The 57,671-nt window shown below is 62.1% G+C and carries 52 protein-coding genes, 1 other RNA gene and 1 pseudogene (2 of these 54 cut by a window edge); 27 read left to right on the forward strand and 27 right to left on the reverse strand.

All coding sequences use genetic code 11. The features are described 5' to 3' along the window. Positions 1–6, forward strand: the 3' portion of a protein-coding gene (locus tag AT395_RS09580) for a DNA/RNA non-specific endonuclease (RefSeq protein WP_231606131.1). 942 nt of this gene lie to the left of the window's left edge; only the last 6 of its 948 coding nucleotides appear in the window; the start codon falls outside the window, past its left edge; its stop codon occupies positions 4–6. 94 nt (positions 7–100) lie between these two features. Continuing rightward, positions 101–379, forward strand: coding sequence for a hypothetical protein (locus AT395_RS09585; protein ID WP_042115292.1), 279 nt, complete (start codon positions 101–103; stop codon positions 377–379). Positions 380–1,189: 810 nt separating this feature from the next. On the opposite strand, the gene AT395_RS25540 is transcribed toward AT395_RS09585, so the two are convergent. Beyond that, positions 1,190–1,702 (reverse strand): hypothetical protein, encoded by a 513-nt coding sequence (locus tag AT395_RS25540; RefSeq protein ID WP_125348080.1) that lies wholly within the window; start codon positions 1,700–1,702, stop codon positions 1,190–1,192. A 52-nt stretch (positions 1,703–1,754) separates the two neighbouring features. Here AT395_RS25540 and AT395_RS09590 point away from each other — a divergent pair, with 52 nt between their 5' ends. Beyond that, entirely contained in the window at positions 1,755–2,126 is a 372-nt protein-coding gene (locus AT395_RS09590; protein WP_042115294.1) for a hypothetical protein, read from the forward strand. A 302-nt stretch (positions 2,127–2,428) separates the two neighbouring features. After that, positions 2,429–3,889 (forward strand): M20 family metallopeptidase, encoded by a 1,461-nt coding sequence (locus tag AT395_RS09595; protein WP_048629132.1) that lies wholly within the window; start codon positions 2,429–2,431, stop codon positions 3,887–3,889. 111 nt (positions 3,890–4,000) lie between these two features. On the opposite strand, the gene AT395_RS09600 is transcribed toward AT395_RS09595, so the two are convergent. From AT395_RS09600 to AT395_RS09625, 6 genes are all read right to left on the reverse strand, one after another. Then, on the reverse strand, positions 4,001–5,254 hold the full coding sequence (locus AT395_RS09600) for a hydantoinase/carbamoylase family amidase (protein WP_048629133.1): 1,254 nt from the start codon (positions 5,252–5,254) through the stop codon (positions 4,001–4,003). 69 nt (positions 5,255–5,323) lie between these two features. After that, complete coding sequence (locus tag AT395_RS09605) at positions 5,324–6,274, reverse strand: dihydroorotate dehydrogenase (protein WP_042115299.1); 951 nt, start codon at positions 6,272–6,274, stop codon at positions 5,324–5,326. Further along, complete coding sequence (locus AT395_RS09610) at positions 6,267–7,208, reverse strand: dihydroorotate dehydrogenase electron transfer subunit (RefSeq protein ID WP_082164796.1); 942 nt, start codon at positions 7,206–7,208, stop codon at positions 6,267–6,269. Before AT395_RS09610 ends, AT395_RS09605 begins: the two co-directional genes overlap by 8 nt. A 63-nt stretch (positions 7,209–7,271) precedes the next feature. Beyond that, positions 7,272–8,534, reverse strand: a complete 1,263-nt coding sequence (locus AT395_RS09615; protein ID WP_042115302.1) for an MFS transporter — start codon at positions 8,532–8,534, stop codon at positions 7,272–7,274. Positions 8,535–8,683: 149 nt separating this feature from the next. Beyond that, positions 8,684–9,010, reverse strand: a complete 327-nt coding sequence (locus AT395_RS09620) for a hypothetical protein (RefSeq protein ID WP_224787375.1) — start codon at positions 9,008–9,010, stop codon at positions 8,684–8,686. A gap of 168 nt (positions 9,011–9,178) precedes the next feature. Then, positions 9,179–10,231 (reverse strand): porin, encoded by a 1,053-nt coding sequence (locus AT395_RS09625; protein ID WP_048629135.1) that lies wholly within the window; start codon positions 10,229–10,231, stop codon positions 9,179–9,181. A 345-nt stretch (positions 10,232–10,576) separates the two neighbouring features. Between AT395_RS09625 and AT395_RS09630 the strand changes: the two genes are divergently transcribed. The 6 genes from AT395_RS09630 (at position 10,577) to AT395_RS09655 (ending at position 18,099) form a co-directional block, all read left to right on the forward strand. After that, entirely contained in the window at positions 10,577–11,491 is a 915-nt protein-coding gene (locus AT395_RS09630) for a helix-turn-helix domain-containing protein (protein ID WP_042115308.1), read from the forward strand. Between the two features lie 127 nt (positions 11,492–11,618). Continuing rightward, entirely contained in the window at positions 11,619–13,181 is a 1,563-nt protein-coding gene (locus AT395_RS09635; RefSeq protein ID WP_125348082.1) for a hypothetical protein, read from the forward strand. 377 nt (positions 13,182–13,558) lie between these two features. Then, on the forward strand, positions 13,559–14,281 hold the full coding sequence (locus AT395_RS09640) for a gluconate 2-dehydrogenase subunit 3 family protein (protein WP_042115312.1): 723 nt from the start codon (positions 13,559–13,561) through the stop codon (positions 14,279–14,281). A gap of 12 nt (positions 14,282–14,293) precedes the next feature. After that, positions 14,294–16,069, forward strand: a complete 1,776-nt coding sequence (locus AT395_RS09645) for a GMC family oxidoreductase (protein ID WP_042115315.1) — start codon at positions 14,294–14,296, stop codon at positions 16,067–16,069. An 11-nt stretch (positions 16,070–16,080) separates the two neighbouring features. Further along, on the forward strand, positions 16,081–17,481 hold the full coding sequence (locus AT395_RS09650; RefSeq protein ID WP_376738425.1) for a c-type cytochrome: 1,401 nt from the start codon (positions 16,081–16,083) through the stop codon (positions 17,479–17,481). A gap of 150 nt (positions 17,482–17,631) precedes the next feature. Next, positions 17,632–18,099: a hypothetical protein gene (locus AT395_RS09655; protein WP_048629137.1), complete on the forward strand. Its 468-nt coding sequence runs from the start codon at positions 17,632–17,634 to the stop codon at positions 18,097–18,099. Positions 18,100–18,120: 21 nt separating this feature from the next. On the opposite strand, the gene AT395_RS09660 is transcribed toward AT395_RS09655, so the two are convergent. Next, positions 18,121–19,410 (reverse strand): MFS transporter, encoded by a 1,290-nt coding sequence (locus AT395_RS09660; RefSeq protein ID WP_048629138.1) that lies wholly within the window; start codon positions 19,408–19,410, stop codon positions 18,121–18,123. Positions 19,411–19,489: 79 nt separating this feature from the next. Beyond that, positions 19,490–20,389, reverse strand: coding sequence for a LysR substrate-binding domain-containing protein (locus tag AT395_RS09665; RefSeq protein ID WP_058375183.1), 900 nt, complete (start codon positions 20,387–20,389; stop codon positions 19,490–19,492). Between the two features lie 303 nt (positions 20,390–20,692). Between AT395_RS09665 and AT395_RS09670 the strand changes: the two genes are divergently transcribed. From AT395_RS09670 to AT395_RS09680, 3 genes and pseudogenes are all read left to right on the forward strand, one after another. Beyond that, positions 20,693–21,292, forward strand: coding sequence for a LysE family translocator (locus tag AT395_RS09670; RefSeq protein WP_197088120.1), 600 nt, complete (start codon positions 20,693–20,695; stop codon positions 21,290–21,292). A 109-nt stretch (positions 21,293–21,401) separates the two neighbouring features. Then, a complete protein-coding gene (locus AT395_RS09675; protein ID WP_048629140.1) occupies positions 21,402–22,481 on the forward strand; it encodes a linear amide C-N hydrolase in 1,080 nt (359 codons plus the stop codon). A gap of 120 nt (positions 22,482–22,601) precedes the next feature. Beyond that, a pseudogene (locus tag AT395_RS09680) lies at positions 22,602–22,931 on the forward strand (phage portal protein); the annotation flags it as partial. Between the two features lie 10 nt (positions 22,932–22,941). Here the strand turns inward: AT395_RS09680 and AT395_RS09685 are convergent. From AT395_RS09685 to ubiG, 7 genes are all read right to left on the reverse strand, one after another. Continuing rightward, positions 22,942–24,162, reverse strand: coding sequence for an MORN repeat-containing protein (locus AT395_RS09685; RefSeq protein WP_048629142.1), 1,221 nt, complete (start codon positions 24,160–24,162; stop codon positions 22,942–22,944). A gap of 175 nt (positions 24,163–24,337) precedes the next feature. Continuing rightward, on the reverse strand, positions 24,338–24,883 hold the full coding sequence (locus AT395_RS09690) for a tyrosine-type recombinase/integrase (protein WP_125348086.1): 546 nt from the start codon (positions 24,881–24,883) through the stop codon (positions 24,338–24,340). 21 nt (positions 24,884–24,904) lie between these two features. Further along, positions 24,905–25,225 carry an Arm DNA-binding domain-containing protein gene (locus AT395_RS09695; RefSeq protein ID WP_053086383.1) on the reverse strand — a complete coding sequence of 107 codons (321 nt, stop codon included), beginning with the start codon at positions 25,223–25,225 and terminating at the stop codon, positions 24,905–24,907. A gap of 179 nt (positions 25,226–25,404) precedes the next feature. Further along, positions 25,405–25,762: a transfer-messenger RNA gene (gene ssrA, locus AT395_RS09700) on the reverse strand. Between the two features lie 29 nt (positions 25,763–25,791). Then, entirely contained in the window at positions 25,792–29,775 is a 3,984-nt protein-coding gene (locus AT395_RS09705; protein ID WP_048629143.1) for a DUF748 domain-containing protein, read from the reverse strand. A gap of 117 nt (positions 29,776–29,892) precedes the next feature. Next, positions 29,893–30,618, reverse strand: a complete 726-nt coding sequence (locus AT395_RS09710; protein WP_082117832.1) for an HAD-IA family hydrolase — start codon at positions 30,616–30,618, stop codon at positions 29,893–29,895. A 1-nt stretch (position 30,619) separates the two neighbouring features. After that, positions 30,620–31,318, reverse strand: coding sequence for a bifunctional 2-polyprenyl-6-hydroxyphenol methylase/3-demethylubiquinol 3-O-methyltransferase UbiG (gene ubiG, locus AT395_RS09715; protein WP_042115330.1), 699 nt, complete (start codon positions 31,316–31,318; stop codon positions 30,620–30,622). Between the two features lie 436 nt (positions 31,319–31,754). Between ubiG and AT395_RS09720 the strand changes: the two genes are divergently transcribed. Both AT395_RS09720 and AT395_RS09725 read left to right on the forward strand, forming a co-directional pair. Beyond that, positions 31,755–33,023, forward strand: coding sequence for an efflux RND transporter periplasmic adaptor subunit (locus tag AT395_RS09720; protein WP_072632808.1), 1,269 nt, complete (start codon positions 31,755–31,757; stop codon positions 33,021–33,023). 30 nt (positions 33,024–33,053) lie between these two features. Beyond that, positions 33,054–36,197: an efflux RND transporter permease subunit gene (locus tag AT395_RS09725; protein WP_058375184.1), complete on the forward strand. Its 3,144-nt coding sequence runs from the start codon at positions 33,054–33,056 to the stop codon at positions 36,195–36,197. Positions 36,198–36,265: 68 nt separating this feature from the next. Here AT395_RS09725 and ald read toward each other — a convergent pair whose 3' ends face one another. Both ald and AT395_RS09735 read right to left on the reverse strand, forming a co-directional pair. Next, complete coding sequence (gene ald / locus AT395_RS09730) at positions 36,266–37,399, reverse strand: alanine dehydrogenase (RefSeq protein ID WP_048629145.1); 1,134 nt, start codon at positions 37,397–37,399, stop codon at positions 36,266–36,268. Between the two features lie 134 nt (positions 37,400–37,533). Continuing rightward, entirely contained in the window at positions 37,534–38,820 is a 1,287-nt protein-coding gene (locus tag AT395_RS09735) for a D-amino acid dehydrogenase (protein ID WP_042115335.1), read from the reverse strand. 104 nt (positions 38,821–38,924) lie between these two features. Here AT395_RS09735 and AT395_RS09740 point away from each other — a divergent pair, with 104 nt between their 5' ends. Continuing rightward, the gene (locus AT395_RS09740; protein ID WP_010805128.1) at positions 38,925–39,413 is read left to right on the forward strand and encodes an Lrp/AsnC ligand binding domain-containing protein; all 489 of its coding nucleotides are present in this window, start codon (positions 38,925–38,927) and stop codon (positions 39,411–39,413) included. Positions 39,414–39,534: 121 nt separating this feature from the next. Here the strand turns inward: AT395_RS09740 and AT395_RS09745 are convergent, their stop codons facing one another. The 5 genes from AT395_RS09745 to AT395_RS09765 form a co-directional block, all read right to left on the reverse strand. Continuing rightward, positions 39,535–40,710, reverse strand: a complete 1,176-nt coding sequence (locus AT395_RS09745; protein ID WP_048629146.1) for a PA0069 family radical SAM protein — start codon at positions 40,708–40,710, stop codon at positions 39,535–39,537. Between the two features lie 192 nt (positions 40,711–40,902). Further along, positions 40,903–41,835 carry a Rossmann-like and DUF2520 domain-containing protein gene (locus AT395_RS09750; RefSeq protein ID WP_048629147.1) on the reverse strand — a complete coding sequence of 311 codons (933 nt, stop codon included), beginning with the start codon at positions 41,833–41,835 and terminating at the stop codon, positions 40,903–40,905. Between the two features lie 9 nt (positions 41,836–41,844). Then, a complete protein-coding gene (locus tag AT395_RS09755; RefSeq protein ID WP_048629148.1) occupies positions 41,845–42,294 on the reverse strand; it encodes a TM2 domain-containing protein in 450 nt (149 codons plus the stop codon). A 9-nt stretch (positions 42,295–42,303) separates the two neighbouring features. Beyond that, positions 42,304–43,116 (reverse strand): META and DUF4377 domain-containing protein, encoded by an 813-nt coding sequence (locus tag AT395_RS09760; RefSeq protein WP_042115342.1) that lies wholly within the window; start codon positions 43,114–43,116, stop codon positions 42,304–42,306. A 188-nt stretch (positions 43,117–43,304) separates the two neighbouring features. Further along, positions 43,305–44,510, reverse strand: a complete 1,206-nt coding sequence (locus AT395_RS09765) for a PQQ-dependent sugar dehydrogenase (protein ID WP_082117835.1) — start codon at positions 44,508–44,510, stop codon at positions 43,305–43,307. A 210-nt stretch (positions 44,511–44,720) separates the two neighbouring features. Between AT395_RS09765 and rpsP the strand changes: the two genes are divergently transcribed. The 6 genes from rpsP to AT395_RS09795 all read left to right on the forward strand — a co-directional run bounded on the left by rpsP (position 44,721) and on the right by AT395_RS09795 (position 49,070). Beyond that, positions 44,721–44,972, forward strand: a complete 252-nt coding sequence (gene rpsP, locus AT395_RS09770; protein ID WP_017234865.1) for a 30S ribosomal protein S16 — start codon at positions 44,721–44,723, stop codon at positions 44,970–44,972. A gap of 129 nt (positions 44,973–45,101) precedes the next feature. After that, entirely contained in the window at positions 45,102–45,752 is a 651-nt protein-coding gene (rimM, locus tag AT395_RS09775; protein WP_042115344.1) for a ribosome maturation factor RimM, read from the forward strand. 60 nt (positions 45,753–45,812) lie between these two features. Continuing rightward, a complete protein-coding gene (gene trmD, locus AT395_RS09780) occupies positions 45,813–46,583 on the forward strand; it encodes a tRNA (guanosine(37)-N1)-methyltransferase TrmD (RefSeq protein ID WP_042115346.1) in 771 nt (256 codons plus the stop codon). Between the two features lie 103 nt (positions 46,584–46,686). Further along, positions 46,687–47,076: a 50S ribosomal protein L19 gene (rplS, locus tag AT395_RS09785; RefSeq protein ID WP_010807534.1), complete on the forward strand. Its 390-nt coding sequence runs from the start codon at positions 46,687–46,689 to the stop codon at positions 47,074–47,076. 233 nt (positions 47,077–47,309) lie between these two features. Next, a complete protein-coding gene (locus AT395_RS09790) occupies positions 47,310–47,996 on the forward strand; it encodes a CoA pyrophosphatase (RefSeq protein ID WP_048629149.1) in 687 nt (228 codons plus the stop codon). Between the two features lie 135 nt (positions 47,997–48,131). After that, on the forward strand, positions 48,132–49,070 hold the full coding sequence (locus AT395_RS09795) for a CobD/CbiB family protein (protein WP_042115350.1): 939 nt from the start codon (positions 48,132–48,134) through the stop codon (positions 49,068–49,070). A 91-nt stretch (positions 49,071–49,161) separates the two neighbouring features. On the opposite strand, the gene rsgA is transcribed toward AT395_RS09795, so the two are convergent. Together rsgA and AT395_RS09805 are read right to left on the reverse strand one after the other, a co-directional pair. Beyond that, a complete protein-coding gene (gene rsgA / locus AT395_RS09800; RefSeq protein WP_376738381.1) occupies positions 49,162–50,103 on the reverse strand; it encodes a ribosome small subunit-dependent GTPase A in 942 nt (313 codons plus the stop codon). Then, positions 50,100–51,347, reverse strand: coding sequence for a M48 family metallopeptidase (locus AT395_RS09805; protein ID WP_048629150.1), 1,248 nt, complete (start codon positions 51,345–51,347; stop codon positions 50,100–50,102). The genes rsgA and AT395_RS09805 overlap by 4 nt, the downstream gene beginning before the upstream one ends. A 102-nt stretch (positions 51,348–51,449) precedes the next feature. Here AT395_RS09805 and orn point away from each other — a divergent pair, with 102 nt between their 5' ends. Then, entirely contained in the window at positions 51,450–52,088 is a 639-nt protein-coding gene (gene orn / locus AT395_RS09810) for an oligoribonuclease (protein ID WP_042115356.1), read from the forward strand. A gap of 83 nt (positions 52,089–52,171) precedes the next feature. Here orn and mog read toward each other — a convergent pair whose 3' ends face one another. Both mog and yjgA read right to left on the reverse strand, forming a co-directional pair. Then, on the reverse strand, positions 52,172–52,792 hold the full coding sequence (gene mog / locus AT395_RS09815) for a molybdopterin adenylyltransferase (RefSeq protein ID WP_048629151.1): 621 nt from the start codon (positions 52,790–52,792) through the stop codon (positions 52,172–52,174). Further along, entirely contained in the window at positions 52,792–53,400 is a 609-nt protein-coding gene (gene yjgA, locus AT395_RS09820) for a ribosome biogenesis factor YjgA (protein WP_042115359.1), read from the reverse strand. Before yjgA ends, mog begins: the two co-directional genes overlap by 1 nt. 115 nt (positions 53,401–53,515) lie before the next feature. On the opposite strand from yjgA, the gene pmbA reads away from it, so the two are divergent. The 4 genes from pmbA to AT395_RS09840 all read left to right on the forward strand — a co-directional run. Continuing rightward, entirely contained in the window at positions 53,516–54,874 is a 1,359-nt protein-coding gene (gene pmbA / locus AT395_RS09825) for a metalloprotease PmbA (protein WP_094068864.1), read from the forward strand. 218 nt (positions 54,875–55,092) lie between these two features. Beyond that, on the forward strand, positions 55,093–56,244 hold the full coding sequence (locus AT395_RS09830; RefSeq protein WP_042115362.1) for an ABC transporter substrate-binding protein: 1,152 nt from the start codon (positions 55,093–55,095) through the stop codon (positions 56,242–56,244). 129 nt (positions 56,245–56,373) lie between these two features. Next, on the forward strand, positions 56,374–57,255 hold the full coding sequence (locus AT395_RS09835; RefSeq protein ID WP_042115365.1) for a branched-chain amino acid ABC transporter permease: 882 nt from the start codon (positions 56,374–56,376) through the stop codon (positions 57,253–57,255). A gap of 13 nt (positions 57,256–57,268) precedes the next feature. Continuing rightward, positions 57,269–57,671, forward strand: partial view of a branched-chain amino acid ABC transporter permease gene (locus AT395_RS09840; RefSeq protein ID WP_042115367.1) — the 5' portion only. It continues 473 nt past the right edge of the window; 403 of the gene's 876 nt are visible here — the first part of the coding sequence; the start codon lies at positions 57,269–57,271; its stop codon lies off the right edge, out of view.

Raw genomic sequence — 57,671 nt, forward strand, 5'->3', positions numbered from 1 at the left:
CGCTAAGCCTGACGGTGGCGTGTGCAAGGCATTGCTACGAACGTTGCCGGGGGCATTTGCCCCGTTTCCACCTTGATTTCCCCCGACTGAGGAGTTTCCAATGTCCGCTTCGTCTTCCGTTAACGCCAAGTTCGCTCCGTTCGCCAACGATGCCGATGCGCTCACGCTTGGCGAACTGAATGTCGAAAATCATACGGATCACGTTGCCATTTTTGGCAACCTGGAAATTCGCCGCGATGCCGACGGGCTGCATCAGGCGCAAGCGCTCAAAGCGGTGCTCGACGCCGTTGTGGCGACGCTGTCGGGCGCCGATTTGCCTGCACACGCCGAGGCAGCGGGCACCACGGCGCGGCAAGTTAAAAATCCGTTCGAGTCGTGACGTTCGCGGGGCGGGGAACCGCCCCCGGATTTACCCCAGCTTTGTGGTTTATCGAAAGAATCGATGTTGCGGTGCACTACGAAACAGGTGCGCCATGCGTTTCACCTCAGGTGCCTCCCGGTAGCCCGGCATACCGCCAAAGGCGCGTCTGCGACATGCACGTCCCTGTCGAAGCCTGAAAATCTCCCAATTCCACGATTCATGCGGGTTGCGCGACAACTTGTCGCACCTGCGACATTCTGTCGCATTGACACGGGCCGTCAAAAATCACGAATCGCGTCAGGGTGACGGTATTCCTGGTCAGGATATCGGGTCTCGAAATCCGGCCAAATCGGAGGTTTTGCTTGCGGCGACGCAGCACAGATGAGGGGTTTACGGCTGCCGGACAAAGCGCATACTAGCCCTGCGTCTCGTCGATTCCGATAGCGAGAATCGATGACCGGCAAGGCTACGAACACTAAACAACGCGAGGTAACTTATGCACATCCGTTGGAAAAAAGTGTATTCGAGTGGATGGGGGACGATTCATCACGATGCACCCCGTTCCCATCGCAGCGCCACTGAGCGCGAGCAACTCTTTCAACGCCTGTTGGCAATCGCGATCGCCTGTAGTGTCGGCGGATTCGTGCTCTTGTCCGTGGGTGCGGCCTTCCTGGGACGCTAAAGTCACAGATCTTCCTTTTCGTGCGCGGCGCCGCCTTCAGCGGATCGCCGCGCAACGTTACTTCGGCTGACATTCCGGCTGCATATTCCCGCTTTTCAAGTGAAAAGTCCGCTCCCGCCCCTATGGTGCCGGGGGCCGCGGCGCTTTCATTTCGCCCTTTCGATCGCCCGCCTTGAACGAATGCCTTCGCCGTTTTGAAACGTCTTGTTACAAAGATTCTCCGTTTCAAAACGCTCTCGAACCCGGATGTCGGAAAATACCTGCAATTCCCCATTAAAAATCTGTCGACACCTACGATAAAGCGCGCAATGCGCGTTGATATCCATCGTCGATGACGTGGTCTCTCGTGGCGATGTAGCCGCGTTCTGCAAGGTCACGCTATTGCGTTTACGAAAGAATAGTGCGATCTTGAAGCGAAGGCGCTTTGTCGGAATTTTGGGTAGTTCGCTGTTCGGAATTTGCCCGGATTTATCCGAATTGTCTTGCGCCTCATAACTTTCGATAAAGAAGAAAAGAAAACAGTTGTGCGGGCTGGTTTGATTGATTTGTGAGGTGCGCCATGGAAATTCGCTGGGAAAAGTTGTACTCGGGCGGATTGGGTCGTTTTTACGACACTTCGGAATCGAGCCGCCGTCGGGCACGGCGCGCGCAGTTGGCATGGTTTGGCGTGGTCATCTCCGTTGGCATCGCCATCGGGGCCATCGCCATCGCATGGCGCTGGCTCTGATGTTCATCACGGCAAAGCGTCGTTCGGGGATCACGGGGATAGGGGTGCTGCTCGCCATTGCGGTGAGCACGCCGGTTCGCGCGCAGACGCCGGCCATGCCGGCGGAGCCGCTCGACACGGCGGGAAGGCCGTGCGGGGCACTGCGCGCGCTACCTGCCGACGTTACCCACTATCGTTACGAAGTCGCGAACCGGTGCGAGCGTCCGGTCACATTCTTCTGGCGTTGCAGCGCCACCGATACGGAGCACTCTCTGGAAATTCCCGGCAAAGCGACGCAATCCGCCACGTGCGTGAAGGCGACGGCCGCTGCCGGAGAGATCGTGTTCCGCTTCGATCCGCCCGGTACCGGCAACTGAACGTCAGTTCGGTGTTCTCGCTGTGATGCGTCTGGTGCTGTCGTTGCCGGCCGCATGGCGTACGGCATAAGCCATATGCCGCTCGCCGCTTGCCGCATCTCGCCGGGCTAATCAGGCGAGGTAGATGCGCACCCTCTGGCCGGCCGGTCGCCACCGCCGCCGGGAATGGCTATCATGACGCCATAAGGATCGTCCGCCCGCCCGGCACTCCCGGAGAGGTCGGCGACGGACCCGCGACCGACCGGGCGCAAATTCCGCGAGCCGGCCTGTCGCGCCAACCGGAACACCCCCAAGGACTCCCCATGACCGACACAGTCACCCCGACTCAGCCGTCGCTCGATACGGCGGCATTGCGCGAATTCGTCGAGCGCAAATGGAACGACGAAATTCTGCACGCGCTGACCGATTACATTGCCGTCCCCGCCAAGAGCCCGGGCTTCGATGCCGATTGGGCGCGCAACGGCTACATCGATCGCGTGGTGCGCGACGCTGCGCAGTGGGCAGAGCGTCAGCCGGTGAAGGGACTGAAGCTCGAAGTGATTCGTCTGGAAGGCCGCACGCCGGTGATCTTCTTTGAAGCCCCGGCCACGCGTTCCGGCAGCAGCGAGACGATCGTGCTCTACGGTCACCTCGATAAGCAACCCGAGTTCGACGGATGGCGCAAGGACCTCGGCCCGTGGACGCCCAAGTTCGAGGACGGCAAGCTCTATGGCCGTGGCGGCGCGGACGACGGCTACGCCATCTACGCCAGCGTAACGGCGCTTGCAGCGCTCGATGCGCAAGGTGTGGAGCGTCCGCGCTGTGTGGGTCTCATCGAGACCTGCGAAGAGTCCGGCAGCTACGATCTTCTGCCGTATGTCGACGCCTTGCGTGAACGTCTGGGCCGTGTCGGTCTGGTCGTCTGCCTCGATTCCGGGGCGGGCAACTACGACCAGTTGTGGCTGACGACGTCGCTGCGTGGCCTGATCTCCGGCAGCCTCGAAGTGCAGGTGCTCGACGAGGGCATTCACTCGGGCGGCTACGGCGGCATTGCGCCGTCGAGCTTTCGCATCATGCGCCAGTTGTTCGAGCGTCTTGAAGATGCCGGCACCGGCAACGTGCTGCCGCAGGGCTTTCATACCCCGATCCCGTTGCAGCGTCTGAAAGAGGCCGAAGCCACCGCCCGTATTCTTGGCGACGACGTCTGGAAAAAGATGCCGTGGGCTTGCGGACAAGACGGTTTGTCGGTGCTGCCGACCACGACCGATCCGAAGGAGGCGCTGCTCAATTCGACGTGGCGTCCGTCGTTGTCGGTGACGGGGGCTGCCGGTTTGCCCGCGTTGGCCGATGCCGGGAATGTGTTGCGTCCGCGTACGGCGTTCAAGCTGTCGCTACGGTTGCCGCCGCTCGTTGACGCCGCCAAAGCCGTGGCCGAACTCAAGTCGCTGCTCGAACTCGATCCGCCGTACAACGCGAAGGTGACGTTCAAGTCCGACGCCGGCGCGGCTTCCGGTTGGAACGCCCCCGACGTTGCACCGTGGCTCACGTCGGCGCTCAATACGGCATCGCAACGGCACTACGGAGCGGATGTGGCGTACATCGGGCAGGGCGGCACGATCCCGCTGATGAATACGCTGCAAGCCGGATTCCCGACGGCGCAGTTCATGGTGTGCGGCGTGCTTGGCCCGAAGTCGAACGCGCACGGCCCGAACGAATTCCTGCACGTGCCTTATGCGAAGAAGCTGACCGCTGCGGTCGCCGAGGTGATCGCTTTGGCGCCGTAAGTCCGGCAAGCCGGGTGAGGCAGGTCTCGCGCCTCGATGGCGACGTGACGAGAGAAGACAAAACGGGTCGCATGTTCGCGGCCCGTTTTGTTATGTCGAGGCGGGATGCGTTCAGAGCCGATGCGTGGTGGCGTCAAGCACTTGTACGCCGCGCATGAAGTCGTCGAGATCCATGCTTTCGTGCGGATTGTGCGAGCCGTTGGCATTGCGCACGAACACCATGCCGCTTGGAATCCCGGCGTTGGCGAAGATGGCGGCGTCGTGACCGGCGCCACTCGGCACCCGCTCTTGCGGAAGATCGAGCATGCGGCAAGCGTCGACCAGCAGCGACGACACCTGCGCATCCATGATCGCGGGGGCCGACGCCAGCCGCCGGTCGAACACGAACTGCACACCGCGATCGCGCTCGATGGCGCGGCACTCGGTACGCATCAATTCGTAGAACACATCGAGCGTATCGGAACTCTGGCTGCGGACTTCCAGACTGAAATCCACTTTGCCCGGAATGCGCGAGATGGCGTGCTCGGCGGGATCGGTGCCGACGATGCCGGTGGTCACGACCAGATCGATGCCGCGCTCCAGCAGGGCGCGCCAATGCTCGTCGAGTCGTGTGATGAGGTCCGCCACCGCGAACATGGCATCGTGACGCAGCCAGCGCGGCACGGCTCCCGAGTGGCCGGCTTCCCCCACGCATGACACGCGGTTATGCCGCACGTTGCCGCGAATACCGGGCACGATGGCCACGGGCATGTTGCGCGCGATCATCACCGGACCCTGTTCGATGTGGAGTTCCAGCCACGCCTTGGCCCGCGAGACGTCGAACAGCAGAGCGCCGTCGCGAATCGCGTCGATATCGGCGCCCGCCTCGGCCATGCATGCCGCGAGCGTTCGGCCATGCGTGCGATGGGGCATAGCCAGATCGGCGTCGTTCAGTTTGCCGAACAGTGCGCTCGAGCCCATGTACGCCTTGCCGAACCATGCGCTTTCCTCGCCGCGCAAGGCGAGTACGCGCACCGGCGTGGTGGTGCGGCGCTCGCTGCGCCGTTGTTCGACAAGGCACAACAGCCCGGCGACGATACCGGCCAGACCATCGTAATTGCCGCCTTGCGGCACCGAATCGAGATGCGAGCCAATCCATGTGGCGGGAGCGTCGCCAGTGTCGTCGGGCAGGGTGAAGATCAGGTTGGCGGCGCGGTCGCGTGCGACGGCCAGTCCTTGATGCCCGGCCCATTCCGTCAGATACGAGGCGGCGGCATTCTCGCCTTCGCCGTAGCTGTCGCGGGTGATGCCGACACCGTCGTTGCCAAGACGGCGCAGATCGGTGAAGAGTTGCTCGGCCAGCGGGGCCAGCGCGTTCAGTTCCATGAGTGTGCTTCTTTTGTGTGCTTCTTTTCGCGTGAGGCTTTGCGAGGGTTACGTAAAACGTGTGACGGCTCAGCCGGACTGCTGCGCAAAGCGCAGCCAGCGGTCGGTCAACTGGGCGTCGAGCGCGACGGCGCCGGTGAGCGTTGCGATGCGTTCGACGGCTTGCGCCTCGCAATACGCTGTCAACCCGTCGATGATGTGTCCCATCACGGCCGGATCGCGGAACGACGCGGTACCGACTTGCACCGCCGAGGCTCCCGCGAGCATGAACTCCACGGCGTCGTCTGCCGTTTCGATACCGCCGCAGCCGATGATCGGGATGCGCACCGCCCGATGGCACTGATGCACGAGCCGGACGGCGAGCGGCTTGATCGCCGGGCCCGAGAGTCCCCCCATGACGTTGCCCAGTTTGGGCTTGCGCGTGCGCACATCGATGGCCATGCCCAGTACGGTGTTGCCCATGACGATGGCGTCGGCACCGGCGTCTTCCGCCGCTTTGGCGATCAACGCGATCTGTCCGGCGTTGGGGGTGAGCTTCACCCACAACGGATGCGAGGTGCGCCGGCGAATGGCGCTCACGGCCTTGTAAGTGGTCTCGGGCAGCATGGCAAAGGCCATGCCGTCGGCTTCAAGGTTCGGGCAGGAGATGTTCGCTTCGATGGCCGCGACTTCCGGCAGCGACAGCGTCTCGCAGGCTTCCCCGAAAGACTCCGCCGTGTCGGCCGAGACGGACACCACGACTGGCGTATCGAAACGCGTATAGGCGGGCAACACGTCCCGCCGGTAGGCGTCGAGCCCCTTGCTCGGAATGCCGATGGAGTTGAGCATGCCGCTGGCGGTCTCGGCCACGCGCGGTGTCGGATTACCCGCACGCGTTACTGGCGAGACACTCTTGATGACGAGCGCACCGAGCCGGGTCAGGTCCAGCGCTTCGGCGTATTCGACCGCGAAGCAGCCAGAGGCCGGCATGACCGGATTGCGCAGCGTCAGCGATCCGATGCGTACGGAAAGATCAGCCAAAGTCCACCTCCCCGACGACGTCGCGAATCGGAAACACCGGGCCCTCCCGGCACACGCGCAGGAATTGCTTGTCGCCATCGCGATCGAACAGGCGCACGCACGACAGGCAAACCCCCATGCCGCACGCCATGCGTTGTTCCATCGCGACCTCGGCCGTGATGTGCGGATGCGCATGCAGCACACGCTGGAGCAGCATCAATAAACGATGCGAGCCGCAGGTGTAGACAGCGTCGTGCGGCGCGGCGTCGAGCAGAGCACGTATGCGCGGCTCCAGGGCGTCTACGGCCGACGAGCCGTCGGTGTCGAACACGCAATGCACGTCGGCCAGTGCGCGGGCTTCGGGCGAGCGCAGAAATTCGTCGTGCATCAGGTCGGCTTCGCTGCGGGCCGACATGACGACCGTCAACTTCAGCCCGGCCGCCGCCGCCCGTTGCACTAGCGGCGCCATCGTCGCCAGCCCGACCCCGCGCGCGACCAGCATCACGCGTTGCCATTGCGAAGACTGGGTATTAAGCGTGAACGTATTGCCAAGCGGGCCGACGATATCGAGCGTTGCCCCTTCCAACAGGGTGGCAAGGGCGCGCGTGCCAACGCCAGTGACGTTGTAGAGAAACTCGATGGTGTCCGGCTCGGGGCCCGTGCCGTACACGCTCATCGGGCGCAGCAGGAAGGGGGCGTCGCTCAGCGTGACCGGACACTTCAGTTGGTAGAACTGGCCGGGCTGCGTGGTGAGGGCGATGGGCGCATCGGCTTGCAGACGCAAATAGCGGTAACGTGCGTTGACGGCGCGGTGCGTGAGCACGCGGCAGCGATGCGCGGCGACCGTAGGCGCTCGGCAAGACACATCGTGCGTGCCGTGTGCGTCGTGCGTGTCCGAGGGCGCATACCCCAATGGGTGGGCGACGTCGGTACGCGACAGGGTGGCAACTGACATGAGGGCTCCGGAGGGTGAGGGCTGGCGTGGCGCGCGGCGGGGACGTCGCGCATCTCGTTCTCGTTATTCGAGTTCAACGCCTTTGAGTTCGGGGATCAGGAATCGCGTCGCGATCATGTCGAGCACATACAGGCTCGCGAGCAGCGCAATGGCAATCTGGAACGAGTAGCGGGCGGCAAGCGCGCCCACGACGACCGGCCCGAGCCCGCCGATGGCGCGCCCGATGTTCCACAGCACGTTCTGTGCGGTGGCGCGTGCCGCAGTGGGATAAGCCTCGGACATGAGCGTGCCGTAGCCGCCGACCATGCCGTTCACGAACATGCCCATCAGCGCGCCGGCGAACAGCATGACCGTCGGATCGGTGAGTTGGGCGTAGACGAGGACCATGACCACGGCGCCCGCCTGATACAGCAGGAACGTGGGCCGGCGTCCGATACGGTCGGCCAGTTGCCCGAAGGCCCACACGCCGATCATCATGCCGATCACGGTGGCCGCGGTCCAAAGACCGGACTTCGTGAGCGAGAAGCCGAGCTTCTGTGAGAGGAACGTCGGCAGCCAGATCATGATCCCGTAGTAGCCGAAGTTCTGAACCGAACAGAGGATCACGATGCCCAGACTCACGCGCGTGGTGCGGGCATCCTTCACGAGCAGACGGAAGGCGTTGCTGCCCGCGCCCGATTTCGCGGCTTTGCCGCTGCGCCGGACAAAGACTTCAGGCTCGTGCAGCTTGTTACGCAGCACCCACGCGACGAGTGCCGGCAGCACCCCCACGAGGAACATGCCCCGCCAGCCGATATGCATCAGCAGCAGCGGCGTGAGCAGCGCGGCGGCGAGCACACCCGTCTGCCAGCCGAGCGCGACGTACGACGAGACACGTGCGCGCTTCGCCGCAGGCCACGCTTCGGCGGCCAGCGCCATGCCGATGCCGAACTCGCCGCCCAGTCCGATGCCCGCAATCGTGCGATACACCAGCAAGTCCCAGAAACCCTGGGCAAACGCGCACAGGCCCGTGAAGACCGCGAATAGCAGAATCGTCCACGTGAGCATGCGCACGCGCCCGTAGCGATCCGAGAGGGCACCGAACAGAATGCCGCCCGCGACGGCACCGATCAATGTCCACGTCACGAGCGCGCCGGCTTGTCCGGGCGAGAGGTGCAGGCCGGCCGTAATCGCCGGCAGCATGAAGCCGAGAATCAGCAGATCGAAGCCGTCCATCGCGTAGCCGATGGCGGAGCCCGCGAGCGCTTTCCAAGCGTAAGGAGTGACGATGTCGTCAGACGTGGCGTCCGCGCGTTGCGCACTCGGTGTGTTCAGGTTGGCTTCCATGATCGATTCCTGTGAGGCGGCGAAGCGGCGTGGCGATTGACCTGGCGCCGCATTCGTCCAATCTCGTCAAATTGTCTAAATTTTTAGACAATCAAGTGAAAAAAAGCCGCCGGGGATGGGCATCGAGACTCGCTCGTCGTCACGCCACGTCACGCATAGATCTCGGCGGTCAGTTGCGCGGCAAAGCCGTTCAACGAGGCAAGAAAGCTCGCATCGGAGGTTGCTGCGGCGTCGCGCAACATCGTGGCATAGGCTTTGGTGCGAGCGAGGAATGCCTGAAACGTCTCGCCGTTCGCGGCAATGCCCGATTGACGCTCCGCGAAAGTCTGCGCGGCCTGCGCCAGCAACAGCAACGCAGCAGACTCGCGTGTAGCGGTCTTCGACGCATGGAGACAACGCGCGGCAAAGTCTTCAATGTCGGACAGACCGACGGTGTCGCGCTGTAACCAGACGCATGCAAGTTGCAGATCCATCATGCTCTCCATCTGTCTAAATATTTAGACTAAACGAACCCGACAAGGCAGGCAAGACGAAAATAATCGGGTCAAACCCTGATTTCGTGGCGGTGCGACGGCACGCTTCAAGGGCGGCAATCGTGTGCCGTCGCACACCTCGGGAAGGCTGGCCGAGTGGCCTGCCTTCGCTCAGAACTTCATGCGCAGGCCGGCGCCGTAGGTCTGTCCGGTCGACATGTCACTCATGTGGTCATACTTGTACGCGGCGTAAATGTCCGTGCGTTTGGACAGCGGGTAGTCGTAGCCAAGGGCCCACGTGGTACGGCGCTGGTTGTCGCCCGAACCGTTCGAGCCGGTGTAGGCGACCGAAGCGAGCACGCTGCCGCGGCCGAGCGGAACCGAGGCGCCCAACTGCCCGGTATTGGCGTGGAAGTTGCCGCTCGCGGCCTGACTCGCGATGAGCATGTATTGGGCGAAGACCTTCACCACGGCGAAGTCGTACGAGAGGCCGAGTTGTGCCGTGTTCTGGTTGGTCAGCCCGGTAACGCCCGGCAACTGCGAGCCGAAGTCGCCCGGTGTCGCACTGAAATTCACGTATTGATAGTTCACGGCCGCAGCGAACGGGCCGTTGGCATAGGTGATCGCAGCAGCCCACTTCTTAGCGCTATGGTCGGTCGGGCTGTTGCCGGTCGCATAGAGCAGTGTGCCCGCCATGCCGGCATACGTTGGCGACGTATATGCCACGGCGTTGTTCCATGCCGAATCGCCCACCACGCCCTGCGTCCCCAGACCCTTGTAGGTGTGGAAGATCATTGGCGAGAAGGTGTACGAGTTGTTAAACGGGTTGAACTGGATCGTGGCGAGATAAAGCGGGGTGGTGATGCGGCCGAGGCGCAAGGTGCCAAGCGCGTTTGACAGACCCACGTAAGCATTGCGCGAGAAGAAGCTATCGCCGGCGAAGCGGCCGTACGTTCCGTTATTCGGCTGGAAGTAGCTCTCCAGCACGAACAGCGCGCTGTTGCCGCCGCCAAGGTCTTCGGTGCCGGCCAGCCCCCAATACGACGTGGTCATGCCGCCACCTTGCTGCACCACAGCGGCGTTGCCGCCGGGGTTCTTCACCGAGCCGACATAGGCATCTGCCAGGCCATAGAAGCTCACGCTCGATTGCGCGTGAGCGGTGGTTGCGAGCGTCGCGGCGCTCAGTGCGGCGGCGCCAGCCACCTTGTGCCAGGTTTTCATCATTCCCTCTTTGTTTGTATAAATTTCTGGACGGCGCGCAGGCTATCACTGCCGGCACGTGGAGTCACCCCCCCAAAACACCACAGGCTTGCCCTCGGGGCAGGGCATTCCCACGCCATGGGGTATCCGTGATCGGGATCGTGCAGATGTCTAAAAAAATAGACAATCGAAAAAATAATCGGTGGATCGATGTGGGGTGTTTGCGACAGTGCCGGAAGGGAAACTGCGTGTCGGCAACGACAAAGGCCTGACATCGAGACGAGCAACCGACCGGTATAATTCCGGCACTGCAATGCGGGTGCGGCGCGTTTGGCTGACCCGGGCATTGGCAATCCGACAGGGGGCGATTTGAATCGAGCTGCGACGACATCCCGGGCGCCGAGAGGTGCGCGTTTCAATTTCCGAGCCATTGGCGAGCGTTTGCGCGCCTACCGGCTGGCGGCGGAGTTACGTAGCGAGGATGTGGCGGAGCAACTCGATATCTCGCGCGCGGCCATCTACAAGCTTGAGCGCGGCGAAATCGTCAAGATCGACACGCTGGAGCGGCTCGCCGCGCTGCTCGGCGTGTCGCTGGCGAATCTGCTGGGGGTGGAGGTCGAATACCATGACTCGGCGGTGAGTTACTTCGAACGGATGCGTCAGTTGGAAAGCCGCTCGGAGCGTATCGTCGCGCATTTCGACCCGATCTCGTTTCTGCTCACCTCGGAAGACTATGACGTTTGGCTGCGTCACATGCTTGACGAGAGCATTCCGCCCTCACTCGCCGACCGTCACTGGACGAATACGATTGATCGCGTGCTGGGAATTCTGCAGGAGCGCAAGTCGAGCTTCTCGCGTCAGCGGCTGGCCGTGACCAGCCTGATCGGGCTGCGTCAGATCGAGCAGTTTCTGCATCACGGGCTTGTGGGCCGGCTGGGGCTGCCGCCCGGGGTGCAGCTTGAGCGCAAGATGGCGGCACGTCGCGAGGTTGCGCGCATTGTCGAGTTTCTCGAAGCCGACACGACAGGCGTGCAGATCGGTATCGTGAGCGACAACATGCCCAATGAGACGTTCCAGATCTTCGAAGCGCAGGGCGAAGCCTATGTCGCCGTGTCGCCGTTCCGTCTGGGCGAGCTGCCAAACTTGCGTACCGGCATCGCCACGATCACCACGTCGCCCGACGGGGTGGGCATGTATCGCGCGATGATCGATCGCCTATGGGCCGATTCGGCCAAGGGCAAGGAAGGGGCTGCACTCCTGGGCCAACTGCTCGCCCGCTTCTGATCCTGGCGGGAAACGGCTGTGTCGGTGCCACAAAGCGAAGGCATTCGACATTATCGACATCCGCTCACAGCGAATCCCTTTAGTCTCCTCGCGCTTGAAGACCATTCGGTCTGATGATCTGGAGACGATGATGGGATCTATTTCTGCTGCGTCCGGCCCTGTGCCGGTGCAAGTCATTTCCGCCAATTGGTCGAAGCCGCCTGACGACGGTAACAGCTTCGGCTCGGACTTTCAGCGATTGGGGTCAGTCTCGACCTCTGCGCTTTCCCCCATAGGCAAGGCCTGGCAGACATACCCTGCCCGGCAGAGGAGCGACCTGGAAAACTGCGGCATTCCGCTGGAAAGTTGGTGCAGCGCGCGCGATTGGGATGTCGCTCAAGCCAACCGATTGGAAGCCCACCCGCTGATGCCCAGGAGCGTTGGCGAAACGCTTGAGTGCTGGCGTACCGCTTATCTCGACGCCATTGGCAACGAGGTGAGCTTCGAGCGGGATCGCTCGACAGCCATGCGTTCGGTGCGCAACGGCGTTCCGCTCGCCATCAATTCAATGCGCCGCGACATACCTCATTCCGCCAAGCCTTTTGTCCGGACGTTCGACGTGGCGCCCGTACGAGCGCAACTCGAGCAGATCGAACCGCTGAACCATGCGATTCGCGAACTGGACACGTTGATTCCGTCGCTGCCGCATGGCGAAGGGAAGCGGATCGCAGAAGGAAATCTCGCGGAGCTCGTCGCACTGCGCAACGCAATGCAGAACCTCTCCCTGAATGTGTGTGAACGTAAGCGCGACGAACTCAAGGTCGAAATCAGAGCGCTGATCGCGCTCAACGACATGACACGCGAAGTCGAACGCGAGATGCACAATGGCGGTGCGGACGTACCGTTGCGGCTTTCCGTGCGCGATGGCAAATGGGTGCTCAAACCTGCGGCGTCGACATCGTGGTTTGCCAAGAACAAGATGCGTGCCGCCAACGACGCGGCGCGGCTTGCCTTGCTGCTCGGCTATCCGGCAAATCAACGTGTCACGCTCAGAATGATTCGGGAGCGAGGCTTCGGGGCGCACGAGTATACGTTGCTGCTCAACGATGCCCGGTCCGGGGGACAAGGGAGCACGGGGTCGTGGCTTGCCGGCAGAGCCCTGGATATCGACGTGGCGAAATCCGAAGGCAGCGCAGTGCTGGACGGTGCCATGCAAGCCTTCGAGGGCCGGCGGCCTGACGACGCGCTTGAGCCGGTGCTCGACGACGACATGTACGACGAGAATCAATACGCGACGCTCCCCCTGTTCGTCGGCGAGCGCCCGAGACGCGGCTACACCGCGGCGCAAACACCTCGCGAGGACCTGGGCGTGGCGTCTCATCGAGACGTGGGTGAGGCCAGGGCCGCCCCCGAGGCCATGTTGCTCGACGACGATAGTGACGCCGTGCCGCATTTCGTCGGCCCGAATGGTGACGAATACGCACGCGTGCACTTCGATGAAACGTCCCCGGCGGGCGAGAGACGGCTGCGCAAGCCCGGCGCAGTGCGTTTTTCTGAGGCGCTAAGCGTGGCTCGTCGGCTCGAGACCCTCACGTTCAATGAGCCCCCGCCGCCGATTCCGGCGCGCGTGTTCCGGCATTCGTCACCTCCGCGCCCGTCATCCTTGCCGCCTTCGTACCCACCCCCGCCGCTGCCGCCCATCGATGAGTGATTCATTGCCGTCGCCAGATTGAACAGCCAGGCCGCTACCGGAATAGGGTGCGGCCTTTTTCTATACGCGAAGGTGTTTCTGCCTTCAAACGTTTCTCATCCGGCGGCTGAAAACGATTTCGAAATTTCGCTGATCGAAACGCTTCGTGCGCGCGTAATAGTAAATATTTTAATTATCTGCAAGCCTTTCCAATCAATATGTTGCGCAATTTACGCAACAATCTCTTGCTTTGCCATGTAGGGAACTTGTAAGTAGAATGACCGCGTTATAAGCGCTACGCGAGGTGAATGGCCTGTCAGGTTTTCTTCACGCATGGCGAGCCACCGCCTGACTGTCATGCGTGATTCGTCCCGTCCCCCACAAAAACGGAGAACTCCATGTCACAGGACAAGGAACCGCGCCGGCGCTTTCTGCGCCAGGTGCTGGCGATCGTGCCTGCCACGACTCTCGCCACCGGTGCGACGCTTACGCAGTCCGCCTGTAGCAGCGACAAGTCCGCTGCCCCCGCTGCTTCGACCACTCCCTACGAGCCCAAGTACTTCACTGCCGACGAATGGCGGTTCGTGAACGCTGCCGTCGACCGTCTGATTCCCGCCGACGATCTCGGCCCGGGCGCGCTGCAAGCCGACGTGCCTCAGTTCATCGACCGTCAGATGGAAACGCCCTTCGGACACGGCAAGCTCTGGTACATGCAGGGGCCGTTCCATCCCGATCAGCCGCCCGAGATGGGCTACCAGTTGAGCCTCGTGCCGCGTGACATCTATCGTCACGGCATCGCGGCGTGCGATGCGTACTGCAAGAAGCAGTACAACAAGGCATTCGCCGACCTCGATCACGCCACGCAGGAAACCGTGCTCAGCGATCTCGAACATGCGAAGGTCGAGTTCGATAGCGTGCCTGCGCGCACCTTCTTCTCCTATCTGCTGGCCAACACGAAGGAGGGGTTCCTCTCGGACCCGATCCACGGCGGCAACAAGGACATGGTCGGCTGGAAACTGGTCGGATTCCCCGGCGCTCGCGCCGACTTCATGGATTGGGTGGATCAGCCCAACGTCAAGTACCCGTATGGGCCCGTGTCGATTTCCGGAAAGCGGGGCTAAGGGGGCAAAATCATGGCAATCAAGAAAGATAAAGTCGACGCCGTCATCGTGGGCTTCGGCTGGACCGGAGCTATCCTCGGCCAGGAACTCACCGACGCCGGACTCAACGTTGTCGCACTCGAGCGAGGCGCCATGCGCGACACGCCGACCGACGCGCAGTATCCCAAGGTCATCGACGAACTCGAGTACTCGGTGCGCGGCAAGCTCTTTCAGGAGCTGGCGCGCGAGACCGTCACGATTCGTCACACCCCTGACGACCTCGCCGTGCCTTACCGTCAGAACGGCTCGTTCCTGCTCGGCAATGGCGTGGGCGGTGCCGGGTTTCACTGGAACGGCATGCACTACCGTATCCTCCCGGAAGAACTGAAGCTGCGCAGTCATTACGAAGAACGCTACGGCAAGAAGTTCATTCCCGAGGGCATGACGATTCAGGACTTCGGCGTAAGCTACGAAGAACTGGAGCCGCACTTCGATTTCGCCGAGAAAGTGTTCGGCACATCGGGCAAGGCGGGGAACCTGAACGGCAAGATCGTGCCGGGCGGCAACCCGCGCGAGGGGGCACGTTCGAGCGAATTCCCCACCCCGCCGTTGCAGAACACCTACGGCGCGACGCTTTTCGAGAAGGCCGCTCGCGACGTCGGTTTCAATCCGTATCCGGCACCTGCCGCGAACACCTCGCAGCCTTATACGAATCCGTATGGCGTGCGTCTCGGGCCGTGCAACTTCTGCGGCTTTTGCGAGAACTACGGCTGCTACATGTATTCGAAGGCCTCGCCGCAGACGACCATCCTGCCGGTATTGCTCAAGAAGACCAATTTCGAGCTGCGCACGAACGCCTATGTCGTCAAGGTCAATCTCGACAGCGACGGCAAGAAGGCGACCGGTGTGACGTACATCGACGCACAAGGCCGCGAAGTCGAGCAGCCTGCCGACCTCGTCATCATGGCCGCCTACCAGATGCACAACGTGCGCCTGCTGCTGCTCTCGGGGATCGGCAAACCGTACGACCCGAAGACGGGCGAGGGTGTCGTCGGCAAGAACTACGCGTACCAGATGAACGGCGCGGTGAACGTGCTGCTGCCCAAGGGCACGCAATTGAACCCGTTCATCGGAACGGGCGCCGGCGGCGTGTCGATGGACGACCTGAACGGCGACCAGTTCGATCACGGCCCGCTGGGCTTCATCGGCGGCGCGAGTATTCGTCACGTGCGCTATGGCGGGCGTCCGATCAAGATGACGCCGACCGTGCCCGGCACACCGTCGTGGGGCAGCAAGTGGAAGGCCGGCATTGCCGACGCATATCAGCGCTACATGACCATCGGGATCTCCGGCTCCGTGATGTCGTACCGCGACGCCTGCCTTGATCTCGATCCGACCTACAAGGATGCCTACGGCGTGCCGCTGCTGCGCATGACGTTCGACTGGCACGACAACGAATACGCCATGCTGGGCTACATGGGCGACCGCATGGAAGAGGTTGGCCGCGCGATGAACCCCGAGAAGGTGTTCCGGGCGATTCGCAAGAAGGGCACCCATTACGACACGCGGATCTATCAGAGCACGCATACGACCGGGGGCGCCATCATGGGCACCAATCCGTCGAACAGCGTGGTCAACCGGTATTTGCAGAGCTGGGACGTGTCGAACGTGTTCGTGATGGGCGCGTCGGCGTTCCCGCAGAACATGGGTTACAACCCCACGGGCGTGGTGGCGGCGCTGGCGTACTGGTCCGCGAAGGCGATTCGCGAACAGTACCTCAAGAACGCCGGCCCGCTGGTGCAAGCCTGAGGAGCGCAACCATGATCCGCAAAACGATGATGAAACGCTCCGCCGGTGTTCTCGCGGCCGGTGCCCTGGCGCTGGTGGCTGCCGCCGTATGGGCGCAGACTGCCACGGCGCCTTCCGGCGCGGCAGTCTCGCCGGTGCCCACGCGTACGGTGCCCGCCGTCGCGGTGGAAGGGGGCGCGCAGCCTCCTGCCGCCAACGATCCGCAAACGCAACTCGTCAAGCAGGGCGAATACCTCGCCCGCGCCGCCGATTGTGCGGCGTGCCATACGGCGCCCAAGGGCAAGCCGTTCGCTGGCGGTCTGCCGATTGCGTCGCCCATCGGCACGATCTACTCGACGAACATCACGCCGGACAAGGACACCGGCATTGGCAACTACAGCCTTGAAGACTTCGACAAGGCGGTGCGCCACGGCATCGCCAAGAATGGCTCGACGCTGTACCCCGCCATGCCGTATACCTCGTACGCGAAGGTGCGTCCGGCCGATGTGAAGGCGTTGTATGCCTACTTCATGAGCGGCGTGCAGCCGGTTGCGCAGGCGAACAAGGCGACGGACATTCCGTGGCCGATGTCGATGCGCTGGCCGTTGTCGATCTGGCGCAAGATGTTCGCGCCGGCGGTCGCGGCCGACGCGGCGTCGACCGATAACGATCCGATCTCGCGCGGTCGCTATCTCGTCGAAGGTCTGGGCCATTGCAGTGCATGCCATACGCCGCGCGGCATCGCTTTGCAGGAAAAGGCGCTCACGGACGACAGCACGGCGTTCCTCTCGGGCGGCGTGGTCGACCACTTCCTTGCGAAGAACTTGCGAGGCGATGTCACTGACGGTCTGGGCAACTGGAGCGAGGGCGATATCACGGCGTTCCTGAAGGGCGGACGCAACGATCATTCCGCAGCCTTCGGCGGCATGTCGGACGTTGTGCAGCACAGCACGCAGCACATGAACGACGACGATCTCACGGCCATCGCCAAGTACCTGAAGACGCTTAAGCCGGTTGATCCGAACGCCAAGGCGCTTGCCTACGACGACACCGTGGCCAGGGCGTTGCGTGCGGGTTCCGACAAGAGCAACGGTGCGCTCACGTTCCTCGATAACTGTGCCGCGTGTCACCGCAGCACGGGCAAGGGCTACACGCAAACATTCCCGACGCTCGCGCTTAGCTCGACGGTGAACTCGGCAGACCCGACCTCGCTCATTCATATCGTGTTGCGCGGCGCGGAAATGCCGTGGACGAAGTCGGCGCCGACGCATTATGCAATGCCCGGTTTCGATGACCGTCTGACCGATCAGGATGTGGCCGACGTGTTGACGTTCGTGCGTTCGAGCTGGGGTAACAAGGCGCCGGCGGTGACGGCTGCGCAGGTGTCGAAGGTGCGCAAGGACGTTGGCGCCGCACCTCAGCCGCAGCGTTGAGCGAATGAGGTGTCGGGCGCGTGGCCGGGACTTGCCGGCACGCGCGCGCTGCCTGTGGTGAAATGAAGCCCCGCCGGGCAGTGGTGCCGGCGGGGTTTTTTGATGTTCGCGTTCTGTCGGTGCGAACGCTGTTGATGCAGGAGGGAGACGGTGCCATTCATTCTTCTGGCGATTGTTGTGCTGGCGGGCATTGTGTACGGCGCGGTGCGTCTCTATGCTGCTGTGGCGCTTCGGTTCGGCACGCTGGCTGCCGTGGCGACGATTGCGCTCGGCGTGCTGATCGTTGTGTGGCTCGTAGCGGACGCCGTGCGCCGCTATCGCGCCGTGCATGGGGTGCGGCGCGACGGCAAGCGCCTGGTGAGTATCGCGGGCGAATGGGGCGAACTCACGCTCGACGCGGATCGCAAGATGGGCACGATTCGCGTGGATGCTCACGAGACGCGATTCGTATTTTCGGACGTGTCGTCGGCGCATCCGGTGAGCGAGGCGGGGCGTTGGTGGCTTGTGCTCGAACTTGCCCATAACGCGCAGGCGAATTGGCGTGTGCCGATGCCCGGGCGCTCGCTGGCGCAGCGCTGGGCGAAGATATTCCGTCTGGCGAACGGGCATCGGTTGTAACTCGCGGCTCTATGGGCGGACTCAGGCACTGACGGGCATCGGCTGCCGCGTCGGCGACACCACGCTCTCGTCGTTGATCGGAAAGTGCAGGGCCGCCGCCACGGCACCGAGAATCGCTGTGGCGGCCCAGACGAGGTTGTATGAGCCGGTCACGTCGAGCACGTAGCCGCCCAGCCATGCGCCGAGGAACGAGCCGACCTGATGGCTCATGAAGCACACGCCGAAGAGCGTCCCCAGATGCTTCGTGCCGAATACCTTCGCCACCAGACCGCTGGTGAGCGGCACAGTGCCGAGCCATGTCAGCCCCATGACGGCGGCGAAGAGCACCACGCCCGTATCGGATTTCGGCAGCAGGAAGAAGAGCGCGATAGCCGCGCCGCGAATCAGGTAGAGCCAGCCGAGGACATGATGTTGACGATAGCGTCCGCCGAGCCATCCGCATGCCCAACTGCCCACCATATTGAACAGGCCGATGAGCGCGAGTGCGGTGGCTCCCAGTCCGATCGGCATGTGACACATCAACAGATAGCCGGGCAGGTGCGTGGCGATGAACGCCAACTGGAAGCCGCAGGTGAAGAAGCCGAGCGTCAGCAACTGATAGCCGCGATGGGTGCGTGCCTGATGAAGCACGTCGCGCAGCGAGACGTGCTCGCCGCCGTTGTTGGCCGTGGGGGCGGGAAGTGAGGCGTCGGTTCCCGGTGCGGCCGCCTTGCCACGGCGATGCACTGTCATGAACAGGCCGAGCGGGGCGGCACAGCACAGGATCAGCGCGAGGACGAAGAGCGAGGTCGACACGCCGTATGTCTGACGCAGACCTTGCGCGATGGGCACGAGTGCGACCTGCCCGAGCGAGCCGCCAGCGCTCACCAGCCCCATTGCCATGGTGCGCTTCTCTGGCGAGACAGCACGACTGACGGCAGGCAGCACCACGCCGAACGTTGTGCAACTGATGCCGAGCCCGACCAGCACGCCGAGTCCGATAACGAGCCAGATCCCGGAGGGCGCGAGTGCCGCCAACGCCAATCCTCCGGCGAACGCAAACGCACCGAAGGCGACCACGGGGGCGGGACCGAAACGGTCCGCCATCGCCCCGGCAAACGGCTGAGCGAATCCCCACACAAGGTTGTGCAATGCGATGGCGAAGGCCACGAGCGTGACGGGCACGCCTCGGTCGTACGAGAACGGATTGATGAACAGGCCGAAGGTCTGGCGAGTGCCCATCGCCGCACTCAACACGAGGGCGCCGGCGATGATGATCAGGGTGATGCGGCTTTGCAGCGAGGGCGTGGCGCTAGCAACGTTTCTTTGCATGATGGTGACTCCTTCTCACCGAAGTCTCGCAACGAAAACGCCGTCTGGCAAAGGAGTTGTGCGTTATGCCGGGTGAAATTTATTCACCTGAGGCGAGGTGGGCCTGCTCGATGACCCATTCCCGGAACGCGACACATTCGGGGTGTGGCTCGATGTCGTTCGCGCAGATCAGCCAGTAGGCGCCTTGCGCTGGCGTCGTAATGTCATGCGCGGCCACGAGCACGCCGCTTGCGAGATAGTCGTCGACCAGCGGACGGCGTCCGATAACCACGCCAAGCCCTGCCATCGCCGCTTCGAATGCCATCTGAATGCTGTCGAAGCTCAGGCCTCCCCGGGCGTCGAAGTCGTCGATGCCCGCGCCTTCGATCCAGCCCTGCCAGTCTTCACTGGCGCTGCTGACGTGAATTCGCGTGACGGCGCGCAGGTCGATCTGGCCGTGGGCGTCGGCATGGCTCGCATGGTAGCCGGGGCTGCACACGGGGACGAATTGTTCGCCGAACAGCCGGTGCCAGGTGTCGCTTGCGACCGGCGCGCGCGACAGGCGGATAGCGAAGTCGAAGCCGTCGGTGGGGAAGCCCACTTGCCGGCGCGACGTATCCACCGTGACATCGACGTTCGGCATGCGCTGCAAGAAGGTTCCGAGACGCGGAAGGAGCCAGCGTGAGGCGAGGGTCGGCGCGCAGGTTATCGAGATGGCGCGCGAGGCGTCGGGCGTGGGCAGGCGTCGTGTGCCGGTAAGGAGTAGCGAGAACGCCTCGGTCACGTACGCGAGATAGTCGACGCCTTCGGGGGTGAGTGAGAGCCCTTGCGGCGAGCGGGTGAACAGCGCGACGCCCAGCGTTTGCTCCAGCCCGACAATGCCGTGACTGACAGCGCTCGGCGTGAGATGCAGTTCGGCGGCGGCGCGTTTGAAACTCTGGTGGCGCCCGGCGGCTTCGAACAGGCGCAGGGCGGACAGCGGTGGCAGGCGGGGCGGCATCGGGGGCGGTGTCGAGCGGTCGGTGATCGGGGGCAAGCGCCGGTATCGAAGGCTTCGTTCGGATGGCGTCGATTTTCGCACGACACCGACTGTTATGTGGGAGAGGGGGGCCACCGGACAGGCGCTGACGTATCGCGAGGGGCTGACGTCCAAACTGTCTCGGTGGGCCACCGGTACAGGCCCGTGCGAATTTGGCGAACTGTATCGGGATTCGGGCGGCGGGCGTGCCTATTCTGTGGCTCCGCGACTTCCAAGCGCACTGCCGGATGCAGCGCTGGCGCGGGGGCTTCAGAACTTTTGACCATGACGACCGAACAATTGCTGGCCTTCTGCGCTTTCGCTGTCATCACGCTGGTGACACCGGGGCCGAACAACATGATGATTCTCGCCTCGGGGCTGAACTACGGCTTCGCCCGCACTTTGCCGCATCTGGCCGGCATTGCCTTCGGCTTCGCATTGATGGTGTTTCTGACGGGCGCGGGGCTGCATTCGGTCTTCGTGCGCTTTCCTGTGATTCACACGGTGCTGAAGTACGCCGGGGCGGCATATTTGCTGTGGCTCGCGTGGCATCTGGCCCGGTCGGGGCCGATAGACGATGAGCGTCGTGAGCGCGAGCGTCCGATGGGGTTTCTCGGGGCGGCGGCGTTCCAGTGGGTCAATCCGAAGGCGTGGGTGATGGCCGTCGGCGCGATCAGCACGTATTTGCCGAACGCATCGCATCTGCCCGAGGTGATGGTGCTCGCGCTCATCTATGGCGCGCTGTGCGCGCCGTGCATCGGCTTGTGGGCCGGGTTTGGTGTCGCGATGCGTCGCGTGCTCACAGACGCGCGCTCGGTGCGGATTTTCAATGGATTTGCGGCGGCATTGCTGGTGGCGTCGCTGTATCCCATTCTGGTCGAGTGATACGGCAAAGGGGGGCGGCGGAACGAGGCGAGGGGACGGTGCCGTCAAGAGAAGTTCCATCGTTATACTGACGGTTCCTGCGAATGCTCCCCAACCGTGAGGTGTCCCCATGTCCCGCATACTCGTCAAGACACTGCCTTGTCTCGTCGCTGCTGCAACGCTCGTGCTCACGCCATTGTCATCATTGGCTTGCACCCGTGTGGTGTATCTCGGCGCCAACGAGGACGTCATTACGGCGCGTTCGATGGACTGGAAGGTCGATGTCGCCACCAATCTCTATGTGTTGCCGCGCGGTATCGCGCGCTCGGGCGAAGCGGGGCCGAACTCGATTCGTTGGACGGCCAGGTATGGCAGCGTGGTGGCCACGGGCTACGACGTTTCGACGACGGATGGCGTGAACGAGAAAGGGTTGTCTGCGCAGTTGCTCTGGCTGGTGGAGTCGCAATATCCGAAATTCGACAAGGGGTCGAAACCGGGGCTGACGATCGCTGCGTGGGCGCAATACGTGCTGGATAACTTTGCGACGGTTGCCGAGGCTGTTTCGGCGCTGGAGAAGGCGCCGTTCACGATCGTGACGGATAACGTGCCGGGAGAGAACCGGCTCACGACGTTGCATCTGTCGATGTCGGACAAGACTGGCGACAGCGCAATCGTCGAGTACATTGGTGGCCGGCAGGTGATTCACCATGGCCGTCAGTATCAGGTGATGACGAACTCGCCGACGTTCGACGAGCAACTCGCATTGAGCACCTATTGGAAACAGATCGGCGGGACGACGTTTCTGCCGGGCACAAATCGCTCGTCGGACCGTTTTGCGCGGGCGTCGTTCTACGTCAACGCGATTCCCAAAAGCGAAGACCCGGTCGAAGCGTTGGCAAGCGTGTTCAGCGTGATTCGCAATGCGTCGGTGCCGTACGGGATTACGACGCCGGGCGAGCCGAATATTTCGTCGACGCGCTGGCGCACGGTGGTCGATCACAAGCGGATGCTCTATTTCTTCGAGTCGGCGCTCACGCCCAATACGTTCTGGGTGGATCTGAACAAGGTGGATTTTGCGGCAGGGGCACCGGTGAAGCGGCTGGATCTCGGTAAGGATCAGCGCAATACGTTCAGCGGCGAGGTGTCCGCCGATTTCAAGGTCGCGCCGCCGTTTCCGTTTCTTGGATTGAGTACGGGCAAGGGGAACTGAGGAGAAAGCGCGATCCCGGGACCGGGAAAAAGAAAACCCCCGAAGAGGCTTGCTCTATCGGGGTTTTGAGGAAGACTGAGACAGTCTTCGGAAGTGTTGTTGGTGGAGCCGGCGGGGGGACTGTCCTCGCTCAACGCTGCTTGGCTGAATGAGGCCGCGACGCTGTTTCGCCGACGCTATGACAAGAACCGGCAGCCACGCGGGCTTCACCTGTACATGACGGACTGGCGCAGAGCCAGCAGGATGTCGAAGTGCCGAAGTGCCGAAGTGCCGAAGCGCTCGAAGGGGCCGGCCAACATCCGCGACCTCTTCATGTACGTGCCGGACGGCAAGAAGGACGGCATGCAGATCATCCCTCCGTCCGAAGTGGCTGCGAAAGATGAGTTCTTCAACATCAAGAATGTGATGCGCGATGATCTGCTGGCGGCGAATCGTGTGCCGCCGCAGCTCACGATTTACTTCATTTAATCGCCGGGTTGCTGCATGCATCGAAGCGGCTGTCTTGATAATAGGTGCATGCACGCACGAAGCCAGAGGAGTACCTGCACTTATATTCGGTATACGGCATGCCTGCGTTGGTTACGCCTTTGCCGGTCTGGCCCAACCACTGACCGTGCTCCTGACCGCATTGACATTGAAACTGGTTGGCGTTCGCCAGATTGCATGTGGAACCTGTGCTCGGTGATGTCCCTCCCTTCGCGTTGCTAAAAGATCCGCTAGGGAGGTTGCCTGATGCCTGGTTGACAACGGGAGTCGGCGTGCCACCGCCTGCGATTTGCAGAGCGCTGCCGATCGCTTGATAGTTCGCCGCGTTTTTGCCCCCGCCAGCTGCGACGCCTTGCGCCGCAGCGCCGAGCAGTCCGGCGACAAAGGAAAGTGCGCTCGGGCCCTCATTGGATGACGAAGCTTGCGAACGTACGCCGTTGCTATACGTGGCGATGATAGTACCGTCCGGGCCCGACTCGTTGCCAGCGTAGAACTTTCCGGCAACGAACTGGCCGGCGAGCACCGTGCCATCGTTGGCACGCGTGAATACGCCGGGACCATTGTAGGTATCGTCCGCCCATCCGCCTCGGTAGCTGTTGCCCTTCGCGTCGACGAGATAGCCTTGACCGGTCCTCGAGCCTTCGAAGTAATCGCCTTCATACCGACTTCCGTTCGCCCAAACGGTGACTCCTTTTCCGGTGCGCTTGCCATCGACGAAGTCGCCCTCGTAGCTGTCGCCATTGGCCCAAGTTAGCTTGCCTTTGCCAGTGCGCTTGCTCACAACGAAGTCACCCTCGTACACGTCGCCGTTGGTCCAAATGAGCTTGCCTTTGCCGGTGCGGTCGTTGTTGGTAAACTGGCCCTCAAAGCGATTGCCGTTTGCCCAGGTGTACGTGCCGAAGCCTGTACGCTTTCCCCGTGCCATTTCTCCATCCAGGCGCTGATCGAAGACGCCGTTGTTAAACCACTCGAGCACACCTTTGCCTTCGGCATAGCCGTTTTTGCACTGACCGACCCACGTCGGTGTCCACGTGATGCCCGTATTTCCGGGATCGTCGGTCCATACCTTGCAGTTCGTATTCGCAGCGGTGACATAGCCTTCGGCATATGCCATTGGCGCCCCGACAAGGCAGACGGTCGCCGCAACACTGAGCGCGAGCAGCGTCCCCGGTTTGGCATTTTTCCGATGTGCCATGAGTATCCCCGTTACGTTCGTCGAGTGTCCTTTTAGGCTGTGAGGATACAGAAGAGTCCCGGTTTGCGGCATCCCCCATTTGGGGGAATCGTGTCACGTGGCGTTATCTGCCATCTGTGCGCTGGGGCACGGCGGAAGGTCTGGTACGTATAGGACGGCATGCAGTTTGCTTCTATCAACAGCATTTTCGTCCGTCGGAGGGCCGGTCCAGGCACCACACAGAAGCAGCACCGTTCGCCTTTCCATCCTCCGTGCGTTTCATCCGGCTCGGTGGGATCTCCCATGCCGCGCCATCCGGATCGAACGCCGACCACTCAGCCAGCCGCTGCTCGCCCGGTCGCTGGAAAAGATAGGGGCTCAGTGTCAGTGCCGTTTCCACGACAGGATTGCCGGTGTATCCGTGAATCGTCCTGAGCGTCGCGCCAAGCTGTTCCGGGTCAATGATCGCTGCGTAGTGCCTCAGGTGCTTGGGAGGAATCGCGCCGCGCAGGTCTGTGCTCGGGGCACGTGTGGCGCGGACGGTGGCGATCGCGTATTGAAACGCTTGACCCATGATTGAGCGCAGCCGGTGGGCCGTCTCGAGGTTTCCTCTCGCCTCCACACGTTGCTGCGCATCAAGGATCGTTGGCGCGTCCACGTCCGTGATGGGAGTTTGGCCGAAGTAGGGGAAGACGTGCGCCTCCAAGCGTCGCAGGTTCGTCGCCGCATGAGATTTGGACAAATCTGCTAAAAACTCGTGGTGCTACTCCTGCGCGGTACTTTCGGACGAGTTGGATGCAGCGATTCTTCGGCTGGACTTTGTGGCCGTGCGCGCAGCGCCCGGGTCAACTCCCTTACCGAGCAGGGCACGGGCCGCATCGCGTGCCTCGCGCGCGTCCTTCAAGCCGACGGCAGGGTAGACACTGAGCGCAAGCGTTTTCTGCTTCTGGTCGAACCGGTATCGCAGTCGCGAGCACTTCGCGCCGCTCGGCTGCACTTCGAGGTACATGCCTGCGGCATCGCCCAAGCGGTATTGCTTGTCAGCCGGTGCGGCCTTACGGACGGCATTGTCAGTAAGTGGCATCTCACGGGTGGTATTCGCGGTATCGGGTTTTCAGCCGAGCGCAGATGCCACCACAAATACCACCAAGTACCACCGGAAAAGCGCAAAAGGGAATAATCGGCGGAGGAAAAGAAAAACCCCGAAGAGGCTTGCTCTGTCGGGGTTTTGAGGAAGACTGAGACAGTCTTCGGAAGTGTTGTTGGTGGAGCCGGCGGGGATCGAACCCGCGTCCGCAAGTACTCTACGACCAGTTCTACATACTTAGTTCAGTCATTTAATTTAACTGTTTTGTCGCGGACGAACACGCTACGCAACAGCGATCCATTTAATTTTCGGCCCCGGCGCCATGGCACCACCGGAGATTATCTGACGTAAATGACCTCGCGAGGTATTGCTACCCTGGCCCGTCAGCGAGCCAGTGCGAGGAAGGCGCCCTTAGGCAGCCAGTGCGTACGAGTTATCGTTAGCAGTTACTAATTTCCCATTGATTAACGAGGTGACGGGTCCTCGGTATGCCCTGAATCGCTTCGCTACCCACGTCGAAACCATGTCGGCCCCAGTGGAACCAGAATTATGACACAAATGGCTCATTTCAGTGCGAAGTCCACCCGGGTGGTCGCCCCCTTGTCCTTGATGCCGTCGGCGTTGAGCTTCGGCGCTACGACGAATAACCGATCCGACGCGATCTTCCCGTCCAGCCACGACCGCACCCGCTGAGCACGCCGCTCCGCCAACGCCCGCAGATCGTCGTCGTTCACCTTGACGTTCGTCTCCAGCAGTTTTTCCATCTCGTCGTCCGGCAGCGATTTGGCAAGCCCGATCATGTTGCGCGGTTTGGCAAAGTCGGCCGCCTTGTAAGCCGCCGTCAAGTACTTGCTGCGCTCCTCCGGGCTCACCGTCACGCTGTCAGTGTCGATGCTCTCGCCCTTGCCGACCATCGACTTGACCTTCTGCGCCTTGATCGCACGCTCCACCGCCACGCTGCGAAGACCGTCGGTGTCCTTCGCCGGATCGACACGGCCTTCGATATCCAGCTTCAGGGCCGTGCGATCGGTCAGCGCCTTTACCAACGTTTCAAGCCGCTTCTCACTCTCGGGGGTGAGACGTGCGCTGCCCGGCGCGAACTCCACATAGCCCAGTTCCTGATCGCCGCCGCCAAATGCCGACGCGAGCAAACTGAACGGCGCCGTCACTGCCTTGACGATCAGGTTCACAAACGCCCGGAAAATCACGCCACCGAGACTGAACTGCGGATCGTCGAGTGAACCGGAAATCGGAATGTCGACGTCGATCTCGCCACGCGAATTCTTCAGCAGCGAGACCGCCAGCCGCACCGGCAGATTCGTGGCCGTCGGACTCTCCACCCGGTCGCCGAACGTCAACTGGTCGATAAAAATGTGATTGTTCGCCGTGAGCTTCGCCTGATCGAGCAGGTAGTGCACATCGACCGTGAGCTTGCCCTTTTCAATAGGGTAGCCCGCGTACTTCGTAGAGTACGGCGTGAGGTTGGTCAGTTCGATACCATCGGCCTTCGCCCCAAGATCCACGAACGCCATCGGCGCGAGCGGATTGATCTTGCCGGTGATGTCGATCGGCGCATTGCGGTTGACCTTGCCTTGCAGTGTGACCTCCGCAGGCTCGGTCGTCGCCGTCCCGAATGCGCCGATGCGTCCGCCAATATCCGTCAGGTTGGCCGTGTAGTTCGGCTTGACGAAGTTGTCGGTGAAGTTGATGTTCCCGCCCTGCAGCGTGATACGTCCGATGTGAACGTTCGCAGGCAGCGCCTTGCCGGCACCATACCCCGGGCCGCGCTGCGCCGTTGTCTCGCCCGGCTTCTGCTCCTTCTTCTCGACTTCCGTCGGTTGTCCGGCTTCGACGGCAGACGCGGCCGCATCGAGCGGTGGCTTGTCAGCTGCTCCGCCGAGCGGTACGCCTTCGTTGGCACGCGTCAGCGAACGGGGTGCCGTCTCCTTGTTGCCGACCACATCGGCCAGATTCAGGCGCCCGTTGGCGTTGATGATCAAACGCGCGTAGAAGCGCGACAGCGCAATGCTGCCCAACTGCACATTGGGCTTGCCGCTGCCCACCGCCAGATTGATCTGCTGCACCGCCAGCGCGTTCCAGCGCATGAAGTCGTCCGTCGTCACCTTGTCGAGCAAGCGGACGTTGCCAAGGGTTGCATCGCCCCGATACGTTGCCTGCGGAGTGTCTCCCTTCATGGCAAACGTGGCGCGTCCGTTGCTGGAAAGCAGGGCGCTTGCGATGCTCGCGTTCAGTTGATCGCTCATATAAGAGTCGAACGCGGCCAGATCGAGCAACTGAGTTTTGATCTGGAGGTCGCCTGCGAGCGGTTGCGGCGTGATATTGCCGGACGCGTTGAGCGAACCTTTCTTGTTGAGCGTGCCATTGATTTCGAGCTGCAAAGGCTTGCTCATGTCTTGCGATGCACCTTGCACCTTCACATTCAGCGGCGCAAATTTCGCATTGATCGGACGACCCTTAACGTCCCGGTCTTCGAATCCGATGCTCGCGTTCTCGACCGAGACCTTGCCGACCTTCCATTGCCAATCGCCAGGGCTCGCCTTCGATCCCGAGGCCTTGGCTGAGGTTCGGCGACCGCGTTCGGTGCCGACTCGCGCGTTGATTCCCTGGCCGTTGCTCGCGGCGGCCTTTGGCTGGCCATCCCCCGTCAGGGCGAGCAGGTTGATCTTGCCGTCCTTGTCCCGGCGTGCCGAGACATCGAGGCCGGTGACCGTGACCTCATCGACGACCGCTTGTCGCGCGCCCAGGTCGAAGCGGGAGAGTTTCGCTTCCGCCTTGGCGAGCTTGAGCGGTGCATCGCCCTTGTGGCCGGTGAGCCACTCGATCTTTTCGAGCGTGGCCGTGGCGGGCGAGATCTGCACGTTCGGTTGCTTGTCGGGGGCAAAGGCCGCATTGAACTTGGCCTGTGCGCCCACGGTGCCACTCTTCAGATCGCCGGCAAGCGCGCCTTGCGCCAGGGGCAGCAACGGTGCGAGGGCGATCGACTGCGCGTCGAGTTCGCCGCTCGCGTTGTACGCATTCAGGCTGAACTGTCCACGCGCCTTGACCGAGCCTCCGCTTTGAATGCCGAGCGATGCGTCATACGTGGCCGGTTCCTTGCCGAGTGTCGAGAACTGCTTTACGTCGATCTGAACGTTTTCGAGCGCTACATTCGCCGGTTTTGCCCCGCGCTCGTCGGTGAAACGTACTTTGCTGTTCACGAGTGAGACATCACCGATCAGCAAATCGAGCGGCGTAGGCTGCGCCGCGGCTTGCGCCTTCGTTTGCGCCGCTTCGGCGGCAGAAGCGGGGGACGCAGGCTGGGCTGTCTGCTGCGCGGGGACTTGCGGCGCATTTTTTGCCGCCTCGCTGGCCTGAGGCGACGCGGCCGCCTGATCGACGGCTTTGCCCACGGCCTTGATCACCGTGCGTTGCGGCAGCAGTGCCTTCTCGACGTTCAGCGAGCCGTCCTTTTTGAGCGTGACTTGCTGGTCGAGGCCATCGATGCGTACGCTGTCGATGTGATAGACGTTGTTGAGCGGCTCCACCTTGCCCAGTTTCACATCAACCTGCTTGACGGCGACGATCGGCGCGCCGTTCGGCTCGACGACCCTGGCGTCGGAGAGCCCCGCCGTGCCCGTGAGCAGAACGTGATTGCCGTCTTTGTCGCGTGTGAAGCGCAGCTTGAGATCGGTGCTGATCGCGGCGCTCTTGATTTGTGCGGGTACCGTCACCGGCGAATAGCCGAGGTACTTCGGCACGTCGAGACGATCGAGTTTGATGTCGACCGTCGATTCCATCGAATTGGCGAATGGCTTGGTTTTCCCCGAAATGTGCAACGGCGAGCCGTCGATGGACGCCTGAAGCAGCGGCTGCACAAAGATGTCGGTGTCGGCCGGCAGGTTTGCGATGAACGGCACACCGACCTGCAGATTGTCGACGACGTGCTTTTCGTTCTGCACCTCATCGTCGAAGCGAATCGTGCCGTTCTTGATCTGAACGTTGTTCAGCGCAAAGCGCGCAGGCTTGGAAGGCTCGGGCGAGGGCGGTCCGGAGGTTGCGCGATCGATGATGTCCGAGAAGTTGAAACGCTGCGGCGCGGTGCGCACGATGTTGACAACCGGCGTGTCGATGTAGAGTTCGTCGACGATCGGCGCGAAGCGGAACAGCGATCCCCACGAGGCGTTCACACGCAACAGGCCGACGTCCACGAACGGCTGCCCCGGCGCCTTGTCACCGATGTGCACCTGATGCAGGTCGAGCCGCAGTGTGTAGGGGTTGAAGCTCACGTCGCCCACGCTCACCGGCCTTTCGAGATAGGCGGAGAGCTTGTCGACGGCGTAGTGCTTGAGGACTGCGGGTACGGTGAAATAGCTGACGACACCAAATACGGCGATAACGCCTGCGGCCCACAGACCGGTCTTGCGCGCACGACGGCGCACGTCAGGATCGCGTCCGAGCGCTTGTGCGCGAGCGATACCTTGTTGCAGGCGGGTGCCGCCCGAGGATGATTCCGAAGAGGGTTTGCGATCGTTCGCTTGCTCGGCCATGCGGTCTCCCGTAAGTCGCCAGTGAAGCACGCGCCGCGCCACTGTAGCGCGGCGGGACAGACCCGGGACCGGCCACGGCTGCGGCGGCCCTGTCCCGGCAGGTAATGACGCGGATGTTCAGACCGGCGACATCACCAGCGGGGCGATCGCACCCGCGCATTCGACCACTGCGTCGGCCTGCCATTGCGCAGGGGCCAACGAGTCACCGCAATAACCGTAAGCGGCTGCGACGGTCGCCATGCCCGCCGCCTTGCCCGCCTGAATATCGCGCAGGTCGTCGCCGACATACACAATCTGCGCGGGTGAGATTCGGATGCACTCGGCCGCGTACAGCAGCGGGGCCGGATGCGGCTTGCTATGGGGGGTGGTATCGCCGGAGACCACGCACGCGGCACCGTCGTTCAGCCCGAGCAGCTTGACGAGCGGATTCGTCAGGCGGGCGGCCTTGTTGGTGACAATGCCCCAAGGCATGCCTCGCTCGGCCAAGGCCGCCAGCAACGCGGGAATGCCGTCGAACAGACGGCTCTGTACGCACAGGGCGGCTTCGTAATTGGCGAGAAACGCATCGCGCAACGAAGGAAACGCGGCGTCGTCAGGGCCAACGCCGAAGGCACTGCCGATCAATCCGCGAGCGCCGTGCGACGCTTGCAAGCGCAATGTCTCGTAGGGGCCCGGCGGCAGGCCGCGGTCGGTACGCACCTTGTTGACTGCTGCAACGAGATCCGGTGCCGTATCGGCCAGCGTACCGTCCAGATCGAACAGGACAGCACGCACATCGCCGTCCAGCAGGCGCTGCACAGTATCGGGAGAGAAGGCAGGCACTCGGGCGGGGGGCTCGAACATATCAGGCATCACGCGTGCACGCGATCATGTAGTTGACGTCGGTATCGCGATTGATCGCGTAACGTTTGCTCAGCGGGTTGTACGTCATGCCACGCAGGTCGCGCACCGTGAGGCCACTCGCGCGGGCAAACGACGCGAGTTCCGAGGGGCGGATGAACTTGGCGTAATCGTGCGTGCCGCGCGGCAGCATGCGCAAGACATACTCTGCACCGACTACCGCCAGCAGCCAGGCCTTCGGCTTGCGGTTCAGCGTTGAGAAGAAGACATGTCCGCCCGGTTTGACGAGCGTTGCGCAGGCCGCCACGATCGATGCGGGCGACGGCACATGCTCGAGCATTTCCATGCACGTCACCACGTCGTACGTTCCGGCTTCGCGGGCAGCGAGGGCTTCAGCCGAGATTTCTTCGTAATCGATGGACAGACCGGCTTCAAGGCTATGCAGGTCGGCCACGCCGAGCGCCTTCTTCGACAGGTCGATCCCTTTGACTCGCGCGCCTTGGCGGGCCATCGATTCGGAGAGAATGCCGCCGCCGCAGCCGATATCCAGCACGCGCTTACCTTGCAGCGGCACATGCTGCTCGATCCAGTCGAGGCGCAGCGGGTTGATCTCGTGCAGCGGCTTGAATTCGCTGTGCGGGTCCCACCAACGGTGGGCCAGTTCACTGAATTTATTGAGTTCTTGCGGATCGGCGTTCATCACTTGCTCATGGACATTGACGGCTCGGGGCAGGCGGGGCTTGGCGTGGCAGCGCGTGCCTGTGTACCGGCGGGTGCCGTCGAGATGGGGCAAGTATAACGAAGGGAGTGTGCCCATGTCCAAAGCGCGAGGCGTGGCGCGGGCCCGGGGCCAATTCGTTGCCAATGTCGCGCGGGTAAAACAGGCGTTTGGAATGCATGAGAATCGGCACTCGCGCCACGCATGGCACGAGCATGGCAGCGCGCTGTCCGTCACCTGACAACCCCTTGTATAGGCAGGGAAAATGCGGACTGCGAGCGCTGCGCAGATACGACACACTCGTGGACACATCCCGCCATCTGGCCGGGACGACACTGTGTTTGTCGCAGCGTCAGACGGCGCCGGCCGCCGCAGCGACAGGCTCCCGGCCATTCCGGTTCGGACTCCCCAGGGAGGCGTCATGACGCAACCCACGGCGCAAGACAACCCCGACCCCGCGCCTGGCGCATTGCGGCGCCGGCGCTGGTTCGCCCTCGCCGCGTTGGTCATTGTTGCCCTGTTCATCTGGCGCTGGTTCGCACACCGCACGGCGCCCCCCGCTGCCCCCCCGCCGCCTGTCGCCGTCGTGTCGAGCGTTGTGACGTCCAGGGACCTGCCGCGTTACATCGTCGGCATCGGCACGGTGCAAGCGACGACGTCCGTCACCGTGCGAGCGCGCGTGGACGGCCAGATCGAACGGGTTGCCTTCTCTGAAGGGCGTGACGTGAAGGCGGGCGATCTGCTCGTGCAAATCGATGCGCGGCCATACCGGGCACAGCTTGAACAGGCGCGTGCCACGAAGGCGCGCGACGTTGCGCAACTCGTCAATGCACGCCTCGATTTGAAGCGTTATCAAACCCTCGCCGCGCAAGGCGCCTCGCCTCAGCAGCAGGCGGATACCCAGGCAGCGCTCGTCAAACAGCTTGAAGCGGCCGTGCTGACCGATCAGGCGCAAATCGACTACGCTGCGGTGCAACTCGATTACACGACGATCCGGTCTCCTATCGACGGGCGGACCGGCGTGCGACTGGTCGATGTCGGCAATATCGTGCACGCAGCCGACGCGAGCGGCATCGTCGTTGTCAATCAGATTGATCCGATCACAGTCCTGTTCACATTGCCGGAAGACACCGTCGGCGCTGTGAATGCCGCCATGCAAACGGCGGGCAATGCCGGGCTGGCGGTCGATGCTTACGCGCGGAACGGCGGTGAGCGATTAGCCTCTGGCAAGCTCACGCTGATCAACAACCAGATCGATAACGCGAGCGGTACGGTGCAGCTCAAAGCGACCTTCGCCAACGCCAGCCATCGCCTGTGGCCGGGCCAGTATGTCAACGCGAGGCTCACGCTCGGGGTAATACCGCAGGCGATCGCGCTCGATGCGTCGGTGGTGCAGAATGGCCCCGGCGGAACGTTCGTCTACGTGGTGGATGCTCAGGGAAAAGCGGCAGTGCAACCCGTGAAGGTGAGTGTCACGCAGGGGACGCAGGCCATTATCGAGAGTGGCCTGACAGCGGGCACGCGTGTCGTGATCGATGGGCAACTTAAGCTTCGGCCGGGAACGCCGGTCACGGAGGTACGTAGCGCGCAGGGGAGCGGATCGGGGGCCGGGCAGGCAACGGCTCGTGGCGGGGGAACGATACGGCAACCCGCTTTGCCGTCCGGAGCCTCGGGTCCCGCAGGCCGCTAGCGCGCTCGTCGACCCGTCGCACACTCGCCCATGTCCATCTCCGCCACGTTCATCAAACGGCCCATCGGCACGTCGTTACTCGCGGCCGCGTTGTTTCTGGTCGGTGTGGCGGCCTGGCCGCTGCTGCCGGTCGCCCCCTTGCCGCAGGTCGACTTTCCGACGATTCAGGTCTCGGTCACGCTGCCCGGTGCAGACCCCTCGACCATGGCGTCGAATGTCGCCACGCCGCTCGAACGTCAGTTTTCACTGATCGCAGGCCTCTCGCAGATGACGTCGACAAGTGCGCTCGGCACGACGTCGATCACCTTGCAGTTCGACCTGAACCGCAACATCGATGCTGCCGCTGTCGACGTACAGGCCGCGATCAACGCGGCGGGCGGACAATTGCCGAATAACCTGCCGAGTCCGCCGACATACCGCAAGATCAATCCTGCCGACTCGCCAATTCTCATCATGTCCGTCAAGTCGGACACCTTACCGCTCACAGTCGTCAACGACTACGCCGACAACGTGCTCGCACAGCAGATCTCACAGATCGATGGCGTTGGGCTGGTGAATATCGGGGGGGTCCAGAAACCGGCCATTCGCATTCAACTGGATCCGGACAAGGTGGCGGCGCTCGGACTCGATCTGGAGACGGTGCGAGGCGCACTGGCCAGCGCGACAGTCAATACGCCGAAGGGGAGTTTCGACGGGCCGCGCCAGAGCGTGACGGTCTACGACAACGGCCAACTGCTCGATCCGGTGCTCTGGAACGACGTGATCGTCGCCTATCGTGGCGGCGCGCCGGTGCGCATGCGCGATCTGGGGCAGGCGGTGGCGGGGCCGGAAAACGCACGCTTTGCCGGATGGGCGTACCGCGGGGCCGCCATGCCCGATGGCGAGACGCTCAAGAGCGGTCGCTCGGTATTTCTCGCGGTGACCAAGCAGCCGGGCGCCAACGTGATTGCCACGGTCGAACGTATCAAGGCGGCGCTGCCGCGCTTGCAGGCGTCGATACCGCCAGCGGTCGAGGTGAATATCCTGACCGACAGAACGCAGACGATCCGGGCATCGGTCGAGGACGTTGAGTTCACGCTGGTGCTGACCGGCGTGCTGGTGGTGCTGGTGATCTTTCTGTTCCTGCGCAATCTGCCGGCAACGTTGATTCCGGCGGTGACGGTGCCGCTCGCCATGATGGGAACGGCGGCCGTGATGTACGTGATCGGATTCAGCCTGGATAACCTGTCGCTCATGGCGCTCACGATCTCCGTCGGCTTCGTTGTCGACGATGCCATCGTGATGCTGGAGAACATCTATCGCCACGTTGAGGACGGCATGTCCCCGATGGAGGCGGCGTATCGCGGGGCGGCTGAAATCAGCTTCACGATCGTGTCGATCTCGGTGTCGCTCGTGGCCGTCTTCATCCCCCTGCTGTTGATGAGCGGGATTGTCGGACGGCTCTTCCGGGAGTTTGCCATCACGGTGACGTTGACTATCGCCATTTCGGTGATCGTGTCACTGACGCTTACGCCGATGCTGTGCTCGCGATTTCTGCGGCACGCGGCACCCGAGCGGCATGGCCGCCTGTATCGTTGGTTCGAGGCGGGCTTCGACCATATGCAGAGTGGCTATCGGCGTGGCTTGCAGGTCGTTCTGGCGCATCAGTTCGTGACACTGCTGGTATTTCTGGCCACACTTGCGCTCACGGCGGTGCTTTATGTCGTGATTCCGAAAGGGTTCTTTCCTCAGCAAGACACCGGCTTCGTCTTCGGTTTCGCGGAATCCGCCCAAGATACGTCGTTCACGTTGATGAGTGAGCGTGTGGTTCGCGTGGCGGATGTGGTGCGTCAAGACCCCGACGTGCTCAGCTTCGTTGCGAACACCGGCAACAACACCGCTAATACCGCCAACTTCTTCATCAATCTCAAACCCAAGGCGGCCGGGCGCACGCTCTCTGCGGATCAAGTCATTGCTCGGCTGCGGCCCAAACTCGCGCAGCTCGAAGGGATCAACCTGTTCTTGCAGGCGGGCCAGGACATTAATGTTGGCGGTCGCCTTGCTCGTACGCAATACCAGTACACGCTGACCGATGCAGACATCAATGAACTCAATCACTGGGCACCTTTGCTGCTGGAGCGGTTGCGTCGGCTGCCGCAGCTCACGGATCTCGCGACTGACCAGCAGAGCAATGCGGCGACTGCGACGCTGATCATCGACCGTGACCGGGCTTCGAGCTTCGGCATCTCGCCGGCACTGATCGAGGCCACGTTGTACGACGCCATCGGGCAGCGGCAGATCGCACAGTACTTCACGCAGATCAACAGTTATCACGTGGTCATGGAAGTCACGCCCGCCTTGCAGGCCGATCCGGCGTTACTCGACAAGCTCTACCTGATGTCGCCGACGACCGGTAATCGAGTACCGCTCTCTACGTTCGTCCGCATTGATCGTAGCAAGACGAACTATCTGCTCATCAGTCACCAGAGCCAGTTTCCGGCGGTGACGCTGTCGTTCAATCTAGCGCCGGGCGTGTCGCTTGGCGAGGCGGTCGATGCGATTCGCCGCACGCAGGCGCAGATGAATCTCCCCCTTTCGCTTAACGGCAATTTCCAGGGAACGGCGCAGGCGTTCCGCGACTCGCTGTCGACGCAGCCGTATCTGATTCTGGCCGCGCTGGTGGCTGTCTATATCGTGCTTGGACTGCTCTACGAGAGCTACATCCATCCGCTCACGATCCTCTCGACGCTGCCGTCGGCCGGTGTCGGTGCGCTGCTGATCCTGATGCTCGGCGGCCATGACTTGAGCGTGATCGCCCTGATCGGCATCATTCTGCTGATCGGCATTGTGAAGAAGAACGGGATCATGATGGTCGACTTTGCGCTTACGGCGGAGCGCGACCAAGGGCTTTCGCCGCAGGAGTCGATCTATCAGGCGTGCTTGCTGCGTTTCCGTCCGATCATGATGACGACGATGTGCGCACTGCTTGCAGGGTTGCCGCTGATGCTCGGCTCCGGTGCCGGGTCGGAGTTGCGGCGTCCGCTGGGGTACGCCATGGTCGGTGGGTTGGTGTTGTCGCAGGCGCTCACGCTGTTTACAACCCCGGTCATTTATCTCTATCTCGACCGGGCGAGTCTCTGGTTCCGCGAGCGCAAGGCGCGCCGTGCCCGGCAGGGTACGCAAGCACCAGAGTGATGTGAGCGCGAGGCCGGCGCTGCGCCGGGTGAGAAATGCTCCGGCCCAGCGCCAGGGGGCGCGCGAGATTACGCCGCGGCGGGCAAGTTCGCCAACACCGCATGCGGGTCGTGATAAGCCATGCCCAGCGCGTCGGCGACGCCTCGGTTGGTGACCATGCCCCGCGCCACATTGAGCCCCGCCAGCAAGTGCGGGTCGGCACGCATCGCAGCGACCGGACCGAGATCGGCCAGTTGCAGAATGAAGGGCAACGTCACGTTGTTGAGGGCGAACGTCGAGGTACGCGGCACCCCGCCCGGCATATTGGCCACGCAGTAGTGCACAACGCCGTCCACGACATACACCGGATCGGCATGCGTCGTGGCGTGCGACGTTTCGCAGCAACCGCCTTGATCGATCGCGACATCGACAATCACTGAGCCCTTGCGCATCAGCCCCAGCATTTCGCGGGTGACCAGTTTCGGCGCCGCCGCGCCAGGAATTAACACGCCGCCGATTACGAGGTCGGCCTCGCGCAAATGCGTTTCGATGGCGTGCCGGGTGGAATAGACCGTCTGAACGCGTCCACCGAACTGCGCGCTGATGCGGCGCAGCGCGTCGACCGATTTGTCGATGACCGTGACCTGCGCCCCAATACCGACGGCCACCGTTGCCGCGTTGGTCCCGACAACGCCACCGCCCAGAATCACAACCTTGCCGGCCTCCACGCCCGGTACGCCGGAGAGCAGAAGTCCCAGCCCGCCATGCGTCTTCTCGAGCGCCGTTGCCCCTGCCTGGATCGACATACGGCCGGCGACCTCGGACATCGGCGCAAGGAGCGGTAGGCCGCCATTTGCGGACGTCACGGTTTCATACGCAATGCATGTCGCGCCGCTCTTGATCAGGTCGCGGGTCTGGTCGGGATCGGGGGCGAGATGGAGATACGTGAAGAGTGTGTGATGCGGGCGCAGCCGGGCACGCTCCACCGCCTGGGGCTCCTTGACTTTGACGATCAGCTCGGTGCGGTCGAACACGTCGACGGCATTGGCGGCAATGCGCGCGCCAGCGGCAGCGTAGACCGTATCGTCCATGCCGATGCCTGCACCGGCCTGTGTCTCGATCCACACCTCGTGCCCGCGTGCCACCACTTCGCGTACGGCTGCGGGCGTCATGCCTACGCGATATTCGTGGTTCTTGATCTCCTTCGGTACACCGATTTTCATGATGCGTCTCCTTTGTAGTGATGTGACAGCAAGAAACGGGTACTTCTCAAGCAAACCATGCGGCGGCCCCCAGGCAGTTCAGGCGGCCCGGGCCGCCCAAACAAAAAACGGCACCCGAAGGTGCCGTTTTGGGGTCAGGCAAAGGCCGGTTGAGCCTGAGCCTCGGACGCGCCACTGTAGCGCGCCACCGACAGATCGTCGGCAAGGATCGCCGGCCGGCGTCCTGACATCAGATCGGCCAGCAACTGGCCGGACCCGCAGGACATCGTCCAGCCCAGTGTGCCGTGCCCCGTATTCAGGAACAGATTGCGCAAGGCAGTGGCGCCGACGATCGGTGTGCCGTCCGGGGTCATCGGCCGCAGACCGGTCCAGAATGACGCCTCGGCCGTGTTGCCAGCGCCCGGATACAGGTCGTTCACCACCATTTCCAGCGTGGCGCGGCGTGCCGGATTGAGCGACTTGTCGTAGCCCACGACTTCGGCCATGCCCCCGACGCGGATGCGGTCGTCGAAACGGGTGACGGCAATCTTGTACGTCTCGTCGAGCACCGTGGACACCGGGGCGCGGGAGGCGTCGACGATAGGCACGGTGATGGAGTAGCCCTTGAGCGGGTAGACGGGAATGTCGACAATGCCGCGCAGGAACGGTGTGGAATACGAGCCGAGCGCGACGACATAGGCGTCGGCACGCTGCATCATGCCCGCGCAGACCACGCCTTCGATTTTGTCGCCGGCGACTTGCAGGCCGTCGATCGGCATGTCGTAACGGAATTTCACGCCGAGGGCCTCGGCCATTGCTGCCAGACGTGTGGTGAACAACTGGCAGTCGCCTGTCTCATCGTTCGGCAAACGCAAGCCACCGGTGAGCTTGTGCGATACCGCCGCCAGTGCGGGCTCCGCGCTGGCGAGCGCAGTGCTGTCGAGCAGTTCGAACGGCACCCCCGCCTCTTCGAGCACCGCGATATCGCGCGCGGCGTTCGCCAGTTGCTCGTCTGTGCGGAACAGTTGCAGCGTGCCAGCTTGACGGCCTTCGTAGGGAATGCCGGTCTCGGCACGCAGGGATCGGAAGCAATCGCGGCTGTATTCCGCGATTCGCACCATGCGCTCCTTGTTGACGGTGTAACGCTCCGGCGTGCAGTTGCGCAGCATCTGATAGAGCCACTTGAGCTGCGTGAGCGTGCCGTCCGGACGGATGGCGAGGGGGGCGTGCTTCTGGAACAACCACTTGATGGCCTTCGTCGGAATGCCCGGTGCTGCCCACGGCGAGGCGTAGCCCGGTGAAATCTGGCCGGCGTTTCCGAAGCTGGTTTCGAGTGCCGGACCTGCCTGGCGGTCGAGCACCGTGACGTCGTGCCCGGCCTTCGCCAGGTAGTAGGCGCTGGTGACACCTATGACGCCGCTGCCGAGAACGATGACCTTCATTGCGTTGACTCCTGTAAAACCATAGTTATCCAGTAATAATTCGCATGCTATTCTCGGATTGCTAGGTTTAGTTAATGTTTATTTTTGTAATTCAGGAATAAATCATGAGAGTTCAGCAGCAATCGGTCCGGACGCTGGATCGGCTGGATCGGCGCATTCTGACGTTGCTTCAGCAAGACGGCCGAATGTCGATGAAAGACCTCTCGGAACAGGTCGGGCTGTCGATCACGCCCTGTATCGAGCGCGTGAAGCGCATGGAGCGCGACGGCGTGATCATGGGCTACTTCGCGCGGGTAAATCCGGCAGCGCTTGGGGCGTCGTTGCTCGTGTTTGTCGAGATCACGCTGGATCACAAGTCGGGCAACATGTTCGACCAGTTCCGGCGCGAAGTCCTGCGGATTCCGGAGGTGATGGAGTGCCATCTGATTTCCGGCGATTTCGACTACCTCATCAAGGCGCGCATTCGTGAGATGTCCGAGTACCGGAAGCTGCTCGGCGACATCCTTTTGCAGTTGCCCGGCGCCGTGCAATCGAAGAGTTATGTCGTGATGGAAGAGATCAAGGAGACACTTACCATCCATGTCGAGGAGTGAACGGCGGGGGAGGTACGGCAGGCTGGGGTTATGCGACGCGGCGATCCGTGCTTCGTCCCCTTCCGGCGAAAGAACGCCCAGCGTGCGTTGCCTATCCATTCAAGCGCGGCGGCGACCCCGCCTAGAAAAGGCGCATTTGTGGGTCGGCTTTACCGGAAGCGTTGTCTTGCGTTTGGGCGTTGAACCCCGGCCGCTGACGCGCGGCGCGCTGTCCGTCTTCAAGGGGGGACGTAATGGGGGCAGGCACGTTGAACTGATCGTTGCGCAACGGCGGTCTGGCCTGATTAAGCCCCAACTTGCGTGCCGCCAGGTGAAACCGCTGGCGTATCAGCTCGGCGTGCAAACCGGTGCCCCGCATCCGTGTGCCGAATTCGGCGCTATTGTGTTTGCCGTCGCGCACCTGCTCGATCAGGCTCATGACATGGCGTGCCCGCATTGGGTAATGGGCTTCCAGCCAGTCGACAAATACATCGTGGACTTCGCGGGGAAGCCGCAGCATCACGTAGGCCGCATAGGTTGCACCGGCTTGCGCGGCTGTCGTCAACACCCGTTCGATGTCGAAATCGGTCAGTGCCGGCACGATCGGCGCCACGATCACCCCGGTCGGTATGCCTGCCTCAGTCAGCTTGCGTATGGCTTCGATGCGGCGCGAAGGGGTATTGGCGCGGGGCTCCATCTTGCGGGCAATATCCGCATCGAGCGTTCCCACTGAAATGAAAACGCGGGCAAGGCCACGCGCTGCCATGCGCGACAGGATGTCGATATCCCGCGTGACCAATGCGGATTTCGTGGTGATGCCCACGGGGTGACCGAACCGCTCAAGCACTTCGAGCACGCTCCTGGTAATGCCGAATTCGCGCTCGATGGGCTGATATGGGTCGGTATTTGCGCCGAGTGCGAGTAGAGCCGGTTGATAGCCCCGCTTGCGCAGTTCTGCGTCGAGTCGCTCGGCCGCGTTGTGCTTCGCGTACAGACGTGTTTCGAAATCGAGTCCCGGTGACAGCCCCAGATAGGCATGCGTGGGCCGGGCAAAACAATAGGTGCAGCCGTGTTCGCAACCTCGGTAGGGGTTGATCGAACGATCAAACGGAATGTCGGCAGATTGATTGCGCGAGATGATCGTCCGCGCGTTCTCCAGCGCGACTTGGGTTGCGAACTTAACCTCACATTCCTGGGCGGCGTCCGATTCATGTCGTGTTTCGTCGCTTTCGCGGCGGAATTCGGAATAGCGCGATTCGAGATTGGCGGTGGCGCCCCGGCCCTTGCGCGACGGGGGCGGCGCGAATGACGAAGCCATGGCTCGTCTCCTTGATGGCAGTCCGGGGGCACGAATGCGGGGCATTCGCGAGGCATGCTTGTCATTATACTGTGTTTTTATACAGTGTTCGAGACGAGAGGCAGAATGATGGCTATACGACTTGAGCCTCCGGCGAGCTGGCCTTGGCGGCTGGTCTCGACCGGTTGGGCCTGCTGGGGCAGGTGGGTGTCTCTAGGCGTCGCTTTCTGTGGGGAACGGCGGCAAATAGGGCGCGATGGTGTGTGCGATGGCGTCGAGCGCGGCGCTGTCCGCGTTCGGCCGTTGGCGGGCAAGGTGAATGGCGCGAAGCGTCAGGAGCGAGTAGAGCGTGGCGTGATTGCCCCCCATGGAGGCGAGGACTTCCGTGTGACGTGCCACGATGCGGGCGTCGCCGCGAGACACCGGGCCGGCCAGTGCGCCGGACAGCCCTCGGTTACGAGCGGCGTTGAGGGTGCCCATGACGAGCGGCCACATGGCTTCATGGGCGTCGTCTTCGGGCATGCCGATCGCTTTCCACAACAAGGTGGCTTCGTCGAGCAGGCACAGCAGAAAACTGGCGGCATAGTTGGCGCCAGCGTGATACCGCATTCGCTCGCCGGCCGGTATCGACAGCGCACGGCAGCCAATCGCGTTGGCGAGGTCATGCAACGTAGCGTTCAGCGGTGCGTCAGCCTCGATGGTGATCGCGCTTCCCGACATGCGCGATGCGTCGTCATCAAGCCCAGCGAAGAGAAACAGCGGGTGGAAGCCGCCGATCTGCGCACCTTGCCGCGTGGCTGGCGCAAGCAACGCGACCTCAGAAGCCCCGCTGCAATGCACCAGAGCCTGACCGGCACGAGGGGCGAGATACGTGGCACATGTGGCGATGGCATCGTCGGGAACGGTCAGGAAAACCAGATCGGCATGCGAGAAGACGGCATTCATGTCTTCCGAACGATGAATCGGCAGTGCCTCGCATTCCGGCAGCGCAGACGCAATGCGCTTTGCGGCGTCGATCTGTCGGCTGGCGACCGCCGACACCGCGTAGCCTGCACTGCTGGCAGCGGTGGCAAGCGCGCGAGCGACACGCCCGGCACCGATGAAACCCAGTGTGGGCTGTTGGCGGTGGGTGATGGGGGTTGTCACGGTAAGGGATTACTGCGAAAGCCGGTTCGGCGTGTCGTGCATTTCGAAATAGGTCTGAAACGCGACGGCGAGGCCGACCATCATCAGCATCGCGCCAACGAACAGCGACACGCTGACGATGATGACGGCGATCCAGCCGGAGTGCGACTTTTGCTCTGCACGACTGTTGAACTGGGCATCCCAGCGTTCGTCGGGGCGAAGTCCGTAGACGATGGCCGCGAGGAACGCCGAGAACAACGAAATGGCACCGAGAATCGTGAGGATCCACCCTGCCGGCGAACGCAGTTCGCTCGTGACCAGCAGCCCCCAGCCCGCCACGCCGCACGCCGAGCCCACGATATGGGCCCAGCCGAAGCGGTCGCGCAAACCGTACAGATAGAAGCGATGCAGGCCGAGCGTACCGAACAGCATCGCCAGGCCGGCGGTCAGGGTCTTGGATTTATAGGCGACTGCGTTCATTTGAAGGGGTTATCGGGCAGGCGTTTCGCGAATGACTTCGACGAGCGTCCATCGCATGCTCGAAGCGTCGGCGGGCGGGTTGGCGACAGGTTCGCCGTGAATTTTCACGCGGTATTCTACGCCGGGCTTCCACTCGAATCCATCGATGTGGGCATACCAGAGTTCCCACTGCGCTTTCCCGGAATCGTCGGCATTACGCACACGCAAACACTTGCGCGGCGCGACCCCTACACAATCCGCCATTTGCGAATCGACGTCGAGAATGCGGTCTTCCGTCTTGCTGGCGGCGCCGGTGCCTGCGACAGGACGATTGAGCAACGTTTGCGAAGCGTAGGTCAGCGTTTCGCCGTTCGAGGCGCTCAGCGTCAGTTGCGTGTCGCGCCGTTCAAAGCGCGTGACAAGGGGGAGCGTTTTCAGATAGCGATCTTCGAACGCCATGGAGTCGGGGCATGCCATTCGGGTCGTGGCCGGGGCCTTCAATGTGACCTGTCCATTCGCCGGCCCAACGGTGTATTGACCGAAGATACGGTTGCAGCCGCCCGTACCCGAAAAGGCGCCCTTGTCGTTGAATGTCAGGTTAATTAAGCGGCCTTCCGGCAGGTTCGGAACATCGTTAGTGCCTTCCCATTTCACCAGTTGCCACGTACCGAGAATATCGGCCGGGGTGGTTGCTGCGGCGCTGGCGCCGGGCGTCTCCGAAGGTGGCGTGGCGCCGCCACCCGACGGTGCGGCGCAGCCGGCGAGCATGGCAGCCGGCACCAGCAGGGTAGCGATATAAGACGCGAAAGAGGACGGCAGGAACGAGAGTAGGCGTTGGGTCATGATCTTGTGTCGACGGAGTGGCGAAGGTGGCAGGGACGGCGAAAATGTCGCGACGGACAGGGGGCGAGTTGTCCGTGGGGCGCCGTGAGTACCGTGAAAGATTGACCGGGCAGGGAGTGCGGCAGTTCCTTGCGTAGTCTCTGATGCCAGATTTCCAAATCGGCGCCAAGGCGGGTCATCAGAATGCCTCACGGTTTCCGGTACGTAATGCGATAAATGGCGCCTGCGTAGTCGTCGCTAATCAATAATGAGCCGTCGGGCAAGGTGAGAAGATCGACTGGGCGGCCCCAGACCGATTCGTCGTCACCTAACCAGCCTTGCGCGAAGACTTCTTGCCGGGCGACATTGCCCTTGGCATCGAGTACGACGCGTACGACCCGGTAGCCGACCTTCCGGCTTCGGTTCCAGGAGCCATGTTCCGCGATAAAGATGCTGCCGCGATAGTCCTCCGGGAATTGCTTGCCGGTATAGAACTTCATACCGAGGGCGGCGACGTGGGCACCGAGTTTCGCCACTGGAGGGGTGAAAGCTGAACAGCGCTTCTCTTGACCAAACTCCGGGTCGGCAACGTCGCCGGCATGGCAGTAGGGGAATCCGAAGTTCTCGCCGGGGCGGCTGAGGCGGTTGAGTTTGTCGTCAGGAACGTCGTCACCCAGCAAGTCGCGGCCGTTGTCGGTGAACCACAGGGTATGGGTTCCCGGCTGCCAGTCGAAACCCACGGTGTTGCGCACACCGCGCGCGACGACGCGCCAGTCTGTACCGTCCGGCTTCATGCTGCCGATTATCGCGTAGCGGTTCTCGTCGCGCTTGCAGACATTGCAGGGCGCGCCAACCCCTATATATAAACGTTGATCGGGGCCGAATGCGATATATCGCCACCCGTGATGGCTTTCGCTTGGCAGCTTATCGTAGACGATGGCCGGTTTGCCCGGGTTGTCGAGACGGTTTTCGATGTCGTCAAGTTTGACGATGCGTGAAACGGCGGAGATATATAGGGCGCCGTTGCGCATGGCCACGCCGACGGGCATGTTCAGGCCGGAGGCCACGGTTCGGACTTTTGCGGCGTAGGCGCGAGATGGGTCGAGTGTGATGGCATAAACGTCACCCTGTGCCCGGCTGCCGACGAACAATGTGCCCTTGGGACCAAGTACCATGCCTCGGGCGCCCGGAACCTGATCCGAGAGGACTTCGACGTGGAAACCGGGAGGAAGCGTGAGACGTTCGATGGGAAGGGCGTCGCGTGCGTTTGCAAATCGTGGTGCGAGCGTTATCGCTGTGGCGATAAGCAGGCCCGCCTGACCCACAAATCGCACGAGGCGGCCAACTCGCGCGCTGATCCGTGTTGGCCTGTGTGGTCGAAATGGGTGTTGCCATCCATCGGGAAATCGTCGCATGCCAGACTCGCTCCGCTCACAGGATGCGTGCATTGTAGACTAGTGCCCATCGGGCGCGATGCTCCCCGATATCCCCGTATCGCCCGCCCAATCGGGGCGCGGTTGGGCGGGGTGCGGCCGGTGTCGGGGGAAGTGTTTGTTTTGACGAGGGTTTTGCGCTATAATCACGCGTTTTCTGTCCGAACACTTCTGGATTCACAAGGATTTATTATGGTCGTTATCCGCCTGGCTCGCGGCGGCGCGAAGAAGCGCCCGTTTTACAACATCGTTGCAACCGACTCGCGTAATCGTCGCGATGGCCGCTTCATCGAGCGTATTGGCTTCTACAACCCGGTCGCTGCCGAAGGCACGGAAGGTCTGCGCATTGCTCAAGACCGTCTGACCTACTGGCAAGGCGTTGGCGCGCAACTGTCGCCGACCGTGGCTCGTCTGATCAAGCAAGGCGCCAAGGCTGCTGCCTAAGCTCTTCAGCTAGTCGAGCTGTACGCATTGCTGTCGGTCTGCCGACGGCATAAGAATTGAACGGCGGTGCCTGTTCCCGAGTGATCTGGGGCAGGCATCGCCGTGTGTTCGTCACAACGTTGGATTGGCATGGTTCGTTCCGCTCGACCCGCACGTGAGCGGGTACCGTTGAAAATCGGTGCCGAGGCGCGGCGTGCCGCTGGCATACGCGCAGAGCAGGTGCTCGCCCCGGTGACCGAAGTGCCCGACGATCTCGTCGAGCTGGGTTACATTGGCGACGCCTACGGGATTCGCGGCTGGATCAAGGTGCAGCCGCATACGGGCAAGGGCGATGGGCTCTTGGCCGCAGAATGCTGGTACTTCCGTCGTCCCGGTGAGTCGGTCTATACCAAGGCCAATGTGCTGCACAGCCGCGGGCATTCCGGTACGGTCGTTGCGCAATTGCGTGGCAGCGACAGCCGGACTGCCGCCGAGGCGCTGAAGGGGCTTCAGGTCTGGGTTCCGCGCAGTGCGTTTCCGACGGCTGGCGAAGACGAGTTCTACTGGGTCGACCTGATCGGTGCCCAGGTAACGAATTTGCAGGACGAATCGTTGGGCAAGGTCGTTGGTTTGCTCGATAACGGCGTGCACACTGTATTGCGTGTTGTCTATGACGTACCTGCCGTCGACGGTATGCCAGCGAAGACCGCTGAGCGGTTGATCCCGTTCGTGGGCCAATATGTGCAGACCGTCGATGTCGATGCGGGGCGTATCGTGGCCGACTGGGGTCTCGATTACTGAGATACCGATTGATCGCCCGGCCGTTATTGCGTCCGGGCACCTCTGGACGGAAACGGTCTGATGCAGTTTGACGTCGTCACGCTCTTTCCCGAGATGTTTCGGGCACTGACCGACTGGGGCGTCACCAGCCGGGCGCTCAAGCAGTCGCGCTACGGTCTGCGGTTTTGGAATCCGCGTGATTTCACGCACAACAACTACCGTACGATCGACGATCGGCCTTATGGCGGCGGTCCGGGCATGGTTATGCTCGCCAAGCCGCTCGACGATGCGATCAATGCAGCGAAAGCGGCGCAGGCCGAGGCTGGTGTGCCGCGCGCTCGCGTGCTGTTGATGTCACCGCAGGGTAAGCCGCTCACGCATCGCCGGGTCGTCGAGTTGCGCGAACAGGAGCAGGGGTTGATTCTGCTCTGCGGCCGCTACGAAGCCATCGATCAACGTTTGATTGATCGTGTGGTAGACGAAGAGGTCAGCGTTGGCGATTTCGTTTTGTCGGGTGGCGAGTTGCCTGCCATGGCGTTGATGGATTCGCTGATCCGGCTACTGCCGGGGGCGCTGAACGACGAACAATCGGCTCAGCAGGACAGTTTCGTGAATGGACTGCTCGATTGCCCGCATTACACGCGGCCTGAAGAGTACGAAGGTGTGCGCGTGCCCGATGTGCTGTTGGGCGGGCACCACGCAGAGATTGAAAAATGGCGACGCCGCGAGGCGTTGACCAATACCTGGCGCAAGCGTCCCGATCTGATCGAGAGTGCGCGCGCCAACGGATTGCTCAGTCGTGCTGATGAGGCGTGGCTGGCAAGCCTGCGGGCCGATACGTCGGTCAAGTAGGTCGCGGGTGTCGTCATGGGGACGGCATTCGGTTTGAACCCATCCTCTGTCGGGGCCGGCATGCCGGTATATAACGCCGATACGATGGCACAAGGAGTGGTAAATGAATCTGATCGCTAAGATCGAGCAGGAAGAAATCGCGCGTCTGACCGCGAACAAGACGATCCCCGACTTCGCCCCGGGCGACACCGTGATCGTCAACGTGAACGTTGTGGAAGGTACGCGCAAGCGTGTGCAGGCTTACGAAGGTGTTGTGATCGCCAAGCGTAACCGCGGCCTGAACTCGGCGTTCATCGTTCGCAAGATTTCGTCAGGTGAAGGCGTTGAGCGTACGTTCCAGACGTACTCGCCGCTGATCGCCAGCATCGAAGTCAAGCGTCGTGGTGATGTTCGCCGCGCCAAGCTGTACTACCTGCGCGAGCGTTCGGGCAAGTCGGCACGTATCAAGGAAAAGCTCACGTTCAAGAGCAAGACCACTGCTGCTGCCGAGTAAGTCGGACGCCGCTACGCCTGGCGACCTCGTGGCCGGGCGCAGCCAAAACCGCATGGAAAAAGCACCCTTCGGGGTGCTTTTTTCATTGTGTCAGGCCGCATCTATCGCAATGCGGCGGCGCGTCATCGCCAATGAATGCGACGAATTGCCGAGGGATTGGCATTTTCTTCGCGAGTACGCATTTCCGGCTTACTCGCTAAAATAGCGAAGTTATTTCTCATTTAAAGGTCTACGTGGCGCCACCTCTCATCCTGCATCCTGAAGCGTTACCCATCGTCTCGACGGGCGAAGGGGAGCCCACGGTGCCGGCAGAGCGGCTGACCCCCGACGCGTTACGAGATCGCCTCGCCAGCCCACCGATATGGACACCGGAGTCAGGCGCCATCGAGCTTGTCTCCCCGTCACTCTTCACGCCACGGGCTGCCGCCGTGCTCGTGCCACTGGTGATGCGTCCGCATGGCACCACGGTATTGCTCACCCGGCGCACGCAGCATCTCAGCACGCATGCGGGACAAGTCAGTTTCCCTGGCGGTAGTCGGGAGCCCGATGACCCGACGCCGATTGCGACTGCCTTGCGCGAGTCGCGAGAGGAAATCGGGCTTGATTCCAGGGTGGTGGAAGTCATTGGCCGCTTGCCTGACTATGTCACGGGCACAGGTTTTCGTGTCGCGCCGGTCGTGGGGTTGGTCAAGCCGCCGTTCGATCTCGTGGCCGATGCCGGTGAGGTGGACGAGATTTTCGAAGTCCCGCTCGATTTTCTGATGAACCCCGCGCATCATCAGATTCGCGTCTTCAACTATCAGGTGGGCGAGCGCCGGTTTTACGCGATGCCTTATCCGAAGCCGGCGGGCGGAGAGTACTTCATCTGGGGAGCGACAGCTGGCATGCTGCGTAATTTCTATCAACTGCTGCGGGCTTGATGCGAAAGACGAATCGATTTCGCGAGTTGTCTGCTCGAACGATGAATTGAGCGCGCCGTAGAGGCGCTTGGGGCGGGCATTCGCGAGAAGCTGTGCTATCGTTACATCATTCCGTCTGGTGATCTGAACGCACGCATGACATTCTTTTCGGTACTCCTCGCGCTGATCCTCGAGCAGGTGCGTGCGCTCTCCACGCAAAACCCGATCTACAACCTGATTCGCTCCCACGCGACCCACACTTCGCAGACCTTCGACGCGGGGCAACCCCGTCATGGCGTACTTGCATGGCTGGTCGTCGTGTTGCCGTTCGTGCTGGCCGTCGGCGTTGTCTACTACCTGCTGATGCGGGTCAACATTTTCCTGGGTTTTGCATGGAACGTGTTCATCGTCTACCTGACGATGGGCTTCCGGCAGTTCAGTCACTATTTCACCGACATTCATGTCGCGCTGAACAACGACAACGTGAGCGAGGCGCGCGAAATTCTGCGCCAGTGGATTGGTATCGACACGGTCGACATGCCGGTGGATGAAATCGTGCGCCACACGTTGTTGCATGCGGTTATTGCGTCGCATCGTCACGTATTTGGTGTGTTCTTCTGGTTCCTGATGCCGGTCGGTCCGGCCGGCGCCGTGTTGTACCGTCTCGCGGAATATCTGTCGCGTCGCTGGACGGAGAACGTGCCGGATCGTAGCCCTGCGTTCGGCGCATTTGCACGCAAGGCGTTTTACGTGATCGATTGGGTGCCTGCACGGTTGACGGCGATCGGCTTCGCCATCGTCGGTAACTTTGAAGATGCGATCTACGCGTGGCGTCACTTCGCCAAGCAGTGGCCGAACGAGAACGAGGGAATTCTGTTGGCCGCCGGAAGCGGTGCGCTCGGCGCGCGACTCACGGGGCCGCTGGCGGAAGTCTCCAGTGTCGACGCGCTCAATCAGGTCGACGATGCAGTCCTGCCGGTCGGTAGCGAATGCACGCCTCGTACGCTTCAGGCGGCGGTTGGGCTGGTATGGCGGGCGGTCTTGTTGTGGATGCTGCTATTGCTGCTGCTCACCCTCGCCGTGTGGTTGGGCTGAGGCTCACACCACGAGCCTCATGAGGCATTTACAAAAAACCCCGCAGACGCGGGGTTTTTTATTGCCGATCCCTCTGAAAGGGCCGGTGTCCTTAATACGGAATCTGTTGCTCCGATTCGTGAACAAGCTGCGCATACAGGGCATGCCGCTGTTTCGAGATCCGCCCGTCGGCGACGGCCTCGAGAATGGCGCAACCCGGCTCTTTCAGATGGTGACAGTTGTAGAAACGACATCCCGTGAGCAATGGACGAAACTCGGGAAATGCACGCTCCAATGCCCCTTCTTTGAGATGGTGCAGACCAAACTCCTGGAAGCCGGGTGAGTCGATGAGCAAGCCACCGTCGGGCAGATGAAAGATACGTGTGAAGGTGGTCGTGTGCTTGCCGGAGTTCAGCACCGTGGAGATTTCACGGGTCGCCGCGTCGGCGTCGGGTACTACGAGGTTCACAAGGCTGGATTTGCCCATGCCCGACTGCCCGAGCAGCAGCGATGCCTGATGCGCGAGACGCGGCAGCAGTAGCGCCTTCGCCGTCTCCGGGTCAGCGCGTACAGACAGTTCCAGTACCTCATAACCCAGCGCTCGGTAAGGCGCAAGACGCTCACGTGCTGCGGGCAGGGCATCCGCCACGTCCGTCTTGTTGAGGACGATCAGCGGCCGCAACTCGTTGGCTTCCGCCGCGACGAGCGCACGGCCGAGCAGATCCTCGCTGAAGTACGGCTCAGTTGCCAGCATGATGACTAGCTGATCAATGTTGGCAGCGAACAGCTTGCTCTTGAACTGGTCGGAGCGATAGAGCAGATTGCGGCGCGGCAGAATTTCTTCGATCACCCCCTGATCGCCCGTGCGTGCCCAGGCTACCTCGTCACCCACCGCAATCTCGCTCTTCTTGCCGCGCGGGAAGCAGAGTACCGTCTCGCCATCGTCGGCTTCAACGACATAGTGACGACCGTGGGCCGCAGCCACGCGGCCGTGGCGTCGTTCCTGAGGGGTCGTATCGACCACCATGGCTTTCGCTTTGCTGCTTCGCTTCATGCGTGCCCCAGCAGACGGTCGATACGCTGGGAGGCAGGCGGATGCGAGTAGTAAAACGCGGTGTAGACCGGGTCGGGCGTCAGGGTCGACGCGTTGTCCTGATACAGCTTTACAAGGGCATTGATCAGATCGCTGGCTTGTGTCTGGCTGGCGGCGAATGCGTCGGCCTCGAACTCATGTTTGCGGGACGTCAGGCTGCTCAGCGGGCTCGCGAAGAAGCCGAACACCGGCAACACGAGGAAGAACAACACGAGCGCCAACGCATTGTTGCTGCCGGTCATCGACGGCATCACGCCGAGTTCGGTATAGAACCATGTGCGTCCGGCCAGCCATCCGAGCAGCGCAAGGAACGCCAGGGACAACGCGAAAGCGACGACCAGCCGTTTGGTAATGTGGCGACGTTTAAAGTGTCCCAGCTCGTGTGCCAGCACCGCTTCGATTTCAGCGGGCGAGAGTCGCTCGATCAACGTATCGAAGAACACGATGCGCTTGGCGCGGCCGAATCCGCTGAAGTACGCGTTGCCATGAGCCGAGCGCTTGGAGCCGTCCATTACGAAGAGGCCGCGCGCCGCGAAACCGCAGCGCTTCATTAGGCCTTCAATGCGTTGTGCCAGCGAGGCATCGGCGAGCGGCTCGAACTTGTTGAACATTGGTGCGATGACGTGCGGGAAGATGAACTGCACGAACAGATTGAAGGCAACCCAGACAATCCACGTGTACAGCCACCACAGCGGTCCCGCTCGCTCCATCAGCCACAGTACGACGAAGAGCAGCGGCAACCCGAGCACAATCCCGATGGCAGTGCCCTTGAGCAGATCGACGATGAACAGCCCTAGCGACATGCGGTTGAAGCCAAAGCGCTGCTCGATGACAAACTGCCGCACATAAGTGAACGGCAGGTCGACGATGCCTGAGATCAGGAGCACGGCGGCGATCAGCGCGATCTGGCCCAGATAGCCCTCGCCAAGCCATTCGGAGATACCGATATGCAGCAGATTCAATCCGCCAAGCAGCGTGAAAGCGACGAGCAGCACGGCCTGGGCGAAGATCTCTGCCATGCCGAGCCGAGTACGGGCGACCGTGTAATCGGCGGCACGCTGGTGATCGGTCAGCGTGATCGTATCGGCGAACCGTTCGGGAACGGCAGCCCGATGGGCGACCACATGGCGAACCTGACGGGCGGCCAGCCAGAGCTTGGTCATGACCATCGCCAGCAGGAAGATCACGAAGAGATAAGTGAACATGCGCTTTAGGAGAATCCGAAGTATGCGAGAATTATAAGTTCTTTCGACCGGCCAGGCGCCGCGCCGGTCGCCAACCGATGCGTTTTCCAGAGTCTTCCGATCATGTCTGTCATCCCATCCCAAAATCCCGCGTCTGCCGCTGCCGAGACGACGCTCGCCCGCGCCGAGTTCAATTTGGTCTGGCTCGACATGGAAATGACCGGTTTGCAGCCTGACAGCGACCGGATTATCGAGGTGGCGGTCGTTGTCACGGATTCTGCGCTGACGCGTCGTATCGAGGGGCCGGTTTTCGCAATCCACCAGTCAGATGCAGTGCTGGACGGCATGGACGACTGGAATAAATCGACGCATGGCCGCTCGGGGCTGATCGACCGGGTGAAGGCATCGGTCATTGATGAGGCCTCGGCGGAAGCCCAACTGATCGAGTTCCTGTCCCAATACGTGCCGCCGAACAAGTCGCCGATGTGCGGCAACTCGATTTGCCAGGACCGCCGCTTCATGGCGCGTTACATGCCCAAGCTCGAAGCCTTCTTCCATTACCGGAATCTGGACGTCAGCACACTCAAGGAACTGTGCCGCCGCTGGGAACCGACGGTCTACAAAGGCTTTACCAAGCGTGCAGCGCACACGGCGTTGGCCGACATTCACGAGTCGATCGACGAACTGGTGTATTACCGCGAACATTTCCTGAAAACAGCCGTGCCTGGCGCGCCGGACGCCCCGGCATCTGCGCCGGTCTGATGCTCGCCGTACGATAAAAAACGCCAGCGAATTCGCTGGCTTTTTTTGTTTGGAATCACCACGCCAGCCAGACCGGCAGGGGCTTACGTCGACTTCGGGGCACGAATCGCGCTTTTGGGGCGGAACGCTTTGCAGATGCCTTCGTCCGTCTCGACGTATGGCCCGCCGATCAGGTCGATGCAGTAAGGCACGGCGGCAAAAATGCCGGGCACGACCGACTTGCCGTCGGCGTCGCGCAGCCCTTCGAGCGTTTCCTTGATCGACTTGGGTTGCCCGGGCAGGTTGATGATCAGGGCAGCGTGGTCCGCCGTCTCGCGGATCACTGCCACCTGACGCGACAAAATCGCCGTCGGAACGAAGCGCAGGCTGATCTGACGCATCTGTTCCCCAAAGCCCGGCATTTCCTTTGTGCCTGCACGCAGGGTGGCTTCCGGCGTGACATCGCGTCGCGCCGGGCCGGTGCCGCCGGTCGTGAGCACCAAGTCGCACTTCAAGGTGTCGACGAGATCGATCAGGGTCGCGGTGATGCCGTCGGCGTCGTCGGGAATCAAGCGGGTTTCGGCGACCCACGGCGAGGCCAGCGCGCTGGCGAGCCAGTCTTGCAGCGCAGGAATTCCCTGATCCTGATACGTACCCTGGCTCGCGCGGTCGCTGATCGAGACCAGGCCTACGCGGAGTTCGTCCGGATGTGAGCGGGCGACCATCAGTCTTCCTCGCGAGTTGGGAATTCCGGCAGATCGCTATCGGCCACTTCCGAAGATTCGGCGGTCCCGGCCGATCCCGTGCCCAGCAGGTCCTTAAGGACCTGGAAGAGTTCGCGGAAAGCCTTGGGCGGCTTTTGTGCTGCCTGTTCGCGGCGAGCATTGCGAACGAGCGTGCGCAGTTGCTGGGCGTCGGCTTCCGGGTGCTGGGTCAGCAGTTCGGTGAGCGCTTCGTCCTTGGCCAAAAGGCGTTCGCGCCAGCGCTCAAGGGCGTGCAGCTTGGCGGTTTCCGCCTTCGAGACACCGTTGATGATGTCCAGAGCCCGGCGAATTGCCTCGACTTCCGACTCGTCCAGGGTGCGCATTTGCTTGCCCACATACTGCATTTGGCGGCGGCGGCCCTCGTGGGCTGTGATCTTGCGGCAGTCGCGGACGGCCCGTTCAAGGTTCTCGGGCATCGGCACGCGGGCGAGCGCGTCCTTGCCGAGATTGACCAGTTCTTCGCCCAGATCCTGCAAGGCATGCGACTCGCGCTTGCGCTGGGATTTGCTCGGGCCTTCGTCGGCAAGCTCGCTGTGAGCGATACGGTTAAAGCGTTGAATGTGCGTCATGGGCGCTATTGTAACGCGGCGCGCGCTGTCCAAATAGTTGCTGGGCCCATGCACTATGGTGGAGAAGTCGCGCTAAGATGGCGGTTCCTATTCAGCCACTGACCGAATCGCGCCGATGTCCCAAGCGACCCAGCACTTCACGCACACCCAGGATCAACTCAAGGAAATCGTCAGCGACGTACTGCAATACGCCCGTTCGCTCGGCGCAACCGACGCGGCCGCCGAAATCTCCGAGGGCGACGGTCTGTCGGTCTCGGTGCGGCGCGGCAAGGTCGAGACCATTGAGCGCAACCGCGACAAGCTCGTGGGCGTGACGGTCTTCATCGGCCAGCGTCGCGGCAACGCCAGCACGTCGGATTTCTCGCGCAAGGCATTGCACGACACTGTCGATGCCGCCTACAACATTGCCCGTTTCACGGCAGAGGACGACTGCGCCGGGCTCGCCGAGTCTGAACTACTGGAAATGCATCCGCAGGATCTGTCGCTATTCCATCCGTGGCGCATTACGGCAGACGAAGCGGTGGAACTCGCCCGTCGAGCCGAGAAGGCGGCGCTCGACGTGAGCCCGATCATCCGCAATTCCGAAGGCGCCAGCGTGTCGGCGCAGCATTCGCAGTTCATGCTCGGCACGACGCGAGGCTTCCTCTCGGGGTATCCGTATTCGCGCCATTACCTGTCGGTCTCGCCGATTGCGGGTTCGGGCAGCCATATGCAGCGCGACGACTGGTATTCGTCCAAGCGCGCCGCCGAGGATCTGGCGTCGCCGGAATCGGTAGGCCGTTACGCTGCCGAGCGTGCGCTGGCCCGTCTGCATGCTCGCAAGCTCTCCACGCGCAAATGCGCGGTGCTGTTCGAGGCGCCGCTTGCTGCCGGCCTGCTGGGGGCGTTTGTGCAGGGCGTGAGCGGTGGAGCGCTGTACCGCAAAGCCACGTTCCTCGTCGACACGCTGGGTAAGCCGGTGTTTGCCGATCACGTGGGGATTCACGAAGATCCGCATGTACCGCGCGCCATGGGCAGCGCTCCGTACGACGAGGAAGGCGTGAAAACGCGTGCCCGCGATGTCGTGAGCGATGGCGTTGTGCAAGGCTACTTCTTGTCGACGTACTCGGCTCGCAAGCTGGGCATGCAGACGACCGGCAACGCCGGCGGCTCGCACAACCTACGCATGTACAGCAAACTCACGGCACCGACCGATGACTTCCGGGCGATGTTGCGCAAGCTGGGCACCGGGTTGCTCGTGACCGAGTTGATGGGGCAGGGCGTGAACTATGTGACCGGTGACTATTCGCGTGGCGCGTCGGGCTTCTGGGTCGAGAACGGTGAAATTCAGTATCCGGTCGAGGAAATCACGCTGGCCGGCAACTTGAACGACATGTTCCGCCAGATCGTGGCGATCGGTGCCGACACGCTCGTGCGGGGCACCAAAGAGGTGGGGTCGATCCTGATTGAACAAATGACCATCGCCGGTCATTGATGCTGCGAAAGGCCCTTGTGGCGCGATAAACGCGTTGCATTTATGCGCCAAAGCGGGGCAAAAATCCATTTGCCGTGTCCTGCACAGGCAGTTTGCGTTATGCTTAGGAGTTTTCTTAAGCCGTGGCTTAAGAACGGACACGGTAGTTAGGGTAATGGGCGCGCTCATAAGGCGCGCCTTCTCATAACTAGAGACTAGGTATTGGAGGAAGAAGACTCATGAAAAGCACCATGACCAAGTTGCTGAGCGCGCTTGTCGCTACGGGGATGGTGGCTGCGGCGCACGCGGCCGATCTGAAGATCGGTGTGGCCGAAGCACTGTCGGGCGGTGCTGCGCAATATGGCGCGGCCATCAAGAATGGTTTCCAGCTCGCTGCTGACGAAATCAACGCCGCTGGCGGCATCAACGGCAACAAGCTTGTACTGCAGGTCGAAGATGAGCAGGGCAAGAAGGAAGAGGCGATCAACGTCTTCAAAAAGCTGATCTTCCAGGACAAGGTGCTCATGGTGTTCGGCCCGACGCTGTCGAACTCGGCGCAGGCAGCCGATCCGATCGCTCAAGCCGGCAAGACGGTGGCGTTTGGCACGTCGAATACGGCAGACGGCATTACGTCGATCGGCGATTTCATCTTCCGCAATTCGGTGACCGAAGCCGACGTGCTGCCGGAGACCATCAAGGTCGCGGCCAAGCACACGGGCATCAAGAAGGTCGCGGTGCTGTACGGCAACGACGACGTGTTCACCAAGAGCGGCTACGACAACTTCAAGAAGGCGCTTGAAGACCTGAAGATTCCGGTCACGACGACCGAAACGTTCGCCAAGGGCGACGTGGACTTCAAGGCGCAGCTCACGAAGATCAAGGCGAGCAACCCCGACGCCATCGTGCTGTCGGCGCTGATTGCCGAAGGCGCGCCGATCATGGTGCAGGCCCGTCAACTGGGGATCAACGTGCCGTTCATTGGCGGCAACGGCATGAACTCGGTCAAGGTGTTCGATCTGGCCAAGGGCAGCTCGGACGGTCTGTGGGTGGGTAGCCCCTGGTCGATCGAGAACAACACGCCGGCCAACACGAAGTTCATCGGCGCTTACAAGGCGAAGTACAACGTGGCGCCGGACCAGTTCGCCGCGCAGGCGTACGACGCGATGTACATCGCAGCGGGTGCGATCAAGAACGTGAAGATCTCGGGCAACCTCGAAGCTGACCGCAAGGCGCTGCGCGACGCGCTGCCGAAGGTCACGCACGAAGGCGCGACGGGCAAGTTTGCGTTCCGTCAGGCCATGGGCAAGAACGGCAAGCCGGCCGGCTACGATGCACAGCAGGCACCGATCGTCAGTGTGACGAAGGGTGGCAAGTACGTCATCGAGAAGTAAGCAGCCCGGCAGTACTTGAAGAAGTCCGCATGGGCGTAGGGCCGAAAGGCGCTACGCCCATCGGCGTTTCTGGCGCACGCCGTACCCCCTGCGACGCGCGCCTCCGTCCCTCAGGCTGGAATACACACCATGCTGGAACAGCAACTCGTCAACGCGCTCTCCCTCGGGTGCGTCTACGCCTTGTTCGCGCTCGGGTTCACACTCGTGTTCGGCATCCTCGGCGTCATCAATCTCTCGCACGGCGCGGTCTTCATGGTCGGTGCCTATGCGGCACTGCAAGCCGTCGTGCGCCTTCATCTGCCGCTGTGGGCGGCCATTGTGACGGCGGTCATCGTTGCCGGTCTGCTTGGCTTGCTGATCGACGTGCTGGTGCTCAAACCGTTGCGCAAACGCGGGGCGCCTCACCTGATCCCGATGATTGCCACCATTGGCGTGGGCATTCTGCTCAACAACGGAGTGCAAGGCATCTTCGGCGCGGAGAATCTGCGTTTCCCCTACGACGTGGTGTCGCAGGAGACTCTCACGGTCGCCGGCGTTCACATGACGGTGCTCGAACTCGCGATCATCTTCATCTCGTTTGCGCTGATGGCCGTGCTCATTACCACGATCAAGAAGACGCAACTGGGCCGCGCGCTGCGCGCTATTGCCGAATCGCCGAAGGCCGCGTATCTGCTCGGGATCAACGTCGAGGGCCTGTTCCTGGCGACGTCGTTCGCTGCGGCCGGTCTGGGCGGCATGGCGGGGGTGCTGATCGGGCTGTACTCCAACGCGGTATTCCCGCTGATGGGGCAACCGATGCTGCACAAGGGTATCGCGGTGATCATTCTGGGCGGGATGGGCGACATTCGCGGCGCGATGATCGGTGGCCTGTTCCTCGGCTTTGCCGAAGTCATGTCGGTCGCGTATATCGGTTCGAACATGCGCGACGCCGTGGCGTTCGGCCTGCTGTTCCTGATCCTGCTGGTGCGTCCGCAGGGGTTGTTCGGCAAAGTGCTCGAACGCAAAGCGTAATTACGGGGGCGCAATGGACTGGTTTAACAATTTCTGGGCGGTCTACAGCAATCTGGTGCTGAGTTTGGGCACCAATGCGCTGCTGGCCCTGTCGATTTACCTCACGCTCTCGTGCGGCATGTTGGCCATGGCCAATGCGGCGTTCATGGGGATTGGCGCATACACCGCCGCATTGCTCACGATGAACTACGACACGCCGTTTGCGGTGTCGCTCGCGGGCGGCATGGCGGCACCGGCGCTCGTCGCATTCATCATCGGCAAGCCGACGCTGCGTCTGTCGGGCGTCTACCTCGCCATGGCGACGCTCGGCTTCGGTGAAGTCGTGCGCGTGCTGATTCTGAATACCGAAGACCTGACCGGCGGCGCACTGGGTCTGAACGGCATTCCGCAACTCACACAGTGGTGGCATGTCGCTG

It is taken from the genome of Pandoraea apista, from assembly GCF_001465595.2.
Classification (GTDB): domain Bacteria; phylum Pseudomonadota; class Gammaproteobacteria; order Burkholderiales; family Burkholderiaceae; genus Pandoraea; species Pandoraea apista.

Bases quoted from the DNA above. Each gene is read 5' to 3' on its own strand.
- AT395_RS09585 (WP_042115292.1), top strand. From the start codon at position 101: ATGTCCGCTTCGTCTTCCGTTAACGCCAAGTTCGCTCCGTTCGCCAAC.
- AT395_RS25540 (WP_125348080.1), bottom strand. From the start codon at position 1,702: ATGCCAACTGCGCGCGCCGTGCCCGACGGCGGCTCGATTCCGAAGTGT.
- AT395_RS09590 (WP_042115294.1), top strand. From the start codon at position 1,755: ATGGCGCTGGCTCTGATGTTCATCACGGCAAAGCGTCGTTCGGGGATC.
- AT395_RS09595 (WP_048629132.1), top strand. From the start codon at position 2,429: ATGACCGACACAGTCACCCCGACTCAGCCGTCGCTCGATACGGCGGCA.
- AT395_RS09600 (WP_048629133.1), bottom strand. From the start codon at position 5,254: ATGGAACTGAACGCGCTGGCCCCGCTGGCCGAGCAACTCTTCACCGAT.
- AT395_RS09610 (WP_082164796.1), bottom strand. From the start codon at position 7,208: ATGTCAGTTGCCACCCTGTCGCGTACCGACGTCGCCCACCCATTGGGG.
- AT395_RS09615 (WP_042115302.1), bottom strand. From the start codon at position 8,534: ATGGAAGCCAACCTGAACACACCGAGTGCGCAACGCGCGGACGCCACG.
- AT395_RS09620 (WP_224787375.1), bottom strand. From the start codon at position 9,010: ATGATGGATCTGCAACTTGCATGCGTCTGGTTACAGCGCGACACCGTC.
- AT395_RS09625 (WP_048629135.1), bottom strand. From the start codon at position 10,231: ATGATGAAAACCTGGCACAAGGTGGCTGGCGCCGCCGCACTGAGCGCC.
- AT395_RS09635 (WP_125348082.1), top strand. From the start codon at position 11,619: ATGATGGGATCTATTTCTGCTGCGTCCGGCCCTGTGCCGGTGCAAGTC.
- AT395_RS09640 (WP_042115312.1), top strand. From the start codon at position 13,559: ATGTCACAGGACAAGGAACCGCGCCGGCGCTTTCTGCGCCAGGTGCTG.
- AT395_RS09645 (WP_042115315.1), top strand. From the start codon at position 14,294: ATGGCAATCAAGAAAGATAAAGTCGACGCCGTCATCGTGGGCTTCGGC.
- AT395_RS09650 (WP_376738425.1), top strand. From the start codon at position 16,081: ATGATCCGCAAAACGATGATGAAACGCTCCGCCGGTGTTCTCGCGGCC.
- AT395_RS09660 (WP_048629138.1), bottom strand. From the start codon at position 19,410: ATGCAAAGAAACGTTGCTAGCGCCACGCCCTCGCTGCAAAGCCGCATC.
- AT395_RS09665 (WP_058375183.1), bottom strand. From the start codon at position 20,389: ATGCCGCCCCGCCTGCCACCGCTGTCCGCCCTGCGCCTGTTCGAAGCC.
- AT395_RS09670 (WP_197088120.1), top strand. From the start codon at position 20,693: ATGACGACCGAACAATTGCTGGCCTTCTGCGCTTTCGCTGTCATCACG.
- AT395_RS09675 (WP_048629140.1), top strand. From the start codon at position 21,402: ATGTCCCGCATACTCGTCAAGACACTGCCTTGTCTCGTCGCTGCTGCA.
- AT395_RS09685 (WP_048629142.1), bottom strand. From the start codon at position 24,162: ATGGCACATCGGAAAAATGCCAAACCGGGGACGCTGCTCGCGCTCAGT.
- AT395_RS09695 (WP_053086383.1), bottom strand. From the start codon at position 25,225: ATGCCACTTACTGACAATGCCGTCCGTAAGGCCGCACCGGCTGACAAG.
- AT395_RS09705 (WP_048629143.1), bottom strand. From the start codon at position 29,775: ATGGCCGAGCAAGCGAACGATCGCAAACCCTCTTCGGAATCATCCTCG.
- AT395_RS09710 (WP_082117832.1), bottom strand. From the start codon at position 30,618: ATGTTCGAGCCCCCCGCCCGAGTGCCTGCCTTCTCTCCCGATACTGTG.
- AT395_RS09720 (WP_072632808.1), top strand. From the start codon at position 31,755: ATGACGCAACCCACGGCGCAAGACAACCCCGACCCCGCGCCTGGCGCA.
- AT395_RS09725 (WP_058375184.1), top strand. From the start codon at position 33,054: ATGTCCATCTCCGCCACGTTCATCAAACGGCCCATCGGCACGTCGTTA.
- ald (WP_048629145.1), bottom strand. From the start codon at position 37,399: ATGAAAATCGGTGTACCGAAGGAGATCAAGAACCACGAATATCGCGTA.
- AT395_RS09735 (WP_042115335.1), bottom strand. From the start codon at position 38,820: ATGAAGGTCATCGTTCTCGGCAGCGGCGTCATAGGTGTCACCAGCGCC.
- AT395_RS09740 (WP_010805128.1), top strand. From the start codon at position 38,925: ATGAGAGTTCAGCAGCAATCGGTCCGGACGCTGGATCGGCTGGATCGG.
- AT395_RS09745 (WP_048629146.1), bottom strand. From the start codon at position 40,710: ATGGCTTCGTCATTCGCGCCGCCCCCGTCGCGCAAGGGCCGGGGCGCC.
- AT395_RS09755 (WP_048629148.1), bottom strand. From the start codon at position 42,294: ATGAACGCAGTCGCCTATAAATCCAAGACCCTGACCGCCGGCCTGGCG.
- AT395_RS09760 (WP_042115342.1), bottom strand. From the start codon at position 43,116: ATGACCCAACGCCTACTCTCGTTCCTGCCGTCCTCTTTCGCGTCTTAT.
- AT395_RS09765 (WP_082117835.1), bottom strand. From the start codon at position 44,510: ATGCGACGATTTCCCGATGGATGGCAACACCCATTTCGACCACACAGG.
- rpsP (WP_017234865.1), top strand. From the start codon at position 44,721: ATGGTCGTTATCCGCCTGGCTCGCGGCGGCGCGAAGAAGCGCCCGTTT.
- rimM (WP_042115344.1), top strand. From the start codon at position 45,102: ATGGTTCGTTCCGCTCGACCCGCACGTGAGCGGGTACCGTTGAAAATC.
- trmD (WP_042115346.1), top strand. From the start codon at position 45,813: ATGCAGTTTGACGTCGTCACGCTCTTTCCCGAGATGTTTCGGGCACTG.
- rplS (WP_010807534.1), top strand. From the start codon at position 46,687: ATGAATCTGATCGCTAAGATCGAGCAGGAAGAAATCGCGCGTCTGACC.
- AT395_RS09795 (WP_042115350.1), top strand. From the start codon at position 48,132: ATGACATTCTTTTCGGTACTCCTCGCGCTGATCCTCGAGCAGGTGCGT.
- rsgA (WP_376738381.1), bottom strand. From the start codon at position 50,103: ATGAAGCGAAGCAGCAAAGCGAAAGCCATGGTGGTCGATACGACCCCT.
- AT395_RS09805 (WP_048629150.1), bottom strand. From the start codon at position 51,347: ATGTTCACTTATCTCTTCGTGATCTTCCTGCTGGCGATGGTCATGACC.
- orn (WP_042115356.1), top strand. From the start codon at position 51,450: ATGTCTGTCATCCCATCCCAAAATCCCGCGTCTGCCGCTGCCGAGACG.
- mog (WP_048629151.1), bottom strand. From the start codon at position 52,792: ATGGTCGCCCGCTCACATCCGGACGAACTCCGCGTAGGCCTGGTCTCG.
- yjgA (WP_042115359.1), bottom strand. From the start codon at position 53,400: ATGACGCACATTCAACGCTTTAACCGTATCGCTCACAGCGAGCTTGCC.
- pmbA (WP_094068864.1), top strand. From the start codon at position 53,516: ATGTCCCAAGCGACCCAGCACTTCACGCACACCCAGGATCAACTCAAG.
- AT395_RS09830 (WP_042115362.1), top strand. From the start codon at position 55,093: ATGAAAAGCACCATGACCAAGTTGCTGAGCGCGCTTGTCGCTACGGGG.
- AT395_RS09835 (WP_042115365.1), top strand. From the start codon at position 56,374: ATGCTGGAACAGCAACTCGTCAACGCGCTCTCCCTCGGGTGCGTCTAC.